General features: G+C 67.9%; 46 protein-coding genes, 1 tRNA gene and 1 pseudogene (2 of these 48 running past the window's edge). 12 read left to right on the forward strand and 36 right to left on the reverse strand.

What is annotated here, in order from left to right; all coding sequences use genetic code 11:
- The 10 genes from KB879_RS30635 to KB879_RS30680 form a co-directional block, all read right to left on the reverse strand.
- Nucleotides 1-871, reverse strand: the 5' portion of a protein-coding gene (locus tag KB879_RS30635) for an ABC transporter substrate-binding protein (protein WP_013958402.1). 281 nt of this gene lie to the left of the window's left edge; 871 of the gene's 1152 nt are visible here — the first part of the coding sequence; it begins with the start codon at nt 869-871; the stop codon falls past the left edge of the window.
- A gap of 286 nt (nt 872-1157) precedes the next feature.
- Nucleotides 1158-1919 carry a TSUP family transporter gene (locus tag KB879_RS30640; protein ID WP_153954223.1) on the reverse strand — a complete coding sequence of 254 codons (762 nt, stop codon included), beginning with the start codon at nt 1917-1919 and terminating at the stop codon, nt 1158-1160.
- 70 nt (nt 1920-1989) lie between these two features.
- Nucleotides 1990-2526 (reverse strand): hypothetical protein, encoded by a 537-nt coding sequence (locus tag KB879_RS30645; RefSeq protein WP_249221213.1) that lies wholly within the window; start codon nt 2524-2526, stop codon nt 1990-1992.
- Nucleotides 2527-2855: 329 nt separating this feature from the next.
- On the reverse strand, nt 2856-3911 hold the full coding sequence (locus KB879_RS30650) for a branched-chain amino acid ABC transporter permease (protein ID WP_013958405.1): 1056 nt from the start codon (nt 3909-3911) through the stop codon (nt 2856-2858).
- Nucleotides 3911-4795 carry a branched-chain amino acid ABC transporter permease gene (locus KB879_RS30655; RefSeq protein ID WP_013958406.1) on the reverse strand — a complete coding sequence of 295 codons (885 nt, stop codon included), beginning with the start codon at nt 4793-4795 and terminating at the stop codon, nt 3911-3913. Before KB879_RS30655 ends, KB879_RS30650 begins: the two co-directional genes overlap by 1 nt.
- A gap of 164 nt (nt 4796-4959) precedes the next feature.
- The gene (locus tag KB879_RS30660; RefSeq protein WP_211980433.1) at nt 4960-6168 is read right to left on the reverse strand and encodes an ABC transporter substrate-binding protein; all 1209 of its coding nucleotides are present in this window, start codon (nt 6166-6168) and stop codon (nt 4960-4962) included.
- Between the two features lie 74 nt (nt 6169-6242).
- Nucleotides 6243-6968, reverse strand: coding sequence for an ABC transporter ATP-binding protein (locus KB879_RS30665; protein ID WP_211980434.1), 726 nt, complete (start codon nt 6966-6968; stop codon nt 6243-6245).
- Between the two features lie 20 nt (nt 6969-6988).
- The gene (locus KB879_RS30670; RefSeq protein ID WP_013958408.1) at nt 6989-7765 is read right to left on the reverse strand and encodes an ABC transporter ATP-binding protein; all 777 of its coding nucleotides are present in this window, start codon (nt 7763-7765) and stop codon (nt 6989-6991) included.
- A gap of 353 nt (nt 7766-8118) precedes the next feature.
- Nucleotides 8119-9786 carry a GMC family oxidoreductase gene (locus KB879_RS30675; RefSeq protein ID WP_211980435.1) on the reverse strand — a complete coding sequence of 556 codons (1668 nt, stop codon included), beginning with the start codon at nt 9784-9786 and terminating at the stop codon, nt 8119-8121.
- A 27-nt stretch (nt 9787-9813) separates the two neighbouring features.
- Nucleotides 9814-11373 carry a CoA-acylating methylmalonate-semialdehyde dehydrogenase gene (locus tag KB879_RS30680; RefSeq protein WP_249221214.1) on the reverse strand — a complete coding sequence of 520 codons (1560 nt, stop codon included), beginning with the start codon at nt 11371-11373 and terminating at the stop codon, nt 9814-9816.
- A 230-nt stretch (nt 11374-11603) separates the two neighbouring features.
- Here KB879_RS30680 and KB879_RS30685 point away from each other — a divergent pair, with 230 nt between their 5' ends.
- Nucleotides 11604-12491, forward strand: coding sequence for a LysR family transcriptional regulator (locus KB879_RS30685; protein ID WP_211980437.1), 888 nt, complete (start codon nt 11604-11606; stop codon nt 12489-12491).
- Here KB879_RS30685 and KB879_RS30690 read toward each other — a convergent pair.
- From KB879_RS30690 to KB879_RS30700, 3 genes are all read right to left on the reverse strand, one after another.
- Nucleotides 12488-13420, reverse strand: a complete 933-nt coding sequence (locus tag KB879_RS30690) for an alpha/beta hydrolase (protein ID WP_153956029.1) — start codon at nt 13418-13420, stop codon at nt 12488-12490. The genes KB879_RS30685 and KB879_RS30690 overlap by 4 nt on opposite strands.
- 110 nt (nt 13421-13530) lie before the next feature.
- The gene (cueR, locus tag KB879_RS30695; RefSeq protein ID WP_013958412.1) at nt 13531-13950 is read right to left on the reverse strand and encodes a Cu(I)-responsive transcriptional regulator; all 420 of its coding nucleotides are present in this window, start codon (nt 13948-13950) and stop codon (nt 13531-13533) included.
- Nucleotides 13950-16424, reverse strand: coding sequence for a heavy metal translocating P-type ATPase (locus tag KB879_RS30700; RefSeq protein WP_305852185.1), 2475 nt, complete (start codon nt 16422-16424; stop codon nt 13950-13952). The genes cueR and KB879_RS30700 overlap by 1 nt, the downstream gene beginning before the upstream one ends.
- A gap of 198 nt (nt 16425-16622) precedes the next feature.
- On the opposite strand from KB879_RS30700, the gene KB879_RS30705 reads away from it, so the two are divergent.
- A complete protein-coding gene (locus tag KB879_RS30705; RefSeq protein ID WP_211980438.1) occupies nt 16623-16823 on the forward strand; it encodes a heavy-metal-associated domain-containing protein in 201 nt (66 codons plus the stop codon).
- Nucleotides 16824-16894: 71 nt separating this feature from the next.
- Here KB879_RS30705 and KB879_RS30710 read toward each other — a convergent pair whose 3' ends face one another.
- From KB879_RS30710 to KB879_RS30720, 3 genes are all read right to left on the reverse strand, one after another.
- On the reverse strand, nt 16895-17617 hold the full coding sequence (locus KB879_RS30710) for an OmpW family protein (protein ID WP_013958415.1): 723 nt from the start codon (nt 17615-17617) through the stop codon (nt 16895-16897).
- A gap of 270 nt (nt 17618-17887) precedes the next feature.
- Complete coding sequence (locus tag KB879_RS30715; protein WP_211980439.1) at nt 17888-19879, reverse strand: alkyl/aryl-sulfatase; 1992 nt, start codon at nt 19877-19879, stop codon at nt 17888-17890.
- Between the two features lie 238 nt (nt 19880-20117).
- A complete protein-coding gene (locus KB879_RS30720; protein WP_211980440.1) occupies nt 20118-21278 on the reverse strand; it encodes an RNA-guided endonuclease TnpB family protein in 1161 nt (386 codons plus the stop codon).
- A 54-nt stretch (nt 21279-21332) separates the two neighbouring features.
- Between KB879_RS30720 and tnpA the strand changes: the two are divergent.
- Both tnpA and KB879_RS30730 read left to right on the forward strand, forming a co-directional pair.
- Nucleotides 21333-21632, forward strand: a pseudogene (gene tnpA / locus KB879_RS30725) (IS200/IS605 family transposase); the annotation flags it as partial.
- A 140-nt stretch (nt 21633-21772) separates the two neighbouring features.
- Entirely contained in the window at nt 21773-22405 is a 633-nt protein-coding gene (locus tag KB879_RS30730) for a TetR/AcrR family transcriptional regulator (RefSeq protein ID WP_153956031.1), read from the forward strand.
- Here the strand turns inward: KB879_RS30730 and KB879_RS30735 are convergent, their stop codons facing one another.
- Nucleotides 22406-23359, reverse strand: a complete 954-nt coding sequence (locus tag KB879_RS30735) for a delta(1)-pyrroline-2-carboxylate reductase family protein (protein WP_013958418.1) — start codon at nt 23357-23359, stop codon at nt 22406-22408.
- A 59-nt stretch (nt 23360-23418) separates the two neighbouring features.
- Nucleotides 23419-24432, reverse strand: a complete 1014-nt coding sequence (locus KB879_RS30740; protein WP_211980441.1) for an aldo/keto reductase — start codon at nt 24430-24432, stop codon at nt 23419-23421.
- A 100-nt stretch (nt 24433-24532) separates the two neighbouring features.
- On the opposite strand from KB879_RS30740, the gene KB879_RS30745 reads away from it, so the two are divergent.
- On the forward strand, nt 24533-25456 hold the full coding sequence (locus tag KB879_RS30745) for a LysR family transcriptional regulator (RefSeq protein ID WP_041228246.1): 924 nt from the start codon (nt 24533-24535) through the stop codon (nt 25454-25456).
- Here KB879_RS30745 and pbpC read toward each other — a convergent pair.
- The 4 genes from pbpC to KB879_RS30765 all read right to left on the reverse strand — a co-directional run bounded on the left by pbpC (nt 25446) and on the right by KB879_RS30765 (nt 35035).
- The gene (gene pbpC, locus KB879_RS30750) at nt 25446-27671 is read right to left on the reverse strand and encodes a penicillin-binding protein 1C (RefSeq protein WP_249221215.1); all 2226 of its coding nucleotides are present in this window, start codon (nt 27669-27671) and stop codon (nt 25446-25448) included. The genes KB879_RS30745 and pbpC overlap by 11 nt on opposite strands.
- Nucleotides 27668-28372, reverse strand: a complete 705-nt coding sequence (locus tag KB879_RS30755) for a lysoplasmalogenase (RefSeq protein ID WP_211980442.1) — start codon at nt 28370-28372, stop codon at nt 27668-27670. Before KB879_RS30755 ends, pbpC begins: the two co-directional genes overlap by 4 nt.
- On the reverse strand, nt 28369-34440 hold the full coding sequence (locus tag KB879_RS30760) for an MG2 domain-containing protein (protein ID WP_211980443.1): 6072 nt from the start codon (nt 34438-34440) through the stop codon (nt 28369-28371). The genes KB879_RS30755 and KB879_RS30760 overlap by 4 nt, the downstream gene beginning before the upstream one ends.
- A 109-nt stretch (nt 34441-34549) precedes the next feature.
- On the reverse strand, nt 34550-35035 hold the full coding sequence (locus KB879_RS30765; protein WP_013958424.1) for an Lrp/AsnC family transcriptional regulator: 486 nt from the start codon (nt 35033-35035) through the stop codon (nt 34550-34552).
- Nucleotides 35036-35204: 169 nt separating this feature from the next.
- Between KB879_RS30765 and phhA the strand changes: the two genes are divergently transcribed.
- From phhA to KB879_RS30785, 4 genes are all read left to right on the forward strand, one after another.
- Nucleotides 35205-36134, forward strand: a complete 930-nt coding sequence (gene phhA / locus KB879_RS30770; RefSeq protein WP_013958425.1) for a phenylalanine 4-monooxygenase — start codon at nt 35205-35207, stop codon at nt 36132-36134.
- Between the two features lie 149 nt (nt 36135-36283).
- Entirely contained in the window at nt 36284-36583 is a 300-nt protein-coding gene (locus KB879_RS30775; RefSeq protein ID WP_041228247.1) for a 4a-hydroxytetrahydrobiopterin dehydratase, read from the forward strand.
- A gap of 156 nt (nt 36584-36739) precedes the next feature.
- The gene (locus KB879_RS30780; RefSeq protein ID WP_211980444.1) at nt 36740-37444 is read left to right on the forward strand and encodes a response regulator transcription factor; all 705 of its coding nucleotides are present in this window, start codon (nt 36740-36742) and stop codon (nt 37442-37444) included.
- A 128-nt stretch (nt 37445-37572) separates the two neighbouring features.
- Nucleotides 37573-39201, forward strand: coding sequence for a sensor histidine kinase N-terminal domain-containing protein (locus KB879_RS30785; protein ID WP_371827381.1), 1629 nt, complete (start codon nt 37573-37575; stop codon nt 39199-39201).
- 43 nt (nt 39202-39244) lie between these two features.
- On the opposite strand, the gene KB879_RS40485 is transcribed toward KB879_RS30785, so the two are convergent.
- Entirely contained in the window at nt 39245-39760 is a 516-nt protein-coding gene (locus tag KB879_RS40485; RefSeq protein WP_211980445.1) for an SET domain-containing protein, read from the reverse strand.
- A gap of 1178 nt (nt 39761-40938) precedes the next feature.
- On the opposite strand from KB879_RS40485, the gene KB879_RS30795 reads away from it, so the two are divergent.
- Together KB879_RS30795 and KB879_RS30800 are read left to right on the forward strand one after the other, a co-directional pair.
- Nucleotides 40939-41217: an HU family DNA-binding protein gene (locus tag KB879_RS30795; RefSeq protein WP_012354324.1), complete on the forward strand. Its 279-nt coding sequence runs from the start codon at nt 40939-40941 to the stop codon at nt 41215-41217.
- A 239-nt stretch (nt 41218-41456) separates the two neighbouring features.
- Entirely contained in the window at nt 41457-42476 is a 1020-nt protein-coding gene (locus KB879_RS30800) for a DUF2272 domain-containing protein (RefSeq protein ID WP_211980446.1), read from the forward strand.
- 74 nt (nt 42477-42550) lie between these two features.
- Here KB879_RS30800 and dinB read toward each other — a convergent pair whose 3' ends face one another.
- The 3 genes from dinB to KB879_RS30815 form a co-directional block, all read right to left on the reverse strand.
- Nucleotides 42551-43630 (reverse strand): DNA polymerase IV, encoded by a 1080-nt coding sequence (dinB, locus tag KB879_RS30805; protein WP_211980447.1) that lies wholly within the window; start codon nt 43628-43630, stop codon nt 42551-42553.
- Between the two features lie 53 nt (nt 43631-43683).
- Nucleotides 43684-44589, reverse strand: a complete 906-nt coding sequence (gene rarD / locus KB879_RS30810) for an EamA family transporter RarD (protein WP_211980448.1) — start codon at nt 44587-44589, stop codon at nt 43684-43686.
- Nucleotides 44590-44740: 151 nt separating this feature from the next.
- Nucleotides 44741-45877 (reverse strand): TRAP transporter substrate-binding protein, encoded by a 1137-nt coding sequence (locus KB879_RS30815; protein WP_211980449.1) that lies wholly within the window; start codon nt 45875-45877, stop codon nt 44741-44743.
- Nucleotides 45878-46405: 528 nt separating this feature from the next.
- Between KB879_RS30815 and KB879_RS30820 the strand changes: the two genes are divergently transcribed.
- Nucleotides 46406-48031 (forward strand): carbohydrate porin, encoded by a 1626-nt coding sequence (locus KB879_RS30820; RefSeq protein ID WP_249221216.1) that lies wholly within the window; start codon nt 46406-46408, stop codon nt 48029-48031.
- Here KB879_RS30820 and KB879_RS30825 read toward each other — a convergent pair.
- From KB879_RS30825 to fmt, 10 genes are all read right to left on the reverse strand, one after another.
- Entirely contained in the window at nt 48015-48749 is a 735-nt protein-coding gene (locus tag KB879_RS30825; RefSeq protein ID WP_013958435.1) for an MIP/aquaporin family protein, read from the reverse strand. The genes KB879_RS30820 and KB879_RS30825 overlap by 17 nt on opposite strands.
- A 294-nt stretch (nt 48750-49043) precedes the next feature.
- Nucleotides 49044-49664 (reverse strand): LysE family translocator, encoded by a 621-nt coding sequence (locus tag KB879_RS30830; RefSeq protein ID WP_211980450.1) that lies wholly within the window; start codon nt 49662-49664, stop codon nt 49044-49046.
- A 107-nt stretch (nt 49665-49771) separates the two neighbouring features.
- Nucleotides 49772-50263 carry a hypothetical protein gene (locus tag KB879_RS30835; protein WP_211980451.1) on the reverse strand — a complete coding sequence of 164 codons (492 nt, stop codon included), beginning with the start codon at nt 50261-50263 and terminating at the stop codon, nt 49772-49774.
- Between the two features lie 296 nt (nt 50264-50559).
- Nucleotides 50560-50635: transfer RNA gene (locus KB879_RS30840), tRNA-Phe, on the reverse strand.
- Nucleotides 50636-50687: 52 nt separating this feature from the next.
- Nucleotides 50688-51398: a response regulator gene (locus KB879_RS30845; RefSeq protein ID WP_211980452.1), complete on the reverse strand. Its 711-nt coding sequence runs from the start codon at nt 51396-51398 to the stop codon at nt 50688-50690.
- A gap of 52 nt (nt 51399-51450) precedes the next feature.
- Nucleotides 51451-53883 carry a PAS domain-containing sensor histidine kinase gene (locus KB879_RS30850; protein WP_211980453.1) on the reverse strand — a complete coding sequence of 811 codons (2433 nt, stop codon included), beginning with the start codon at nt 53881-53883 and terminating at the stop codon, nt 51451-51453.
- Complete coding sequence (locus KB879_RS30855; protein ID WP_211980454.1) at nt 53880-54764, reverse strand: DUF4390 domain-containing protein; 885 nt, start codon at nt 54762-54764, stop codon at nt 53880-53882. The genes KB879_RS30850 and KB879_RS30855 overlap by 4 nt, the downstream gene beginning before the upstream one ends.
- Before the next feature lie 9 nt (nt 54765-54773).
- A complete protein-coding gene (gene rsmB, locus KB879_RS30860) occupies nt 54774-56195 on the reverse strand; it encodes a 16S rRNA (cytosine(967)-C(5))-methyltransferase RsmB (RefSeq protein ID WP_211980455.1) in 1422 nt (473 codons plus the stop codon).
- 133 nt (nt 56196-56328) lie between these two features.
- Nucleotides 56329-57189: a zinc metalloprotease HtpX gene (gene htpX, locus KB879_RS30865; protein ID WP_013958442.1), complete on the reverse strand. Its 861-nt coding sequence runs from the start codon at nt 57187-57189 to the stop codon at nt 56329-56331.
- Between the two features lie 188 nt (nt 57190-57377).
- Nucleotides 57378-57671: the 3' end of a methionyl-tRNA formyltransferase gene (fmt, locus tag KB879_RS30870; protein WP_211980456.1), read on the reverse strand. Its footprint extends 720 nt past the window's final position; only the last 294 of its 1014 coding nucleotides appear in the window; the start codon falls outside the window, past its right edge; it ends in the stop codon at nt 57378-57380.

Genomic DNA, 57671 nt, shown 5'->3' on the forward strand with positions numbered 1-57671 from the left:
CAGTCTTGTAGGACATGGCCGGTTTCTTCACCGGATTGCTGTCCGGCAATTGCTCAGCCACCAGCAGCGGTCCAGCCGGCAGGAAGGTGCCTTCGCAATCCTTGCCGCACACACGCAGGAAGTCGGCATTGGCCACGCCATGGGTCTGGTAGATCTTGCCCTTGTAGCCACGCTCCTTGAGCGTCTTGGCCGGCAGCGCCGCGGGCGTACCCGAGCCTGCGATCAGCACGGCGTCGGCGTTGGCGCTCATCATCTTCAGCACTTGGCCGGTGACCGAGGTATCGGTACGGGCAAAGCGCTCGTTGGCGACCACCTTGATCTTGCGCAGCTCCGCCACCTTGGCAAATTCCTGCGCCCAGCTGTCGCCATAGGCGTCCGCGAAGCCGATGAAGGCCACCGTCTTCACGTTGTTGTTGGTCATGTGCTCGGCAATGGCGGTCGCCATGTGCGAGTCATTCTGCGGCGTCTTGAAAACCCAGGCGCGCTTGGCGTCCATCGGCTCGATGATGCGGGCCGAGGCGGCCATGGTGATCATCGGCGTCTCGTTCTCGGCCACCACGTCAACCATCGCCAGCGAGTTTGGCGTCACGGTGGAACCCACCACCACGTCGACCTTGTCTTCGCTGATCAGCTTGCGGGTGTTCTTGACCGCGGTGGTGGTGTCGGAGGCATCGTCCAGCACGATGTACTCGATCTTCTTGCCCGCGATTTCCTTTGGCATCAGCGTGAAGGTGTTCTTCTCCGGAATACCCAGCGATGCCGCCGGACCCGTCGCCGACACCGTCACCCCGACCTTGACCTGTGCCTGGGCTGCACCGGCAACCAGGCTCGCCGCAGCGATTGCCAGCAGGCTGGCGCGCTTGAAATCCATCTTGTCTCCTTCGGTTCCTGAAACGGAAAGGCATCCGTCCGGCGTCCACCGGCGGATGCCCGTTCTTGGATCGACCCCTCGGGTCAACGCAGGCACATCGCCGGCACCTGCGCTACAACCAGGAACGACGCGAGGCCGCTCCCCAATTTCCCCGTCCGCACCACTCCCCCGGATAGGCGCGCTCCGGCTATTCACCGACCGCTCGGTCGGGAATGCGGATCGAGTCTAGCACAGCGACCTAGTGCGAAAAGGGAGGATTAACCCGCATCGCGCGCGCCGCCTGCCGTCAGCGCAGGAACGCGTCCCAGGCGGTCTTCAGGATCAGCGCACTCACCACCACGATAAACACCTTGCGCACGAAGGCGCTGCCGTGGCGCAGGGCCAGCTTGCTGCCCACCTGGCTGCCGGCGATGTTGGCCACTGCCATCACCAGGCCCAGTTGCCACCAGATATGGCCCTTGCTGGCCAGCAACAGCAGCGCCGCCAGGTTGGTGGCAAGGTTGACCACCTTGGTCGAGGCCGCCGCGTGCAGGAAGTCATAGCCGAACACCCGCACGAACGCGATCATCAGGAAGCTGCCGGTGCCCGGGCCAAACACGCCGTCATAGAAGCCGATGGCAGCCCCAGCCAGCAGCGCCGCGACGCGCTCGCGCGACCCCGACAACGTCGGCGCATGTTCCGTGCCCAGGTCCCTCTTGGCCACGGTGTAGACCAGCAACACCACCAGCACGAACGGCAGCGCCTTGCGCAGCGGCTCCGCCGGGATCCTGGTCAGCGCCCAGGCACCGGCCATCGAGAAGATAAGGGCCGCCACCACCGCGGGCGCGGTCGCGCCCCAGTAGATGCGCACGCTGCGGCCGTAGCGCAGCGCCGCGTTGGCGGTGCCCGCGATCGAGCCCATCTTGTTGGTGCCCAGCAGCGTGGCCGGCGCGATATTGGGATAGGCCGAGAACATTGCCGGGATCTGTACCAGGCCGCCGCCGCCGGCGACCGCGTCGATCAGGCCGGCGAGAAAGGCGGCAACCGCCAGGAATGCGAATTCCGTCATTGCAGGAAGCAGGGGAAGCGAAAAGGGAAAGATCGGAGGAGATCGGTGCGGGCAGCCGGGCGGCGCCGGTTCAGCCCAGCACCTTGGCCGCCGGCACCAAACTGCGGTGCCACATGCCGTTGCCATGCGGCCTGAAGCCCGGCGGCGCGCCGCCATGCCCTGCCACCAGCCCCGGCGCCAGCAGCGCGTGGCGGATACCGTGGGCGCGGCCCCAGTCGGCCAGCGTGGCGCAGCAGGCCTCAAGGCAGGCACGGCGGGACCCGCCGTCCAGCCCGGGCCGTACCCACCATTCGATGCCGCAGGCGGCCAGCCCGGCAAGCTCCAGGCTCGGGAGCAGCGCCACCGGCAGGCACGCCAGCAGATTATGTGGAGCTTGCGCCTCGCCCACCAGCAGGCAGATGCCGCGACCGGACTGGGCCAGCAGGTCGTCCAGCATCAGCCGGCGCGCGCGGGCGGCGGGCACCGGCAGTGGCTGCACCGTATCCAGCCAGGCCTCCAGCATGGCTGCGTCGGCACCCAGCCCGAGGCGTACCAAGCCCTGCGGCGCGGGTGCGTCAGGACGATCCGGAACGGCTGGGGAGTCAGGGGAATCAGGGATGGCAGGCATGGCGGGCAGCGAGAGCGCCCGCATTGTCGCATGTGGAGGATAGCCAGGTGACGCCGATGTGGCCTGGATGCCCCATGATGGGGCGAAAGCGCCATAGCAGGCGTTGGGAAGCGCAAATGAAAAAAGCGTTGCCGAGGATCACCCGGCAACGCCCTTTATTTATAACGCTGCTACCCGACACCGGGTGCGCGCCTGTCGTCTCCTCGCTTCCGCCTCCATTTAACCTGCGAAAACCGTATATGGAATGTAACGAAGCGGTGCATCGAGGACAAGCTAGAAAAAACCCTAGCCCCAGAATCGGGCATGTCGACCCGCGGTCACTCCTGCATTTATTCCCGCTTGCCCGAGTGGCCCCCGAAGCGCGCCAGCAGTTCGCCCATGATGCCACGGCGGAAAGTCAGCACGCAGATCACGAAGATCACACCGGTCACCATTGTCACCGACTCGCCCAGCGTGCCGAACCAGGAGATGCCGGTGACCGACGCCAGGAAGTTGCCGATATCGCCCAGCTTGTTCTCCAGCGCGACCACCACGAAGGCACCGACAATCGGGCCCGACAATGTGCCCAGGCCGCCGACCAGCGTCATCAGGATGACCGAGCCCGACATCGACCAGTGCACGTCGGTCAGCGTCTCGAAGCCCAGCACCAGCGCCTTGATCGAGCCGGCCAGCCCCGACAGCGCCGCCGACAGCACGAAGGCGGTCAGCTTGAAGCGGTCGACGTCATAGCCCAGCGAGATCGCGCGCGGCTCGTTCTCCTTGATCGCCTTCAGGATCTGCCCGAACGGCGAATGCACCGTGCGCACGATCAGCGCAAAGGCGGCCACAATGATCGCCAGCGCGACGTAGTACAGCGTCAGGTCGTCCGACAGCGGCAGCAGCCCGAACAGCTTGCCGCGCGGGATGCCCTGCAGGCCGTCCTCGCCGCCGGTGAACGGCGCCTGCAGGCAGATAAAGAACAGCATCTGCGCCAGCGCCAGCGTGATCATCGAGAAGTAGATGCCCTGCCGGCGGATGGCCAGCGAGCCCACCACGTAGCCGATCAGCGCGCCCGCACCGGTGCCCAGGATCAGGCCGATTTCCGGGGTCACGCCCCAGACCTTCATGGCATGGCCGGCGGCATAGCCAGCGCCGCCGAAAAAGGCCGCATGGCCGAACGACAGTAGTCCGGTATAGCCGATCAGCAGGTTGAAGGCGCACGCAAACAGCGCAAAGCACAGCACCTTGAGCACGAACACCGGATACGCACCGGCCAGCGGCGCGGCCACCAGTGCCAGCAGCAGCAATCCATACAACAGTTTCTTCTGCACGCCTTGTCCCTTTCCTGCGTTGCCAGCGTTGGCCGCCACCGTGGATGGCGTCGATGATGTGGAGGGTGTGCTCATCACTTCTCCTTCCCGAACAGCCCGGCCGGGCGCAGCAGCAGCACGATCACCATGATGAAGAACACCACGGTCGACGACGCTTCCGGATAGAACACCTTGGTCAGCCCCTCGACCACGCCCAGCCCCAGGCCGGTCAGGATCGAACCCATGATCGAACCCATGCCGCCGATCACCACCACCGCGAACACAATGATGATCAGGTTCTGCCCCATCAGCGGCGAGATCTGGATCACCGGCGCCGCCAGCACGCCCGCGAACGCGGCCAGCGCGACGCCGAAGCCGTAGGTCAGCGTCACCATCAGCGGCACGTTGACGCCGAAGGCCTCGACCATCTTGGGGTTCTCGGTGCCGGCGCGCAGGTAGGCGCCCAGCTTGGTCTTCTCGATCACGTACCAGGTGGCGAAGCACACCACCAGCGACGCCACCACGACCCACGCGCGGTAGTTGGGCAGAATCATGAAGCCCAGGTCGGTCGCGCCCTGCAGCGCGTCCGGCGTCGAGTACGGCAGCCCGGAGACGCCGTAGATCGAGCGGAAGATGCCCTCGACCACCAGCGTGATGCCCAGCGTCAGCAGCAGGCCGTAGATATGGTCGAGCTTGTAGATCCAGCGCAGCATGGTCTTCTCGATCACCACGCCCAGCGCGGCGACGACCAGCGGCGACAGCAGCAGCATGATCCAGTAGTTCAGCCCGGCGTACTCCATGCCCATCCAGGCCAGCACCGCGCCCAGCATGAAGAGCGCGCCGTGCGCGAAATTGATGACGTTGAGCAGGCCGAAGATAACCGCCAGGCCCAGGCTCAGCATCGCATAGAAGGCGCCGTTGACCAGCCCCAGCAAAAGCTGGGAAAGCATGGCCGGCAAGGGGATTCCGAAGATGTCCATCGCGGAGTGCCGTTGATACCGCCGTTGTATGGCGGGGATTGCTGCGGTTGGTGCCAGGTAATGCGAACGCTGCGGCGAACACCGTTGGCGAACACCGCAGCAAGGAACCGCGTCCGATGCCGGCGGCACGCAGGTGGCGCGTCGCCGGCAGATCTCACATCAGCTTATTTCTTCAGCATTGCGCACTTCGACTCGGCCACCGTGGTGAAGGCCTGGTCGCCCGGGATGGTCGCGACCACCTTCAGGTAGTCCCACGGCTTCTTCGACTCTGCTGCGGACTTCACCTGCATCAGGTACATGTCGTGGATGCCACGGCCGTCCTGGCGGATATAGCCCTTGGTGTAGAAGTCGTTGATCTTCATCTTCTTGAGTTCAGCCATGACCTTGTCCGGGTCGTCGGTCTTGGCTGCTTCCACCGCCTTCAGGTAAGTGCTGGCCGCCGAGTAGTCCGCCGCCTGCAGGCTGCTCGGCATCTTCTTCATCTTGCCAAAGAAGCGGTTGGCGAACTTGCGGGTGTCGTCGTTCATGTCCCAGTACCAGCTGTCTGTCATCAGCAGGCCTTCGGTGTTCTTTAGCCCGAGGCTGTGCACATCGTTGATGAACATCAGCAGGCCGGCGATCTTCATCGACTTGGTAATGCCGAATTCCTTGGCCGCCTTGATCGCGTTGATGGTGTCGCCGCCGGCGTTGGCCAGGCCCAGGATCTGCGCCTTGGACGACTGCGCCTGCAGCAGGAACGACGAGAAGTCCGAAGCCGACAGCGGATGGCGCACCTGGCCCGCCACCGTGCCGCCATTGGCCTTGACCACGGCCGCGGTGTCGCTTTCCAGCGAATGGCCGAAGGCGTAGTCGGCGGTCAGGAAGAACCACGACTTGCCGCCCTGCTTGACCACCGCGCTGCCGGTGCCCTTGGCCAGCGCCACCGTGTCATAAGCGTAGTGCACCGTGTACGGCGAGCACTCTTCGTTGGTCAGGCGCGCCGTGCCGGCGCCGATGTTGATGTAGACGCGCTTCTTCTCCGAGGCCACCTTGTTCATGGCCAGCGCGGTGCCGGAGTTGGTGCCGCCCAGCAGCATGTCCAGGCCCTGCTGGTCCATCCATTCGCGCGCCTTCGAAGCGGCGATGTCGGCCTTGTTCTGGTGGTCGGCCGAGACGATTTCGATGGGCTTGCCCAGCACCTTGCCGCCACGATCCTCGACCGCCATCTTGATGGCTTCCAGGCCGCCGGGGCCGTCGATGTCGGCGTACAGGCCCGACATGTCGGTGATATAGCCGATCTTCACGGTGTCACCGGACACCTGGGCAATGGCGCTGAAGGAAACCGCACCCATGGCAATGGCCGCCATCGCGGCCGCGAGCCGAGTCTTTTTCATCTCTATGTCTCCTGATTTGCGGCGGCGTGCGCGCCACCCGTTCCTGCCAAACATCAACCCATGATCCGTGCGGATCAGACCCCGAGCAGTTCGTGCAGCACCGGCATCTTGGCCTGCAGCTCATTGGCCGCGAAGCGCTCGACGATGCTGCCGTGCTCCATCACGTAGAAGCGGTCCGCCAGCGGCGCGGCGAAGCGGAAGTTCTGCTCCACCATCACCACCGTGTACCCCTTCTGCTTGAGCATCAGGATCATGCGCGCAAGCGCCTGCACGATCACCGGTGCCAATCCTTCCGAGATTTCATCGAGCAGCAGCAGGTTGGCGCCGGTGCGCAGGATGCGCCCGACCGCCAGCATCTGCTGCTCGCCGCCGGAAAGACGCGTGCCCTGGCTCTGGCGGCGCTCCTTCAGGTTCGGGAACATCTCGTAGATATCGGTCTCGCTCATGCCCTTGCTGGTGTCGGCGCCCTTCAGCACCGGCGGCAGCATCAGGTTCTCTTCGCATGAGAGGCTGGAGAAGATCGCCCGTTCTTCGGGGCAATAGCCAATGCCGTAGTGCGCAATCTTGTGCGTGGGCAGGCTGATGGTCTCGTGGCCATTGACCTTGATCGAGCCCTTGCGCGCGCCGGTCAGTCCCATGATCGCGCGCAGCGTGGTGGTGCGGCCAGCGCCGTTGCGGCCCAGCAGCGTAACCACTTCGCCGCGGTTCACGGTCAGGTCCACGCCGTGCAGGATGTGCGATTCGCCGTACCAGGCGTGCAGGTCCTTGATCTCGAGCGCGGGTGTGTTGGATGTCGTCATGTGTCGTTCCCCCGGCCGTCTCAGTGCGCGCCCTGCAGTTCCGCGTCGACGGTGCCCATGTAGGCCTCCATCACGCGCGGATCCTTCGAAACTTCCGCATACGGGCCTTCGGCCAGGATCGCGCCACGCTGCAGCACGGTGATCTTATCGGCGATCGACGAGACCACGCTCATGTTGTGCTCCACCATCAGGATGGTGCGGCCCGCCGAAACCTTCTTGATCAGCTGCGTGACGCGGTCCACGTCTTCGTGGCCCATGCCCTGTGTGGGTTCGTCGAGCAGCATCAGCTCGGGCTCCATCGCCAGCGTGGTGGCAATCTCCAGCGCGCGCTTGCGGCCGTACGGCAGATTCACCGTCAGCGTCTGCGCGAACTCGGTCAGGCCGACCTGTTCTAGCAGCTCCATGGCGCGGTCATTGAGCACGTCCAGCGAGCGCTCGCTGCGCCAGAACTGGTACGCCGTGCCGAGCTGCCGCTGCAGCCCGATGCGCACGTTCTCCATCACCGTCAGGTGCGGAAATACCGCCGAGATCTGGAACGAACGGATCACGCCGCGCCGCGCGATCTGCGCGGGCTTTTCACGGGTGATGTCGATGCCGTTGAAAAGGATGGTGCCGGTGGTCGGCTCCAGGAACTTGGTGAGCAGGTTGAAGCAAGTCGTCTTGCCGGCGCCGTTGGGGCCGATCAAGGCATGGATCGACCCGCGGCGTACCCGCAGGTTGACGTCGCTCACCGCCGTGAACCCCTTGAACTCCTTGGTGAGGTTCCGCGTTTCCAGGATGGTTTCCTGCTGGTTCATGTCTCCTGCCCGCCCTCTTGCTGAACTGCCGGGGTGATGCCCGGCACTGACAATGGTCCGAACCGGCCTTGTAGGCCCTTGCTGCCGCTTGTTCCGTCAGGCTGGCCATGGTTGCGGCCCGGCCTGCGGCTTTCTGTTTTGGTGCGGGGCGGCTCCCGCGCAGGTTGCGGCGATGGCTTCGATGTGCTGCCGACGCACCCTGTGAGGCGTCTATTGTGTGCGCCTGTTGCATCGCAAAACATCGGGGTTTGCACTATGAAACATGAACCAAGTGTCAGTTTTTTTGCGATCGCACATGAGCAGGATGGGCCACTTGATTACGGCCCCGCCCGCGACCAAGTGGCGCGCTCATGTCAGGCGCCTGCAGCGGCTGCCGCCGGCGCTGGTTGCACCAATACTTCCGCCGCGGCCAGGCCCTGCCGGCGGTCTTCGCGGATCAGGTCGCTGGCGCGCTCGGCGATCATGATGGTCGGCGAATTGGTGTTGCCCGACGTGATCAGCGGCATCACCGAGGCATCGACCACGCGCAGGCCGTCGATGCCCAGCACGCGCAGGCGATGGTCGACCACGGCCATCGGGTCGTCGGCGCGGCCCATCTTGCAGGTGCCCACCGGATGGAAGATGGTGGTGCCGATATTGCCGGCCGCTTCGGCCAGCTGTTCGTCGGTCTGGAATGCCGGACCCGGCAGCCATTCCTCGGGCTGGTACGGCGCCAGCGCCGGCGACGCCACGATACGGCGCGTGAGCCGGATGGAGTCGGCCGCGACTTTCCGATCCTCGTCGGTCGCCAGGTAATTGGGCGCGATCACCGGCGCCTGGCGGAAATCCGCGCTGCCGATATGCACGCTGCCGCGCGAGGTCGGCCGCAGGTTGCAGGCACTCGCGGTAAAGGCATTGAACGCATGCAGCGGGTCGCCGAACTTGTCCAGCGACAAGGGCTGCACGTGGTACTCCACGTTCGGCCGCGCCTGCGCCGGGTCAGAGCGCGCAAAGGCGCCCAGCTGCGACGGCGCCATGCTCATCGGACCGCTCTGGTTGAAAGCGTACTGCACGCCGATGCAGAACTTGCCCCACAGGCTCGCGGCGCGCGTGTTGAGCGTGCGCACGCCGCTGACCTTCACCACGGAGCGCAGCTGCAGGTGGTCCTGCAGGTTCTCGCCCACGCCGGGCAGCGCATGGCGCACCGGGATACCCAGCGCCTGCAGGCGCTCGGCCTGGCCGATGCCCGACAGTTCCAGCAGCTGCGGCGTATTGACCGCGCCCGCGGCCAGGATCACTTCCTGCCTGCCCACCGCAGTCTGCGGCCGGCCGCCGCCGATATAGTTCACGCCAGTGCAGCGGCGCCCGTCGAAGGTCAGCCCGCTCACCTGCGCCCCGGTGACGATGGTCAGGTTGGGACGCTCCGACGCACGCCGCAGGAAGGCCTTGGCCGTGTTCCAGCGGATGCCACGGCGCTGGTTCACTTCGAAATAGCCCACGCCGAAGTTGTCGCCGCGGTTGAAATCCTCTGTGCGCGGAATCCCCGCCTCTTCGGCGGCATCGGCAAAGCGCTCCAGGATGTCCCAGCGCAGGCGCTGGCCTTCCACGCGCCATTCGCCGCCGGCGCCATGGAATTCGCTCGGGCCGCGGTGGTGGTCCTCGCTGCGCTTGAACAGCGGCAGCACATTGTCCCAGCGCCAGCCATCGTCGCCGGTCAGCCGCGCCCACGCGTCATAATCCTCGCGCTGGCCGCGCATATAGATCATGCCGTTGATCGACGAGCAACCGCCCAGCACGCGCCCGCGCGGATAGCCCAGCGAGCGGCCGTTCAGCCCGGCCTCGGCCTCGGTGCGATAGAGCCAGTCGGTGCGCGGGTTGCCGATGCAGTACAGGTAGCCCACCGGGATATGGATCCAGTGGTAGTCGTCCTTGCCGCCGGCCTCCAGCAGCAACACGTTGACGTCCGCATCCTGCGTCAGGCGGTTCGCCAGGACACAGCCGGCTGAACCGGCCCCCACGATGATGTAGTCGAATGTCTCCATCGCTGTTCTTGTCATCATCGTCGCGGCCTATTTCGCCACCGGCATGGTGAACTCAGCGCCCTTGGCAATCGAATCCGGCCAGCGCTGCATCACGCTCTTGTAGCGCGTGTAGAAACGCACGCCCTCTTCGCCATAGGCGTGATGGTCGCCAAACAGCGATCGCTTCCAGCCACCGAATGAATGCCATGCCATCGGCACCGGAATCGGCACGTTGATGCCGACCATGCCGATCTGGATCTGCCGCGCAAACGCGCGCGCGATGCCGCCGTCGCTGGTGTAGCACGATACGCCGTTGCCGAATTCATGCGCATTGATCAGCGCCACGGCTTCGGCAAAGTCATGCACGCGCACCACCGACAACACCGGACCGAAGATCTCTTCCTTGTAGATCGTCATATCCGGCTTGACGTTGTCGAACAGCGTGCCGCCGACATAGAAGCCGTTCTCATGGCCGGGTACGGTATGACCGCGGCCATCGGTCACCAGCGTCGCACCCTCTTCCACGCCCTTGGCGATATAGCCCTCCACCTTGGCCTTGTGCGCAGCGGTTACCAGCGGACCCATTTCGGCGTCGGACTCCATGCCGTTGCGGATCTTCAGCGAGCTGGCGCGTTCGGCGAGACGCGGCACGAGCTTGTCGGCGACGTCGCCCACCGCTACAGCTACCGAGATCGCCATGCAGCGCTCGCCGGCAGAACCATACGCGGCACCGATCAGCGCATCGACCGCCTGGTCGAGATCGGCATCCGGCATCACCACCAGGTGGTTCTTGGCGCCGCCCAAGGCCTGCACGCGCTTGCCGTGCTTGGTCCCTTCCGTATAGATGTACTCGGCGATCGGCGTCGAGCCGACGAACGACAGCGCCTGGACGTCCGGATGCGCGAGCAGCGCGTCCACGGCTTCCTTGTCGCCCTGCACGACATTGAACACGCCATCGGGCAATCCCGCCTGGCGCAGCAGATCGGCAATCAGCAGGCTCGGCGACGGATCGCGCTCCGACGGCTTCAGCACGAAGGTATTGCCGCAGGCGATTGCCACCGGGAACATCCACATCGGCACCATCACCGGGAAGTTGAACGGCGTGATGCCGGCCACCACGCCCAGCGGCTGGCGCAGGTTCCAGTTGTCGATGCCGCCGCCGATGTTGTCGGTGAAATCGGTCTTGAGCAGGTTGGGGATGCCGCAGGCGAATTCCACCACCTCGATGCCGCGCGTGACTTCGCCCCTGGCGTCCGAGAACACCTTGCCGTGCTCGCGCGTGATCAGCGCCGCCAGGTCGTCGTGGTGCTGGTCGAGCAGTTCCTTGAACTTGAACAGGATGCGCGCGCGGCGCAGCGGCGGCGTGTCGGCCCAGGCCGGGAATGCGGCCTGGGCGGCAGCGACGGCATCGGCCACGTCCTGCGCGGTGCCAAGCGCCACGCGTGCTGCGACTTCGCCGGTGGCGGGGTTATAGATATCGGCCAGACGCTGCGATGCGCCGCGTGTCTGCCGGCCTGCGATGCTATGGCCGATGATGGTCTGCACCGCGCTGGCTTCTGCAAGGATGTCTTCCACTTCCGCTCCTGAATGCTGGGTCGCTGACGGCATGCGGCTTGCCCGATCTTTGCGTCTGGTGAAGACACTGGCGCGAACATCCGCCAGCATCGCACTGGCATCGCTGCCGCGCGGCACAAGGCGTGCCGGGCCGTATTGAGCGCAAGCTTGGTGCAGTTGCGCGGCCCCGTCCAATGATTTATCGTCAATCGCAATATAAGCTCCGCAAAATATTGCGCCGCACCACGCCACGCTCCGGCGCCACCTTTCGCCCCGACACCGCCTTGGACCTCCACCACCTGCGCGCCTTCGTTGCCGTCGCGCGCGAGGGCAACCTGACCCGCGCCGCGCAGCGGCTGCACCTGACGCAGCCCGCAGTGAGCCTGCAGTTGAAGGCGCTGCAATCGGCGTGGCGCATCCGGCTGTTCGAGCGCACTGCCGCGGGCCTGACGCTGACCGCCGACGGCGCCGCATTGCTGCCGCTGGCCGAGCGCATCCTCGATGGCGTAGGCGACCTGCAGCACACCGTCAGCGCGATGCATCACACCGTGCGCGGCCGGCTGGCGATCGGCACCATCCTCGATCCGGAATTCACGCGGCTGGGCCCGATGCTGCGCACGCTGGTGGAACGCCATCCGCAGATCGGCACCGAACTGCGCCACGGCATGTCGGGCTGGGTGCTGCAACAGGTACGCAGCGGCGCGCTCGACGTGGGCTTCTACCTGGGCCAGCCGCCCGACGCCGGCTTCCATGCGCTGACGCTGACGCCCTTCTCTTACTATGTGGTGGCGCCCAAGGGCTGGAAAGAGCGCACCGCGCTGCGCTCATGGGCGCAGCTGGCAACGCTGCCATGGATCTGGACGCCACCGGAATCGGCGCACAACCGGCTCTTGTCGGCGCGCTTTGCGCAGGCCGGCGTCGATCCGGCCAGCGTGCCCAAGGTGGCGCATGTCGACCAGGAGGCGTCGATGCTTGACCTGGTGCGCTCCGGCGTGGGGCTGTCACTGGTGCGCGACGCGATCGCGCTGCGCGAATCGCATGCGCACGGGCTGGTGATCGTGGAAGGGGTCTCGGTGCAGACCGAGCTGACGCTGGTATGCCTGGCCACGCGCCGCGACGACCCGGTGGTCGCGGCAGTGTTCGGCGTGGCCGAGTCGGTGTTCCGGACCTAGCTTCCGTGCTGCTGCAGGTGGCGCTGCAGCCAGCCGGTCAGCGCCGCGAACACTTCGCCGCGCAGCGGCTGCGCTTCATTGAAGATCTCGTGGTAGCCATGCTCGAACCAGACCTGTTCGCGCAACGCCGGCGGCGCGTTGTCGAAGAAGCGGCGGCTGCCGGCCGGGTCCACCACGCGGTCGGCGCCGCCGACCAGCATCAGCGTGGGGGCCTCCAGCAGCGCGGCATCGGCCTGGGCCTGCGCCATGCCGCGGATAAAGCTCTCCAGTACGCTGGCGGTGATGGTCGTCTGCACCAGCGGATCCGAGCGGTAGGCGGCCACCACGGCGGGGTCGTGCGACAAGAGCCGCGCATCGATCGGATTGGGCACGCGCAGCCGCGGTGCCAGCGCCAGCAGCACGCGGTGCAGCGCCAGCATCGGTCCCGACAGCCGCAGCGCCAGCGCGGGCGAGGACAGCACCAGCGCGCGTACCGGGCGCACGCGCGCGGTGGCAAAGCGTGCCGCAATCAGCCCGCCCATGCTGTGGCCAAGCAGGATCGGCAACTCGTGCCAGCCAGGCACCGCGGCATCGTAGATCTCGGCGAGGTCGTCCAGGTAGGCATCCTGATGGTCCGCCACCATGCGCGCGCCGCCGCTGGCACCATGGCCGCGCAGGTCGTGCGCACGCACGCGCAGGCCCAGCCCGCACAGCACATCGGCCACATGCTGGTAGCGTCCGGCATGCTCGGCAAGCCCATGCACCAGCAGCACCGAGCCGAGCGGCTCGGCAAAGCGCGCCGGATCGGGCTGCCAGGTGCGCAGCAGCAGCTCGGTGCCGTCGCGCATGCGCTGGCGGCTCTGCACCGGCGCATGCGTGCCGGCGGGGGTATCGGCAGGCATGCCGGCAACACCGGCAATAGCAGGATCGTCCGTCATCGGTTGTTCCATTCGCGCAAGTCTCCTCCCGGCACGGAGCGCCAGCAAAGCGCTTGCGCCGGCTGTCATTATTCTTTGTATTGCTGCCTGCTGCCTGCTTTGCCTTGCACTGTCTGTCCCGCTCAACTGTGGCAGGCAAGCCTGCCCTGCGCTTCCGGCTGCGCCATATCGGCCAGGATCGGGCAATCCGGCCGGTCATCGCCGCTGCAGTGCTGCGCCAGCTCGCGCAGCGTGTCGCGCATGGCGGCCAGTTCGGCGATGCGCAGCTCCAGGTCGGCCACATGCCGCAGCGTCAGTGCCTTGACGTCGGCGCTGGCGCGGCCGCGGTCATGCCATAGCGACAGCAGGTTGCGGATCTCGTCGAGCGAGAATCCCAGATTACGGGCGCGCCGCACGAAGCGCAAGGTATGCACCGCGCGTTCGTCATAGCGGCGGTAGCCGCCCTCGGTGCGCGGCGGTGCCGCCACCAGCCCGATCGATTCATAGTGCCGGATCATCTTGGCCGACACGCCCGACGCCTGCGCCGCTTCGCCGATATTCATCACTCGCCTCCCTGTGCCGTGGCGGCCCCGGCCTGCGGACGCCAGCGGCGCAGCAGCAGCGCATTGCTGACCACGCTGACACTGGAGAACGCCATCGCCGCACCCGCCACCACCGGGTTCAGCAACCCGGCCGCGGCCAGCGGAATGCCCACCACGTTGTAGAAAAAAGCCCAGAACAGGTTCTGCCGGATCTTGCGCACGGTGCGGTGCGAGACCGCCAGCGCATCGGCCACCAGCGCCGGGTCGCCGCGCATCAGCGTGATGCCGGCGGCGTGCATGGCCACGTCGGTGCCGGTCGACATGGCAATGCCCACGTCCGCCGCCGCCAGCGCCGGCGCATCGTTGATGCCGTCGCCCACCATCGCCACCACCGCGCCATCGCGCCCCAGGGCCTGCACGCGGGCAGCCTTGTCTTCGGGCAGCACCTCAGCCTGCACATCGTCCAGCCCCAGCGCCTGCGCCACGCGCGCCGCCGCGCCGGCGTTGTCGCCGGTCAGCATCACGGTGCGCACGCCGGCCGCGCGCAGCCGTGCGATCGCCGCCGGCGCGCCCGGCTTGATGGCATCGCCGAACGCGACCAGCCCGGCCACGCGCGGCGGCGTGGTCTCGACCAGCCACGACACGGTGCGGCCGTCCGCGCGCAACTGGTCCGCCAGCGTTGCCAGCGTGCCTGCCGCTGCGCCCAGCATTTCACGCAGGCGCTCGCTGCCCAGCTGCAGCGCATGGCCGTCCACCACGCCGGCAATGCCGCGGCCCGGCAGGGCCTGCACCTCGGTGGCCTGCGGCACGGCAATGCCGCGCGCCTGCGCGGCGGCCAGCACGGCGCGGGCCAGCGGATGCTCGCTGCCTGCCTGCAGCGCGGCCAGCCGTGCCAGCAGTGCGCTAGCATCGGCATCGGCGGGATCGGCCGCATGCAGCGCCACCACTTCCGGCTTGCCGACCGTGAGCGTGCCGGTCTTGTCGAATGCCACCACGCTGACGCGGTGCGCCACCTCCAGCGCCTCGGCGTCCTTGATCAGGATGCCGGCGCGTGCGCCGGCGCCGGTACCGGCCATGATCGCCGTGGGCGTGGCCAGGCCCAGCGCGCACGGGCAGGCGATCACCAGCACCGCCACGGCGTTGAGCAATGCGGTTTCCCAGTCGCCGGCAAAGAGGCCCCAGCCCAGCACCGTCACCAGTGCAATGCCCAGCACCACCGGCACGAACACCGCGCTGACCTGGTCGACCATGCGCTGGATCGGCGCCTTGGCCGCCTGTGCGTGCTCGACCATGCGGATGATGCGTGCCAGCACGGTCTCGGCGCCTACCGCCTCGGTGCGCGCAACCAGCAGCCCTTCGAAATTGATGGCACCGCCGGTGATGCGGTCGCCGGGCTTCTTCGGCACCGGCACGCTTTCACCGGTCAGCATCGATTCGTCCGCGTGGCTGCTGCCTTCGATCACGTCGGCGTCCACCGGGATGCGCTCGCCGGGGCGCACTACCACCTCATCGCCCACGCGCACTGCCGCCAGCGGCACGCTCTGCTCCACGCCGCCGCGGCGCACGCGGGCGGTATCGGGACGCAGCGCCGCGAGCGCGCGGATGGCATCGGCGGTCTGGCGCTTGGCGCGTGTCTCCAGCCACTTGCCCAGGCGCACCAGGGTGATCACCACTGCCGCGCTTTCGAAGTACAGGTGCGGCATGGCGTCGGCCGGCGTGCGCCACATCAGCCACAGCGACAGCCCATAGGCCGCCGTCGTGCCCAGCGCCACGAGCAGGTCCATATTGCCGGCGCCGGCGCGCACCGCCTTCCAGCCAGCCTTGTAAAAGCGCCAGCCGAACACGAACTGCACCGGGGTGGCCAGCAGCCACTGCACCCATGCCGGCAGCATCCAGTGCACGCCAAACCATTCCAGCACCATGGGCGCCACCAGCGGCAGCGACAGCGCCGCCGAGAACGCCACCGGCCAGGGGCCGTCCCAGAAGGCAGTGCCCTGCCCGGCCTGCGGCGCCTGCGATGCGGCATCGGCCACCGGCGTCGCGCCATAGCCGGCGCGCGCTACCGCGGCCACCAGCGCCGCGGCATCCACCGCGCCGCGCAGCAGGGTGACGCTGGCGCGCTCGGTTGCCAGGTTGACTTGTGCGTCCATCACGCCCGGCACGGCGCGCAGCGCCTTTTCGACCCGGGTCACGCACGAGGCGCAGGTCATGTCGGCAATATTCAGTTCGATGGTGTCCTGCGGCACCGTGTAGCCGGCATCGGCCACGGCACGGGCGGCGGCCGGCAGCACCACGCCCGAGTCGGCGCGCAGCGTCGCGGCTTCCGTGGCCAGGTTGACGGCCACGTCGCGCACGCCCGGCACACGCGCCAATGCGTTCTCCACGCGGCGCACGCACGAGGCGCAGGTCATGCCGTCGACCGGCAGCCGCCATTCGGGCATTTCGTCGGCCGGCCGGACAGGTTGTGAAGCGAGCACAGCGCTGGAATTTGGCATGGTTCTGAGTCATCCACAGTGTCGATGTCAGCATCATGGACCTTACCATCATTGGAAGGTCAAGGACGAATGCGCAGGGTGTTACCGTCACATTGGCGCCAACAAATTCCTCTTGCGCTTCCCACCATGGGAAGGTTCAAACTATGTCTTGTCGCGGCACCCTGCCGCCTTTTCCATCCTGTCCAGGAGAGTCCCATCATGATCCAGTTCCAGGTCGAAGGCATGTCATGCAACCACTGCGTCGGCGCCATCACGCGTGCCGTGCAGGCGATCGACCCGGCCGCGCGTGTCAGCGCGGATGTGCCCGCCCAGGCCGTGCGCGTCGAGAGCGGTGCCGACGCCGAGGCCCTGCGCGATGCCATCGAAGAGGCTGGCTATCCGGTCAAGTCGGTGGCATAAGCTGGCCACTGCAGCCGCGCCAATAAGAAAGGGCACCCCCGGGTGCCCTTTCTGCTGTCAGTGTGCCGCGCTCAGAAGCGGTAGCCCACGTTCAGGAACGTCACCACCGGATCGATCTTGATCTTGGTGTGCGACTGGATCGTCACCGGCCCCGCCTGGGTGGTGAAGGACGCGCGGGTCGACAGCGGCACGTACGATACCGACAGGCCGACAAACCAGTTGTCGTTGATGGCGTAGTTGGCGCCAATGTTGAACACCGGGTTCCACGACGCCTTGGCGCTGGCGGTCATGCGCGCACCCGGCGCGAACTCGCGGTTCACGAAGTTCTGGTTGCTGATGGTCTCGTCGGTGAACCACGTGTAGTTCACGCCGATGCCGACATAGGGACGGAACTTGGTCTTGGCATCGAAGAAGTGGTACTTGACCAGCACCGCCGGGCTCCACTGCTTGACCGAACCGAGCTTGCCATACTGCGCATAGTTGCCGGTGCCCTTGACGTCGTGCTTGGGCGGAATGCCCGCGATGATTTCGCCGGAGATGTTGTCGGTGAAGTAGTGCGAGAAGGCCAGTCCCAGCGTGTCGGCGGACTCGATCTCCGCGCCGGTGTTCGGCCGGGTCATGCCGACCGGGCGGCCGTTGATGCTGTCGACGGTCAGCGGGTCGGCGGAGCTGTTCGGCATCACGCGGAACCAGCCCAGGCTGACGATATTGCTGCCGGCCGATTGCGCGTGTGCGGCTCCGGCCAGCGCCATGACAGCGCCTGCCGCCAGCATCTTCTTATAGGTGAATTTCATAGTCCTCTTACTCCTCATTCGGTTACTGCCGTGTGCATTATCCGGCCAGCCGGCGCACGACTGTTTCACCGATGACACTGATTCGTAGAGGACGCCCCCTAAAGGGAGGGTTAACCACTAAAAAATCCCGACGGAAATGGCTCACAAGCCGTTTGCCGCAGCATCGGCGCAACGGTTTATGTTCACGCGCCGGAAGAAACCCTCGAATAAGCGAGGTTTTATGGGGCTGGCGCGCAACAGAAGCTGCCTGCCAGCCCCATCCCGATGCCGTCAGGGCGTCACAATGCTGAAGTTCGGCTCGGACTTGTCCATCAGCACCGTCCACGCCGCCAGCGCCTGCGGGTCGCCGTCCACGCGGGCGCGGCCCGCCTGAGTCTCGGTCTGCAGCGTGGTCTGGCCGGCCAGCACCCCCATCAGCACGGCGCGCGGCATGGTCAGCGTGGCCTGCGGGGACGCGTGCTGCGCGTCGGGCTTGTAGCGGAACACGCCGTTCTCCACCGTCAGCGCAAAGCGCTTGCCGGTGTCCGGCTGTACCCAGTTCAGCGCCAGCGTCTTGCCCGCAGCGCGGTCGCCGTTCAGGCTGATCGCCAGGAAATCCAGGAACATGGTGTCGGTCATGGCGCGCAGCACGTCCGGGCTGCCGGCGCGGCGGCCGGCCGGGGGCGGGCCACTGCGCAGTTCGGCGGCACCGGTCAGGTAGGCATTGCGCCAGGTCGAGGATTCGGCCTGGTAGCCGAGTTGCTCCAGCGCGTCGGCTTCCAGCTGGCGGGCAGCCTGGTTGGACGGATCGGCAAAGACCACGTGCTTGACCACCTCGGCCACCCAGCGGTATTCGCCACGCGCGTACGCCGCGCGCGCCTGCTCCAGCACGCGGGGCGCGCCGCCCATGAATTCGACGTAGCGCTTGCCAGCCTCTTCCGGCGGCAGCGGGTTCAGGTTGGCAGGGTTGGCGTCATACCAGCCGAGGTAGCGCTGGTACACCGCCTTGGCGTTGTGGCTGACGGTGCCGTAGTAGTCACGCAGATGCCATTCGGCCGCCAGCGACGGTGGCAGCTTCACGCGTTCGGCGATCTCGGCCGGCACGTAGCCCATGTTGGCCAGCCGCAGCGACTGGTCGTGGATGTACTTGTAGCCGTCGCGCTGCTTGCCCAGGTAGGTGACGATGTCCTGGCGGCCCCAGGTAGGCCAGTGGTGCTGGGCGAACAGGACCTCGGCGCGGCCGCCGAAGCGGTCGATGGTCTCGTCCAGCGCGCGCCACCACTGGTTGGCGTCGCGCACCTGGGCGCCGCGGATGGTGTACAGGTTGTGCAGGTTGTGGGTGGCGTCCTCGGCGGCGCACAGTGCCTTCCACTGCGGGAAGTACATCAGCATCTCGGCCGGGGCCTCGGTGCCCGGCGCCATCAGGAATTCGATCTGCACGCCGTCGATGGTGCGCGTGTCACCGGTCTTGTGGATCAGGTCCGTCGGCGGGATCAGCGTCACCGTGCCGTGCGCCACCCCCTTGCCCAGCCCCGCATCCACCTGCCCGGTGGCCGAGCGCGGCAGGTTGAAGCCATACATGTACTGCGCGCGGCGGCTCATGGCGTTGCCGGCGAAGACGTTCTCGCTGACAGCCTCTTCCATGAAGCCTTCCGGGGCCACCACCTTGACCCGCCCGGCCTTGACGTCGTCTTCGCTGACGACACCCTTGACCCCGCCGAAGTGGTCGCCGTGGCTGTGCGTATAGATCACCGCGACCACGGGCTTCCTGGGCCGGTGCTTGAAGTACAGGTCGAGCCCGGCGCGAGAGGTCTCCATCGCGGTCAGCGGATCGATCACGATCAGGCCGGTATCGCCCTCGATGATCGTCATGTTGGCAATATCGAAGCCACGGATCTGGTAGATCCGATCCGTCACCTGGAACAGCCCGTTGTGCATGTTCAGCTGCGCCTGGCGCCACAGGCTGGGGTTCACGGTGGCCGGCGCCCGGTCTTGCTTGAGGAAGCCGTACGGATCCAGCGCCCACACCACATTGCCTTTGGCGTCGCGGATCTCGGTGTTGTCCAGCGTGCCGATAAAACCACGGCGCGCGGCCTCGAAGTCACGCCGGTCCTGGAACGGCAGTTGCTGCAGCACGGCCGCATTGGCACGCGCGGTAGCATCGGTGGCGGGATTGCCCGCGGTGGCCGGGGCAGGTGCGGCGCCGGCGGTGCCGGCAAAGCTCATGGCGGCTGCAGCCAGCGCGGCGGCGGCGGCTGCGGCAATGGCAGTCGGGTACGACATCCTGGTCTCCTGGAAATCCTGGGCCGGATGTCCGTATCCGGCCTGCAATGCTTCTGTAATTGTGCTGAACGTTCAGTACAATACTGGAGTTTGCTGGCAGACCCCGGCCGCTTTGACATCCTCCCCGTCCTCAGCCTTCGGCTGCCGCCTTACGGCGGAAAGGACGAGGATTCCTACGGCGCTACGTGATGCTCTACGTAGTCACTTCGGTGGGTTCCTGCTTCGTAGAGCGGCTTGACTACGCCGACTCTCCACAGGCTGCAACGCGGTGCCCCCGCGCCAAAATGTTGATCGCGCCGACCACGTCGGCGTGATTCGCATAGCCGCATGCCACACAGGCGAAGCTCGCCTGGCTCTGCCGGTTCTCGGCAGATACATGCCCGCAGCAAGGGCACGTGCGACTGGTGTGTTGTGGCGGCACAGCTATTAGCCAGCCGCCATTCCACGCTAGCTTGTATTCCAGTTGACGCCCGAACTCGTACCAACCCTGATCGAGGATGGCCTTGTTCAGGCCGGACTTGGCCCTGACGTTCTTGCCCGGTTGCCCGCTTGAACCGGCCGCTGACTTGGACATGTTCCGTACCTTCAGGTCCTCGATACACACCATCGCTTGATTTTCGCTGATCGTGGTCGTGGCTTTGTGCAGGTAGTCGAGGCGGGCGTTACCGATGCGTGCGTGGATACGCTGGATTCGGGCCTTGGACTTCTTCCAGTTGTTGCTGAATTTCGTCTTGCGGCTCATCGCCCGCTGCGCACGGCGCAGTCTGGCTTCGTGCTTCCTAAAGCTGTTGAGCGGCGCGAGGAAAGTGCCATCGCTCATGGTGGCAAAGCGAGCGATGCCCATGTCGATGCCGATGGCGCTGGTGGCTTTCGGCACAGGTCGCTCGACCTTCCGCTCAGTCTGGATCGAAACAAACCACTTGCCGCCCGAAAGGCTGACGCAGGCATTGCGTACCTCACCGAGTACGTCGCGGCTGTTCCTGTATCGCAGCCAGCCCAGCTTGGGCAAAAAGATACGCGAGTTGGTCTGATCAAGCTTGATTTGCTTCTGGTCGGGATAGCGGAAACTGTCGCCCAGACCCTTCTTCTTGAAACGCGGGAAGTCGGCCCGTTTTGCGAAGAAATTTGTGTAGGCCCGCTCCAAGTCCTTGAGCGTCTGTTGAAGAGGATGGACTGGTGCATCGGCCAGCCATGCTGTTTCCGTGCTGTTGCGCCACTCCGTGAGTTGCTGACACAGACCGGCATAGCTGAGCTTCTTTTCGCCTTGATCGTAACGCTGTTTCTGCAACGCCAGCGCCTTGTTACAGACGAACCGGCACGATCCGGCATAACGGCGCATGTTGCGCTGCTGCTCGCCGTTCGGCATCAATTCGTATTTGAAGGCTTGAAGACGCTGCATGGCCCAATCATACTCTTGGCCTATGAGCGACGACCATGACATTCGGCAGAGGACCTGCGCGACATATTTACCGGCGTTTGCGCAGATTTCGAAGCTGAACTGGTGGAGTTCGATGGGGAGGACGATCACGTTCACCTTCTTGTGAACTACCCGCCAAAGGTCGCGGTGTCCGCACTGGTAAACAGCTTGAAAGGGGTATCCAGCCGTATGATCCGAAAGAAGAACTACCCGAGCATCAGCAAGAAGCTATGGGGCGGTGCGCTGTGGTCGCCGTCTTACTTCGCAGGGAACTGCGGCGGTGCGCCCATCGAGATCATCCGCCAATACATTGAGCAACAACAGACGCCGCATTAGCCGCCGAAAGGACGCCGACGGCGTCCGCGCTATCCTTCCCCGGCCTAAAGGCCGAGGCTTGCCGCGCACCTGGTCAAATAGGCATCCGGCCCGAATATTCCTGATTTGCCGCCGGCACCACCTGTCTTTCGCCCCCGCCCATGCCACCGACCCGCCCGGCCGCACAAAAGCCTCCAGCCTCCGTCACCAAGAACCGCCGCGGTCTGGAAACCCGCGAACGCGTCATTGCTGTGACGCGCGGGTTGATCAGCGCGCACGGCTACGCCGAGGTGACCCTCGACCAGATCTCCGCCGAGGCCGGCGTGGCCAAGAGCAGCCTGCTGTGGCATTTCGGCAGCAAGGAAATGCTGCTGGCGGAAGCCGCAACCAGCTTGTTCCGGGATATCGGCGAGGGGCTGGGCGCAGAGCCGCACCGGGGCAAGACCGCGGCGCGGCGGCTGGAAAACGCCTTCGACCGGGTGGCCGACTATTTCACGGCCAATCCGGAAGCCAAGGGTGTCGTGCTGGCCCTGCTGTTCTCAGGCAGCGTACCGCCCAGCGTGCGCGAGGAGATCCGCCGCAGTTGGGACGCGCATATGCAGGACCTGGTCGATGCGCTGTCCTCACCCGGGCGCCCGCTGCCCGCGCCGATGGCGCGCCTGATGGTGGCGACCATCCACGGCTGCTACTGCCACTGGTATGCCAGCGACCGCAGCGAACCGATCGCCGGCTTCCTGGCACCGGCGCGCGAGCTGTTCAGCGACTGGCTGCGCGCCAGGGACGGCGGCGAGTAATCATCCGCGGCTGGCCAGCACGCAAGCGGCCAGGTCCCACAGCGCGTAGCCCACGCTCTTGAACACCAGCGGGCTGCCAGCCCGCGCACGGATGGCATCGGCCCGCAGGATCGCGGTCTCGAACGGCTGCACGTCGGCCCAGTCGATGCCGGCCTGCAGCAGGTCGCCGGCCTCGTCCTCGATACCGAACAGGGTATCGGCCAGCAGCCGGCCGCTATCCGCGGCCACGTGGCATAGCGCCGGCGGCAGTTCGCACATGTCCGGCCGGAACGCACCGACTGCGGCAATGAAGTGATCGTCGCGCCAGAGGCCGCTGTCCAGGTCCGGCACCACCGGGCTGCGGCTGGACGTGACCGTGACCACCATCGATACACGCGGCAATACCGCCGCGGCCGACTCGGCCACCTGTGCTTCCACGCCCAGCGTGCGCGCGTGCGCAGCCAGCGCCTCGGCCTTGTCGCGCGTGCGCGAATGCAGCCACACCTTGCGCACGCCCAGCCCGGCCACGAAGGCCTCCAGGTGCGTCAATGCCTGCACCCCGGCACCGACGACCAGCAGCTCGCCGTCCGTGCGCGCGGCAAAACATTGCGCCGCCAGCAGCGACACGGCCGCGGTGCGCCGTCCCGTCACCGTGGGGCCGTCGAGCATGGCGATGCGCTGGCCGGTGTGCGCGTCGGCCACCACCACCTCGCCGAGGATATTGGGCAGCCCGCGCTGCGGGTTGCCGGGATGGACGGTGATGTTCTTGGTCATCACCAGGCTGCGGTTGCGCGCGGGCATCACCAGCAGCGTGCCTTCGCCACCTTGCGCATCGCCCACCGGCAGCGCAATGCGCGGCGGCGCCATGGCGGTGCCGTCGCGCAGCTCGGCCAGCATGTCGGCGATGGCCTGCGCCAGTTCGGGATACGGCAGGCGCGCCGCCGTGCTGGCGGCATCGAGGGGGACGAGGGACATGCTCTGGCTCCGGCAAGATGTTGCGAAGCGCCATTATTGCGCATGCCCGGCCATGCGCTTCAGCGCGCCAGCAACGCCATCACCTGTGCGGCATAGCGCGTACCCGCCGCTGCGCCGGCCGGGAATACGGCGTCGGTGCCGGCCAGGTCCTGCGCATCCAGCCGCACCGCCAGCGCACCGAGGTTGTCGTCCAGGTTGGCGATGCGGCGCGTGCCGGGAATCGGCACCACCTGCGGCCCGCGCGCCAGCACCCAGGCCAGCGCCAGCTGCGCCGGCGTGCAGCCCTTGTCCGCGGCCAGCGCGCGCACTTTGTCGACTAGCGCCAGGTTGCGCGCGAAATTCTCGCCCATGAAGCGCGGGTTGGTACGGCGGAAGTCGTCCTCGTCGAAATCCTCCGGGCTGCGGATCGCACCGGTCAGGAAGCCGCGGCCCAGCGGGCTGTATGGCACGAAGCCGATGCCCAGGCGCTCGCAGGCCGCAAGGATGCCGTCCTCGTCCGCGTCGCGGGTCCACAGCGAATACTCGCTCTGCAGCGCCGTAATCGGGTGCACCTGGTGGGCGCGTTCAAGCGTGGCGGCACTGGCTTCGGACAATCCCAGCCAGCGTACCTTGCCGGCCTTCACCAGGTCCGCCATGGCCCCCACGGTCTCTTCGACCGGCACCGCCGGATCCACGCGATGCTGGTAGTACAGGTCGATATGGTCCGTGCCCAGCCGCTTCAGGCTAGCCTCGCAGCTGGCACGCACATAGTCGGGGCGGCCATTGACACCGCGCGTGGCCGGGTTGGCCGGGTCGCGCACCAGGCCGAACTTGGTCGCCAGCACGACCTGGCCACGCCGCCCGGCGATGGCGCGGCCCACCAGTGCCTCGTTGGTGTGCGGGCCGTAGATATCGGCGGTGTCGAGCAGGTTGATGCCGCGTTCCAGCGCGTGATGGATGGTGCGGATCGACTCGGCGTCGTCATGCGCCCCATAGAAGTCGCTCATGCCCATGCAGCCGAGGCCGAGCGGATAGACGCTGGGACCGGTCTTGCCCAGCTGGCGGAATGGAGTGGAAATGGCGTTCGCGGTCATCGAGGGCTCCTGTTGGCCGGTCGGGCACCGGCGGTGCATCGGATGGAGCAAGTATGGGCACTCGACCCGCGCGGAAACAGCGTGCTACGCTGCATGTATCATGAAGCCAGACTTCACAATCGATATCGATTCCCTGCCCGCGCTGGCCGCGTTCACGCGCGTGGCGCGGCTCGGCAGCTTTACCGCCGCCGCGGCTGCGCTGGCGGTCAGCCCCTCGGCGGTCTCGCAGACCATTCGCCAGCTGGAAGCGCGCGTGGGCGTGCGGCTGCTGCAGCGGACCACCCGCAGCGTCGGCCTGACCGAAGCCGGGGCCGCGTTGCTGGCGCGCGTGGAGCCGGCGCTGGCAGAAATCGGCGCCGCCACCGACGATATCCGCCAGCAGCGCGACATGCCAGCCGGCACGCTGCGGCTGACCACCCCGACCACCGCCGGCGCGCTGGTGCTGCGGCCGCTGCTGGCCGACTTCATGCGCGCCTGCCCCGCCATCACCGTCGACGTGATCACCGACGACCGTTTCGCCGACCTGGTGGCCGAAGGCTTTGACGCGGGGCTGCGCCTGGGCGAAGCCTTGCAGCGTGACATGGTCGCGATCCCCGTCACCGGCCCGCTGCGCATGGTGGTGGCCGCCTCGCCCGATTACTTTGCCCGCCATGGCACGCCGCGCCATCCGCGCGACCTGCACGCGCATGCCGGCCTGCAGTACCGCTTTGGCCCGCACGGCAGCGTCTATCGCTGGGAGTTCGTCGAGGACGGCCGCACCGTTACCGTGGCCACGCGCCCAGCGCTAATCGCCAACGACAAGACCCTGCTGCATCAGGCGGCGCTCGACGGCATGGGGCTGATCTACGAATTCCCGGTCCATATCCAGCCGGCGCTGGACAGCGGCCGGCTGGTCACTGTGCTCGACGCCTGGCTGCCGCCGTTCGACGGCTTCTACCTGTACTACCCGGGCCGCGTGTTGATGCCGCCCAAGCTGCGCATATTCGTCGATTTCCTGAAAGCGCGCGCCGGCCTCAGCGCCTAGCCGCAGGCACAGGCGCGCGCACTGATGCGCCGCGCACTTCGATGCCGATGCGGTCCACCACCTTGCCTGACGCATCGAGCAGCTCCACCTGGTGCCGCCCCGGCCACGGCAGCCATGCCACCTCGCCGCCGCGCCCCAGCGGCTTGCCGTCCATGCGCCAGCTGACCGTGCGCGCGGTCTGGCCGGCCACGCCCTCGGCATGGAACCAGACACGCTGCGCCGCGGGCGGCATGTCGGGGTCCAGCGCAAACACGGTGCCGTCGGCAGGATTGGCGATCACGGGTGCGGTCGGGCGCGCGGCGGGTGCGCTCACGCTGACGCGCCGGATCGCGGTGCCGGCCAGAAAGACTTCATCGCGCGCTGGCTCCAGCCCGTCGTCGAAGCTCAGCGCTACGCGCTGCACGCCGGCGGGCATAGCGGGCGCCTGGCTGGCGCGCGCGCGGTGCAGCGCTTCCATGACGTCGTGCCAGACCGGCGCTGCGCCCGATACGCCCGAGACCTCGTGCATGCTGGCGCCGCTGGCATTGCCGACCCACACGCCCACGGTGTAATGCTGCGACCAGCCGATGCACCAGTTGTCGCGCATGTCCTTGCTGGTGCCGGTCTTCACCGCGGTCCAGAAGCGCGTGGTGAGCGGGCTGTCCAGGCCGAAGGTGCGCGCGCGCGCATGGCGGTCCGACAGGATGTCGGCGATCACGTAGCTCGCGCCTGGCTGCATCACCGCTGTCATCGATGCGGCCGCGGCCCCTTCCCGCAGCCGTGGCGGCGCGTAGCGCCCGCCATTGGCCAGGGCCCGGTACGCATTGGTCAGTGCCAGCAGCGACACATCGGCGCTGCCCAGCGCCAGGCTGAACCCGTAGTAGTCGCCGGCCTCGGTCAGCGGCAGCCCAAGCGCCACCAGCCGCTTGTGGAAGCGGTGCGGGGTCACCATCACCAGCGTACGCACCGCGGGCACGTTCAGCGACGCGGCCAGCGCCGCGCGCAGGCTGACCCAGCCGGCATAGCGGTGATCGTAGTTCTGCGGCACGTAGAGCCCGCCGCCGACCGGCAGGTTCACCGGCCGGTCGTCCAGCAGCGAGGCCGCCGTCAGCCGCTTCTCTTCCAGCGCCTGCTCATACAGCAAGGGCTTGAGCGTCGAGCCCGCCTGCCGCAGCGCCGCCGCGTGGTCCACCTGCGCGGCGCCTGACAGCGTGCCCGACGAGCCCACATAGGCCAGCACGTCGCCGCTGGCATTGTCGATCACCACCACCGCGCCGTCCTCGACATTGCGCCCGGCCAGTTCGCGCAGGTGCCGGTCCAGGCTGGTGGCAGCCGCGCGCTGCAGGCGGGCATCGAGCGTGGACGTAATACGCGCAGGCATGGGTACGCCCGCAGCCAGCTGCGAGCGCGCCTCGCTGACCAGGCGCCGTGCCAGGTGCGGTGCCAGTTGCGGCGACGCCGCCGACGGCGCGGCCGCCGCGGCGCGCTGCGCCACCGGCCCGGTACGCAGCAGCGCCAGTTGCGCAAAGCCTTCCAGGCCATCGCACTCGCGCGGCAGGCCCATCTCGCGCAGGATGCCGCAGGCGCGGCTTGCCACCTGAGCGGCTTTGGCATTGGGCGCACGCACCAGCGCCACCGCCAGTGCCGATTCGCGCGCGTTGAGCCCTTCCGGGTACTTGCCGAACAGCACCTGCGACATCGCCGACAGGCCCACCAGCTCGCCGCGGAACGGCACCAGGTTCAGGTAGGCCTCCAGGATCTGGTCCTTGCTCCAGCTACGCTCCAGCGCCGCCGCGCCCGCGGCCTGCCCCAGCTTCTGCGTGAAGCTGCGGCCCTGCCCCGGCACGCCCGGCCGGCGCAGGTCCTCATCGAGCAGGCCCGCCAGCTGCATGGTCAGCGTCGAGGCGCCGCGCGTGCGCGTGTTCCACAGGTTGGCCCAGGCCGCGGCCGCCACGCCGTGCCAGTCGACCCCGCTGTGGGCATAGAAGCGCCGGTCCTCCGACAGCACGATGGCGGTGCGCAGCGCGGGCGAGGTATCGGCCAGCGCGACCCAGTCGCCGCGGCGCGCGCGGAAGTCGTCGCGCACGCGCCCCACGGTGTCGCCGTGGCGGTCCAGCACCACCACGTCGGCACTGCGCCAGTCGGTACGAACCTGCTCGAAAGACGGCAGGGCCATGGCCGGTGCGGACCAGATCAACGCCGTCACCAGCACCATGCGAATACTGCGCTGCTTCATGTCTGCCTGCGTCCCGCCACGATGCCCGCCACCAGCAGCACCTGCGCCGCGGCGTAGGTCCACCAGATGCCAAGCTGGAAGGATTCGAACGGCACCAGGAAGCGCGCGATGCCGATCATCATGTCCGAGGCGGCAAAGCACAGCGCCCCCAGCGCCGCCAGCGGCGTGGGCAGGCGCGCCACCAGCGCGCTGCAGGCCATCGCCGCAAGCACGCCCACGTATATCGCCACCGGCACCGTCAGCGGGCCCATATTGGGCCAGAAGCGGCCCAGCATGGTGCCTGCCACGCCCAGCATGGCGCCGCACGCAATCAGCCGGTGCGGGCGCGTGTCGCCCGCCAGCGGCACCAGCACGCGCAGGTAGGCCAGGTGCGCCAGCAGGAAGGCGCCAAGCCCGCCCATGAACGAAAACGTCAGCGTCGGCAGCGCCAGCAGGAGGTCGCCCAGGGCTGAGAACAGCAGCGCCGTGACCAGCCAGCGGCGCTCCACAAGCGGCCGGTGGAACCACGCGGCGCGTGCCAGCAGCACCGCCATCGCGGTCTTCCATGCGGGCTGCATGGCGATATGCCCGGTCAGCGGCGCGCCGTCAGGCAGCTCGATCGCCACCTGCACCAGCAGCGCGCCGTAGATGATGCCGGCCAGCGTGCCCGCGATCCACCACTCGCGCACGCGTGCCGGCATCATCATCGACAGCCAGCTCATGGGCGCGCCCCCACTGCCAGCCGCGCATTGGGCGCCACGCCGAACACGTCGGGCGCGTACATCGCTTCCACGCGCGTGGGCGGCAGCGCGAAGTCGCCGGCGTTGTTCAGCCGCACCGTGTATTCGACCGATACCGTGCCTTTGGGCAGGTAGCCGAAGTACTCGCGGTAGGCTTGCGGCGTGCGCTCGGTGTAGGCCGGCCAGGCCGCGCCCTTGCGCTGCTCGCCGCGCGTGGCGATCTGGGAGTCACGGCCCAGGCCGCTGCCGAGGATGGTGGCGCCGGCAGGCACCGGATCGCTGACCACCACCCAGGTCATGTCGGCCTGCGCATCGATCTCCAGCTTGACTCGGTAGACATCGCCGCGCGACCACTTGCCCTTCACCGCCTGCTCCTGCGGCGTCACGGTGCGCTTGATGCGGTAGCCCGCGGCCAGCGGCGCGGTCACCGGCACCGCCGCCAGCGCCCGCACCGTGGCCCACGGATGGCCGGCGCCGGCGTGCTCCACCTGCAGCGTGCCGCCGTCGGCTCCGGTCGGCCACGGCAGGTCGATGCTGCCCTGGGCCACGCCGTCGGTGCGCTGCGCGCGCGCCCAGTCGAAACTGCGTGAGGCGTCGGCCGCATTGCTCAGGCTCGCCCGTGTGGTGCCCGCCACCGGCGTCTTCTCGAACGCCTGCGAGAAGCGCGTCACTGCCAGCATGCCCCAGGCATTGGCAGTGGTGGTGCCCCAGGCACCATGCACCTGCCGGCCCAGCAGCCCGGTGGCCAGTTGCGGCGCATCTTCCTTCCAGCCCGGCAGTTCCGACGCCAGCGCCAGCAGGCGCGCGGCATTGGTGTCGCCGCCGGCCATCATCCACCACCAGTTGTCGTTGCGCTCGGTGGAGAACGCCAGGCGCGTGCCCTGCACCGTCAGGCGCGAGCGCAGCAGCTGCTGCGCCTCGGCCAGGCGTTGCTCGCGCTGCGGGATGTCCTGCATGCGCGTGAGCAGCAAGGTCCAGTCCAGCAGCGCAGAGGTCGGCCACTGCGCCGGCAGGATCTGGATCGAGCCCAGCATGCGCGCCTGCGCATGGCCGGTGCGCGACAGGGCCTCGAGCGCGGCCAGCTTGCGCGCTTCCAGGTACTGCGTGCCGGCCACCGGCGCCCAGCTGTCGCGGCGGATGCGGCCTTCGACGAAGTCAGTCAGCCCGCGCTCCATCTGCGTGCGCTGCGCGTCGGGGATGCGCAGCGCCAGCCCGGCGCGCGCGGCCTCGTCGGTGACCGCCAGCAGGTAGGCGGTCAGCACTTCGCTGCCGAAGTCGCCGTCGGCGTTCAGCGGGAAGTACGAGGCCAGCCCGTTGGCATCGAGATAGGACGGCAGCTGCGTCATCAGCGCGTCCCACGCGGCGGTGTCGTTCAGGCCGATCGCTTTCGATGCGCGCTGCTCCAGGCAGGTGAACGGGTAGTTGCGGAACCACTCGCGCACGCCCGGCATGCCGCCCGCCAGCGACGACTCGAAGTTGACCTGCAGCCCGCCGCGCACCTTGCCCGCCGGATCCGCCAGGGCACCCGGCGGCGCCTTAATTGGCACCGACAGCGACGGCGACACCTGCGCCAGCGTGGCCTGCTGCACCGTCACCGGCACGGCCGGCACGATCTGCTGCGACACCTTGATGCGGTCGGCCGCGCCACCCGTGCCCTGCTCGCTCGCCTGCACTTCCCACGTCACCGTGCCGCTGCGCGAGTACGCCAGCAGCGCGGGCGCGGTCACGTCCCAGCCGATCTCGCGCGCTTCGCCGGCAGGGATCTGCACGGTCTGCACCGGCAGGCTGGTCTCGTTGCCGAGCAGCGTGCCGCGCGCGCTGGCCTGCACCGTCATCGCGCGCCTGGTGGTATTGCGCAGCGTGAACATGGCGCGGTAGCGGTCCTCCTCGCGCACCAGCAGCGGCAGGCCGGAAATCACCTGCAGGTCCTGCGTGGCGGCGATGGTGGCGCTGCCCGTGCCGAAGCGGCCGAGGCCGAGGTCCGCCACCGCGACGATGCGGAAGCTGGTCAGCGAATCGTTGAGCGGCACCTCGATGCTGGCGCGGCCCTCCGCGTCGAGCTGCACGCGCGGGTTCCATACCAGCAGCGTGTCGAACAGCTCGCGCGTGGGGCTCTTGCCGCCGCCGCCGCCCGCCGGCACCGCCTTGCGCCCGTAGTGGCGGCGCCCGATGATTTCCATCTGCGCGGTCGACGTCTCCACGCCGTAGCCGCGCCGCTGCAGCATCGCATCGAGCAGGTCCCAGCTGGTGTTGGGCATCAGTTCCAGCAGCGCCTGGTCCACCGCGGCCAGCGCCACTTCGCCGTTGGCGGCAGGCTTGCCGTCTGGCAGCTTCACCTGGATCGCCACGCGCGCCTTGCCGCGCACCGGATAGCTGGCCTTGTCCGGCGTCACGGTAACGTCGAGCCGGTGGCCCGCATTGCCGACGCGGATCTCCGCCAGCCCCAGCCGGAAGGCCGGCTTGGACAGGTCTACCAGCGCGGTCGGCGCGGCGTATTCGCGGCCCTCGCTGCGGAACGCGCGCCACCACTCGCCCGGCTGGCGCCAGCCCCAGGTGAAGAACGAATACCAGGGCACCTCATGCAGGCGCCCACGCAAGGCCAGCACCGACACGTAGACGTTGGGCCCCCACTCCGGCTTCACCTGCACGCGCACGGTGGGATCGCTGCCGTGCAACTCGACCACCTGCGTCTGGTAGATGCCCTCGCGCTCCACCGCCACCAGCGCGGTGGCGTGGCGGAACGGCATGCGCACCTGGAACACCGCGGTCTCGCCCGGCGCGTAGGACTTCTTCTCCGGCAGCAGGTCGATGCGGTCATGGTTCTCGCCGCCGAACCAGAGCTCGCCCTGGCGCGTGACCCAGACCGTCGAGGCCGCTTGCGCGGTGCGCCCGTCCTTGTCGCGCGCGCTCGCCACCAGTTCGATCTGGCCGGCCTGCTCCAGCGCCACGTCGCAGCGCGCACGGCCCTGCGCATCGGTGCGGGTCTCGCACACGGTGCCGAGGTCGCGCGTCTCGGAGCGGTTGTCATAGCGGTAGAAGCCGCCCACCACGCGCTTGCGCGCCGAGGTGGTGATGCGTGCCCGCGCGTTGATCTTGACCGGCGCATCCGCCACCGGCTTGCCGTTGACGTCCAGCACCACGCCGTGCACGGCCAGCTTCTGCTTGACCGAGACCCAGCCATCGGTGCGGATGCCGGCCACCACCGCCGCCGGCCACACCGGCACGGTCTGGCGCAGGGTCTGGATCTCGCCGTTGGGGTCGGCAAAGCCGGCTTCGAGCAGCAGGTCGCGCGGGGCTTCGGTCTTGGGCAGCTTGCGCAGCGTGACAGTGCCGTTGCCGTTCTTGTCGAGCGTCACCGGCAGCTTGTCGGCGACCAGCTTCTGGCCGTCGGCACTGGCATCGCTCTGCTCGCCCTCATCCATCTCCTCGTCGCCGCTGGCGCTTTCGCGCTGGGCGCGCGGCGGGTTGAACGAGAACTCGTCATAGCCGGGGAAGCTGACGTATTTGTCGCGCAACAGCGCGGACACGCGCACGGGCAGCCCGGCCGCGCCGCCGCCGGAGAGGTAGTGGATCTCCACGCCGACCGGCAGTTCGGCGGGCGCGACCACGGGCCCCGCCTTGCCTGCCACCTGCAGCGTGCCGGCCAGCACCGGCAAGCGGAATGCCTCGACCCGGAAACTGCCGCTGGTGTAGCTGCGCGCGCCGCCATTGTCCTGCGCGCCTTCGCCCTTCTGCGTTTGCAGCTCCACGCTGTAGACCCCGAGCTTGGCCGCCGGCGGCACCTGGAAGGTGCTCTCCGCGCTGCGCCCGCCGGTCGCGGTCTGGCGCCATTGCAGCGGCAGCTCGTAGGTCTGGCCGCTGCCTTCATGGCGGATCACCACGCGCGTGGGCAGCGGGCGGCTGGCCGGCGGCAGGGCAAAACCCTGCGCGGTCTCGGCACGGATCAGGTGCTTCATCGACACGGTCTCGCCGGCGCGCAGCAGCGTGCGGTCGAAGATGGTGTGGGCGCGCACCGTGGGTGCGGTGCTGGTGTCGGTCGGCACATTGAAGCGCCAGCTCTCGATGCCGCGGTTCCAGTCCGACATCACGAAGGCCATGTCGGACTTGCCGCGTGCCTGCGGGTGGCCGACGCCGATGCGGGCAGAGACGAAATAGCCCGACAGCCCGTTCTGGTCGCAGGCGCCTTCGGGCGCGGCCGCCAGACTGGCAAAGCGCACCACGCCGCTGGCGTCGGTACGGCCTTCGCCCAGCAGGCGGCCGCTGCAGTCGCGCACCGCCACGGCGGCATCGGCAACCGGCTTGCCGTCGTCCAGCGCGGTGACCCAGGCCAGCCCGCTGCGGCTGCCATCGTCTTCATTGCCGGCACTGCGGCCCAGCTTGAAATGCACGCCCAGGTTGGTAACCAGCGCCGCGGTGCGCACGTACATCGGCGCGCGCTTGCCCAGCAGCGACTCACCCAGCATCGGCGAGGCGATCTCCACCACATGGAAGCCCGGTTCCGGCAGCGGGATGCCCACCACCTCGAACGGCCGCGGCGCATCGCCCGAAGGCTTGGGCACGGCCAGCTTCTGCACGCCGGGGGCGCGCTCGAGCAGAGACACCGAACGCGTCTCGATCGACACCGCATTGCGCGGGTTGTTGACGCGATACGGCGAGCGGCCCGCCAGCACGGCGTCGAGCTCGGGCCGGGTATAGCTGGCCTCATGCATGCGGCGCACCAGGCCAAACCATTGCATCACGGCCGTGTCGTCGTCCACGCGCAGCTTCATCACGGTGCCGGCCCCGGCCTGCACGCCGCGCACGGCGAGGTCAGCCTCGACGTTGCGCAGCGTCACCGGCAGCAGCGGCGGGTAGTCGGCCGGCGCCTTGCCGCGCGGCAGCTCGCCGAAGCGTTCCACCACGCCAAACGGCGCCGCGGCAAACTTGGCCAGCGGCGGCATCGATGCGGTGGCCACCTTGAGCGGGAACAGGTCGGCATTGGCCAGCGAGCGGCCGCTGTCGTCCTTCAGGTTGCGCGGCACTTCGATGGTGAACTGGGCCTTCTCCGCAAACGGCGCGGCAAAGGTCAGCGCGCTGACGCTGGCGTCCGGCGCCAGGTTGGGATCAAACTGCGGCGCGCGCGGGCCGGACGGCGTCTTCAGCACCACGCTCTCGGCCAGCTTGCGCGGCACCGGCGAGGAGAAGCTGACCGACATCGGCCGCAGCGGCGTGCACGGCGACTGCGCGTGTTCACGCTCACAGCTGAAGCTGGCGGTGAAGGGGTCGCGCACGGTGTAGTCAAAGCGGCGCTCATCGCGCGTGGCCACGCCGGAGGGGGTGGCAATGCCCGCTCCCAGCACCAGCTGCACCCGCGCCGCGGCCGGCAGCCGCTGCTGGCAGGCAAGCAGGTGCACGGCATCTGGCGCCTGCTTGGCGATGCGTTCCCAGTGGATGGCGTCGAGCACGGCATCGCGCTCCTTGTCAGCGAGCAGGCGCACCGGGATGCGCTCGCCCAGCCCCTGCGCCTGGCACCAGGCGTGTTCGCGCACTGAGGCCGCGGTGGCGGCGCCGTTGAAGCGCAGCGCAAAGACCTGGTCTTCCTCGATCTCGCCGCCCGCAGGCCGGCTGGAGACGACCGTCGGGCCGCCGGTCTCGAACCGGTACTCCGGGCGGCCGGCATAGGCGGTGCCGGCCACGCTGCGCAGGCCGGTACGCATGCGCACGGTGCAGCGCACGCCCGGCGGCAGGTCGCTGGCAAAGTCGTAGACCCAGTTCTTCGCATCGATCCAGCGGGCCTGCCCGCCGGTGCCGGCACCAGTGCAGGAAACCGCCGCGGGCGCGGTGGCCTGGACGTCGCCCATCGGCACCATGGCCTCGTCGAAGCGGATCGCCACCTGCCTGACCTGCCCGACCGTGCCTTCGGGGGAGAAGCGGGTCACCTGCGCGGCCTGCGCGCCGCCGGCGGCCAGGATTCCAAGCGTGGCCACCAGGGCCAGGACTGCGCGCCACTCATGCGATTGCATTGGCAACCTGCCAAGACCCCGATCGGCTCGGGCGACGATTCCCTTCATCCTGCCATCCTCCGTTCCCGCCACGTTTGCGGCACCCGGCGAGGGTGACACGCACGCCACAGGAGCGCAAGACCGGCACGCAAACCTGCAACGCGCCGCAGGAAAAGTTTTAGCGCAGGTGCGACAGCGGCAAGGGCCCGTCGCATTTGATGGCGGTCAGCACGATATTCGAACGCACGCTTTCCACACCCGGCACGCGCATCAGCCGCTTCATGGTGAATTCGGCCAGCGTGGGCAGGTCTGGCACAACCACGCGGATCAGGTAGTCAGCCTCGCCGGCCACCGAATAGCACTCCTGCACCTCTTCCAGCAACAGGATCTCTTCGCGGAAGCGTTCGATGATGGTGTCGGCATGGTGGGCCAGCTTGACACTGATAAAGACCATCACCCCCAGGCCCAGCGCCTGCGAGGACAGGTTGACGCGGTAGCCGGTGATGACGCCGTCGGCTTCCAGCCGCGCCAGCCGGCGCCCGACCTGGCTGGGCGACAGGTGCACGCGTTCGGCCAGTTGCTGGTGAGTGGTGCGGCCGTCGGCCTGCAGGACGGCCAGCAGCGCGAGGTCGAAGGGGTCCAGGGAGACGCCGGAGGCAGCCATACACAAATTCCGCACTCTTTATTTGAACGATGCACATTATATGCGCCACCACACCAAAACAAGCGGATTTTGCGGCCTTTCTGCGCGCTCGGCTGTCTAAACTACGCAGTAAATCCGCATTCATGCTGCCGCCGATGCAGCAAGCACGCATTACAAGGAGACGCGCACCATGTCCATCGCCACGGCCACCGAAGCCCCCGGCGCCTTCCAGGGCACCCTGACCGACAAGCTCAAGGAACAGTTCGACGCCGGCCTGCTGTCCGGCCAGGAACTGCGCCCGGACTTCACCATCGCCCAGCCGGTGCACCGCTACACCAGCACCGACCACGCCATCTGGCGCAAGCTATACGAGCGCCAGGCCGCGATGCTGCAGGGCCGTGTCAGCGATGAATTCCTGCAGGGCCTGGCCACGCTGGGCATGGACAAGGACCGCGTCCCCGATTTCGACCAGCTCAACGAAACCCTGATGCGCGCCACCGGCTGGCAAGTCGTGGCCGTGCCCGGCCTGGTGCCGGACCAGGTGTTCTTCGAGCACCTGGCCAACCGCCGCTTCCCGGCCAGCTGGTGGATGCGCAAGCCCGAGCAGCTGGACTACCTGCAGGAGCCGGACTGCTTCCACGACGTGTTCGGCCATGTGCCGCTCTTGATCAACCCGGTCTTTGCCGACTATATGGAGGCCTACGGCAAGGGTGGCCTGAAGGCGGCCGGGCTGGGCGCGCTGGACATGCTGTCGCGGCTGTACTGGTACACGGTGGAATTCGGCCTGATCCGCACCCCGCAGGGCCTGCGCATCTACGGCGCGGGCATCCTGTCGAGCCAGGGCGAGTCGATCTACAGCCTGGATTCGGCCAGCCCCAACCGGATCGGCTTCGATGTGCGCCGCATCATGCGCACGCGCTACCGCATCGACACCTTCCAGAAGACCTACTTCGTGATCGACAGTTTCGAACAGCTGTTCGACGCCACCCGCCCGGACTTTGCGCCACTGTACGAAGAACTGCGCGCGCAGCCGACGCTTGGCGCGGGCGACGTAGCCCCGGGCGACCAGGTGCTCAATGTCGGCACCCGCGAAGGCTGGGCCGATACCGAAGACATCTGATCCGGCCCTCGCCGGCAAACCCGGCGCGCCCTGCCCCGCTTCCCGCTTTGTGAAACAATGCCGGCATGCCCGCCGCCACGGCGCGGGCGGGCCGGCTTTCCGCATTGATTTGCGGCCTTCGTTTTCGTTACGACCAGATCGAGCCCCCTATGACTCCGCTTTCCCCGCAAGCCCGTGCCACGCTGCTGGCAGACCTGCCCGGCTGGACCACCGTCCAGGACCGCGACGCGATCTTCAAGCGCTTCACCTTCCATGACTTCAATGCCGCCTTCGGCTTCATGACCCGCGTGGCGATCCAGGCCGAGAAGGCCGACCACCACCCGGAATGGTTCAACGTCTACAACCGGGTCGACATCACGCTGTCCACGCACGATGCCAACGGCCTGACCCAGCGCGACATCGACCTGGCCCACTTCATCGAGCGCGCCGCCGACGCGGTGACCGACTAAGCGCGGGCGCGGCGGCAGCCGGATCGGGCAGCTGTAGGCAATCCGTAAGGAACCGGGCGCCTGCGCCTAGTACAATCTGCGGCAGGCCCGCACCTTCCGTGTGCGCCAAGAGGCCTTCCCTCCAGCCATGCCCAACTTCCTGCCCGAGCTGCCGCCATGCGTATCCTGCTGATCGAGGACGACCGCCAGATTGCCAGCGGCGTCGAAGCCGGCCTGTCCCGTGCCGGCCACCAGGTGCGCGTCGTCCACGACGGCGTCTATGCCACCGAACATCTGCAGCGCGAGCAGCACGACCTGGTCATCCTGGACCTGGGCCTGCCCGGCATCGACGGCATGACCCTGCTGGCGCGCTACCGCGCCCGCAACCGCACCACCCCGGTCATCATCCTGACTGCGCGCGACGAGCTGGAAGACAAGCTCTCGGGGCTGAACGCCGGCGCCGACGACTACCTGATCAAACCCTTCGCCCTGCCCGAGCTGGAAGCCCGCGTGCGCGTGCTGCTGCGCCGCAGCCAGCAGGGCGAGGCCGCACCCGAGCGCGACGTGCGCCTGGGGCGCCTGCGGCTGTCGGGCAACGACCGCCGCATGTTTATCGACGCCCGCCCGCTGGAGCTGTCGCCGCGCGAGTTCGCGGTGCTGGAACTGCTGCTGCAGCGCCAGGGCCGCGTGGTCAGCAAGGCGCAGCTGCAGGACCACCTGGCTACCTTTGCCCACCCCGCCGGCGAAGGCGGCGATACTGTGGGCGACACCGCGATCGAGGTCTATGTGCACCGCGTGCGCAAGAAGCTCGAGGACAGCGATGTCGAGATCGTCACCGTGCGCGGCTTCGGCTACCTGCTGCAGATCCGCGCCGGACAATGAAACCGCTCCGGCCGCCGCGGTTATCCGACACGCGGCCCTGTCCTTCGGCCTAGCCGGCAATGTGGCCTCGCTCCCGCACCTCCTCCCGGATTTCCTGGCGCACGGCCTCCCGCATCGCAACGCGGAACGTGCCCCCATCTTCCGCCACGGCTGACGCCGCGGGCGCCACCCCTGCGCCCGCGGCGACGCGCCAGGCCTCCCGCCCCGGCTCCAACATCAGCCTGCGCGCGCACCTGCTGCGCGCACTGGCCACGCCGCTGTTTGCGCTGGTGCTGACCAGCGGCTCGCTGTCGTACTGGCTGGCGGCGCACTACACCACGCAGGTATTCGACCGCGCGCTGTATGGCGTGGCCAACAACATCGCCCAGCAGATCCGCATTGCCGGCCCGCGCCTGGAGCAGGACATCCCGATGATCGCGCAGACGCTGGTCGAGGCCGAGGGCACCGACCGCATCTACTGGCGCATCCACGGCCCCGACGGGCTGATCGGCGGCATGGACACCTGGCTGGGCTACGGCACCGGCCAGACCACGCTGCACGACGCGCGCCTGTTCTATGCCTGGTTCAGCGGCCGCCAGGTGCGCGCGGTGCGGCTGCCGGTGATGCTGCCCAGCGCCGCGGTGGACGAACTTGGCACCAGCGAGGCCGGCAAAGCCGCGCGCGGGCCCATCGTGGTGGAGGTGGCGGAGCTGCTGGACCGGCGCGAGACCGCCGCCAACGAGATCCTGCTGTCGGTGTCGGTGCCGCTGATCCTGCTGCTGCTGGTCGGCAGCCTGATCCTGTCGCACGTGCTCAAGGAAGAGCTGGTGCCGCTGCAGATCCTGGCCGACAAGCTCAACCGGCAGACTGCCCGCTCGCTCGCCGCGCTGGACGAGACCCAGGTGCCGGCCGAGGTGGCGCCGCTGATCCGCGGCCTCAATGCGCTGCTGGCGCGGCTGCGCGACGCGCTCGACGCGCAGCGCAAGTTCATTGCCGATGCGGCGCACCAGCTGCGCACGCCGCTGACCGCGGTCAAGCTGCATGCCGACCGGGCCCAGGAAGCCGATTCGCTGGAAGTCGCCCGGCATGCGCTGCGCGAGGTGCAGACCGCCGCCGACCGCGCGGTGCGGCTGTCCAACCAGTTGCTGTCGCTGGCGCGCGCCGAGCCCGGGCTGTCGCTGGAGCGTCTCGGTCCGGTGGAACACTTCGACCTGGCCGAACTGGCCTTCGAGATCGGCGCCGAATGGGTGCCGCAGGCGCTGGCGCAACGCATCGACCTGGGCTTCGAGATCCTGCCCGGCCCCACCTTCACCGGCAGCGCGCCCGCGGTGGTGCGCGGCAACCGGCTGCTGATGCGCGAGGCCCTGTCCAACCTGATCGACAACGCGGTGAAGTACGTGCCCGCGGGCGGGCGCATCACGGTGCGCGCCGGCGGCGAGGCCATGGGTCACCGCGGCATGGCGGTGGTGATGGTGGAAGACAATGGCCCCGGCATCCCGCCGCAGCGGCGCGAGGAAGTCTTCAAGCGCTTCTTCCGTGGCGACCGCGCCCCCGAGCCGGGCGGCGGGCGGGCGGCCCACAGCGGCGGCGCCGGGCTGGGGCTGGCCATCGTCCATGAGATCGTGACGCTGCACCAGGGCACCATCCGCATCGAGGACGTGCCGCCGGTGCCGGGTGCGGCTGGCGATGCACCGGCGGCGGGCGGCGCGCCGGAACGGCGGCCGACCATGCGCTTCGTGATCCGGATCCCCTGCGAACCGCCAGGATCGGTGGCCTGAACCCGCTGCTGCGCTGGCGGCGGCGCGGGTCGAGACGCGCGCTTTACTTGTCCTTCTTCTTCTTTTCCTTCGGCGCCAGCATGGTGCCGCGGCATTGCGGGCTGCCGCAGCGGCACTCGAACTCTTTCTTCAGCTTGGCCGTATAGCGCGCGTCAATGACCAGGCCGTAGTCATAGAACAGTTCCTCGCCCTGGGCGATATCGCGCAGCGCGTGGATAAACACGCGGCCCTTCTTCTCGCGCGCCTCGCAGTTGGGTTCGCAGGCATGGTTGATCCAGCGCGCGCGGTTGCCGCCGTACTTGGCGTCGATCACGCTGCCGTCGTCCAGGCTGAAGTAGAAAGTGTGGTTGGGATCGCTGGGATCGTGCGGATGACGCTCCAGCGCCTTCTTCCACGAAATGTGCTCGCCCTTGTACTCGATCACGCGTTCGCCTTCGGCAATCGGGCCGATCGCATAGACGCCCTTGCCGTGCACGCCTGACTGGCGCACCTCGATCCGGTCGCTCGCCGTCTTCTTCCTGCCCTCGCCTGCTGCCTTGCGCTTTGCCTTGTCCGCCATTTGCCTTTCCGTGCTCGTCGCCTGTTGTGCCTGAGTGGCCCGCTGTGCCGGCCGTTCCGGCGCGATCGAGGATGATACCGGTGCAACCGTGACACGTATACGTAACGTCCTTTTTCCGGCGCCCTCACCGTATACGCCTTTGGGTGCAGCCGACAGGTATACGGCACCCCGTTTACACCCCAGCCGCGACGCGCGTTTACCTGCGCGTATGTGGATAACCCCGCCCGGAACTGTGGACAAGCACGCGGATTGGATGTGGGCTGCCTGGGGCTGGCATGGGGATGCCTCAGGCATAAGTCGGAGGGGGTTCGGCACCGGCCTCGCCCATCGGGCTGAGTCATCCACCTCGGCCAACATTGGATACGACCACTTCTCGTTTACGTAAACCTTTGAAGCGAAAGACGTTTACACGGTTTTCCACAGCGGGGGCGGGTGTTTACCTACTACTACTATTTGTATACATGAAAGAAAAAGGTAAACCGAAAGAACGAGCCAGGCACGTCAGCGAAAGAAGGAAGGCCCCGAAAGGCTTCATCCGAATGGCCGGGGCCGTAAACGACGCGATAGCGAGAGACTTGGTGGTTTTGGGTTTGATCGGGGGCGTATACCTCGGGCGTATACGCCCAATCACACCAGCTTGCGCGTATACGCTGGCGACAGGATCTGGGGCCGGGCTGTAACCGATCCCCAAGGCGCCATGCATGCGCCGAATAGCCGCGCGGTTCGCCGCCAGGCCCATGATCCGACAACATGCAACATAGTGCAGTTCGTGCATCCGAGGCTCCCAGAGCGCCTGCAAGCGCTTCTGGCCGACGCTGGCTCTCCAGCCCTGTCCAATACGCCTGAGCGTGCGCAGAGGGCCTCTGAGGGGCTCTGGCGACGGATGGGCAAGGGCACATGCCCTCAATCGCGTTGCACGAACCCCGGTGCCCTGCCCTGTCACCTTAGGGCGCTTTCGTCACCTTCCGCCACTTGCCATGGCTGCGCCCGGCTGCGTCGATTTGCCGCGAAGCCCAGCCTGGCGCGGCCTCGCGGAAACTGCCAGGTAACAATCTGTTCCCGGTGCGCCTTGCCCGACACGGTATCATGTGGCCCGCGGCGTCTTTGCCGAAGCGGTGCCAGCCAGGCCGCCCGGCATGCGGACGCCTGTGTTTTATCAACTCGATACGGAGTGAAGCATGACGAAAACCGAACTGATCGACGCTATCGCAGCCGGGGTGGACGGTCTGACCAAGGCCAAGGCAGAACAGGCACTGAACGTGACCCTGTCGGCCATCATGGACGCAGTGGCCAAGGGCGACACGCTGAGCCTCATTGGCTTTGGCACGTTCAGCAAGGGCGAGCGTGGCGAGCGCATGGCGCGCAACCCGCGTACCGGCGAAGAAATCAAGGTCGAAGCAGCCAAGACCGTGAAGTTCAAGGCTGGCCAGAAGTTCAAGGACGCTGTCAACCAGTGAGCCTGACGGGCTGCACTGCAGGGCCCGAATTGTCAGACCCCGCCATGCCGCCGCCCGGTGCCCGAGGGCGCAGGCGAGCGCCAGGCGGGGGACGTTATCCACAGCGGTAAGCTGATCTTCTGCAGTATCCGCCGCATCGCTGAATCCGCCTTCGGGGCGATCGCGCGCGAAGTCTTCTAACAGGCGCCCAGCCGTGGCCTTGACAGGCCGGACCGGGTGCCGTGCCACATGGGGCCTCCATGCTCGCCCGTCCGCCGCGCCGCAGATCTCCACAGCGTTATGCACAGCGCTTTCCACAGCCGGTTCCACAGCTTTCTCCACAGGCTGCGGGCACCATGCGCGCGGCTTGCGTTGCCGTGGCGCTGGCATTGCTGACTGCCTGCACCACCGTCAGCGAGCCGGTGCGGCCGCAGGCGCGCGCCCTGCCCGACACCGAAAGGCCGGAGACGCGCCCGGGCGCCACGCCGCGCGAACGCATCGTCGAAATCGCCACGCAGGAATGGGCCCGCTGGGGCGGGCAGGTGGTGCGGCTGGGCCGGGACGACACGTCCTGCGTCACCTACAGCCCGGTGCCCGCACCGGAGCTGCCTGCGCCACTGCCAGGGATCCTGGAGGCCCAGCCAGCGTCCCCCGCAGAGGCAGCCGGGGCACCCGCTGCCGCCACCACCGACACCGAATCCAAAACCAACGGCAACCCGCCACCCGCTGCCAGTTGCCTGTCCTTTCCGGACGGCACCGGCATGGAAGCCACGCCCCTGGGCTGCACGCTGGCGCGCCGCTACTGGGGCATCGTCGGCGAAGCGCCCAGCTGCCGGCAGGTGACGCAGGGGTCCTGGGCCTGGTCGGCGGTGTTTATCTCATGGGTGCTGCGCAAGGCGGGGCTGGACGAGCGCCAGTTCCTGACCGGGCAGTCGCACTCGATGTACGTGGTCGACGCCCGCGACGGCATCCTGCCCAGGCCGGCCTTCCATATCGAGCCCGTCCCCGCCATGCCCCGGCCCGGCGACATCATCTGCGCCGGGCGCGGGCGCGACCGCTATCTCGAGGACATCGCCGAAATCGGCTTCGGCACCACGCCCATGCACTGCGACATCGTGGTCGGCGTGGATCCGGCCACGCGCGTGGTGCGTGCCATCGGCGGCAATGTCCAGCAGTCGGTGTCGATGGAGGAGATCGAGCTGGGCGATTCGGGCCGGCTCGACGGCGTCACCAATTCGCATATGCCGTGGCTGCTGGTGATGCGCAACGACCTGCAATAGCTGGTTTATTGATGCCATTTATCAAAGCATCACGATTTCATGTGGTCTGATTATTCGCCGGAATAATCCTGCGCTCAGTCGAACAGTTCCAGCTGCGACGTATCCCGGTCGCTGGTCCCTACCCCCACCCCCAGCAGCCGCACCGGCAAGCCCCGGCGCGCATGGCCCTCGGCCAGCAGGCGCGCGTAGACGGCGCGGTCCGGCGCGTGGCCGCGGCATTCCACCGTGGTCTGGCGGAAGTCAGAGAAGCGCAGCTTCACGGTCAGCTTGTCGATGGTGTCATGTGCCTGAGCCCGGTCAATGCGGGCTTCGAGCATGGCGACGAGCGGTTCCAGCTCGGCTATGCAGGCCTGCAGGTCGGGCAGGTCGTCGGCATAGGTCTCTTCCACGCTGATCGACTTGCGCTCGCGCTCGGGCGTGACCTCGCGCTCGTCGACGCCGCGGCACAGCTTGTAGAGCCGCGCCCCGAAGACACCGAACTCGCGGTGCAGCCGGTCCGGCGACCACGGCCGCAGGTCGCCGCAGGTCTCGGCACCCAGGCGCCGCAGCTTGGCCGCGGTGACCTTGCCCACGCCGTGGATGCGCTCCACCGGCAGCGCGGCGACAAAGCCATCGACCGCCGCCGGCTTGACCACGAACAGCCCGTCGGGCTTGTTCCAGTCGCTGGCGATCTTGGCCACGAACTTGCTCGGCCCCACCCCAGCCGATACCGTCACGCCCACTTCATCGCGCACACGCTGGCGGATTTCCTCGGCGATGCGGGTGGCGCTGCCGGCGTGGCGGGTGCACAGGCTCACGTCCAGGTAGGCCTCGTCCAGCGACAGCGGTTCGACCAGCGCGGTGTATTCGCGATAGATCGCGAAGATCTGGCGCGAGACCTCGCGGTACTTGTCCATTGCCGGGCGCACGATCAGCAGGTCCGGGCAACGCTTGAGCGCCTGTGCCGATGGCATCGCCGAACGCACGCCAAAGGCGCGCGCTTCATAGTTGCAGGTGGCAATCACCCCGCGCCGGTCGGGCGAGCCGCCCACGGCCATCGGGCGGCCGCGCAGCGACGGCTCGTCGCGCATCTCGACCGAGGCATAGAAACAGTCGCAGTCGCAATGAATGATCTTGCGCTGGACCGCGGGCGTGGCATCAGGCGGGGCAGACATGGTGGCCAGGCACCGTATCGGTTATCCGTGCGATGAATGAAATCGTTTGATTTTCAGTTGGCTTCATTGATGGATTGGATGACTGCGGGCTTCTGCCGCGTATTCATCCATAGCCCCTCGGCCGCATACAAGGCCAGCGACAGCCAGATCAGTGCGTAGCCGACCTGCTTCTGCACCGGGAACGGTTCGTTCCACAGCCATACGCCCAGCAGCAGCTGCAGCGTCGGCCCGGTGTACTGCAGCAGGCCCAGCAGCGACAGCGGAATGCGCCGCGCGCCGGCGGCAAAGAACAGCAGCGGCACCGCCGTCACCGGCCCGGCCAGCAGCAGCAGCCACTGCGTACCCGGCGCTGCGTGGGTAAAGCTGTCCTGGCCGGTGGCGAACAGCCAGGCCAGCGCCGCCGCGGCCAGCGGGAACAGCAGCAGCGTCTCCAGCGACAGCCCTTCCAGCGCACCCAGCGCACCGGTCTTGCGCAGCAGGCCATAGCCGCCGAAGCTGGCCGCCAGCCCCAGGGCGATCCACGGCAACTGGCCTGCCGCCACCGTCAGCCAGGCCACCCCGGCCGCGGCGACCGCGATCGACAGCCATTGCACCAGGCGCAGCCGCTCGTGCAGGAACACCACGCCCAGCAGCACGCTAAACAGCGGGTTGATGAAGTAACCCAGGCTGGCATCGACTACGCGGTTAGCCGACACCGCCCAGATATAGAGGAACCAGTTGGCGCACAGCAGCGCCGCGCTGGCGGTGAACGACAGGAGCAGGCGCCGGTCCTTGAGCACCCGGCCGAGCCACGCCCACTGGTGCCGCCACGTCAGGATCAGGCCCAGGAATACCAGCGACCACACCATCCGGTGCAGCAGGATCTCCAGCGGCGCAATACCGGGCAGCGATTTGATATAGAGCGGGAGCAGCCCCCAGATGACGTAGGCCAGGAGGGCGTAGAGAATGCCGAGTTGCATAGGGATTTCCGGTAGATGCCGGCGATTCTACCGGCGCCGCGCGATCCCCGCCCGGCGGGCGCCCGCGTGCCGTGGCCAACAAAAAACCCCATGCTCCCGAGGGAACATGGGGTTTGCGGCAGGCCGCGGACGGCCCGGTGCCGTGTGCCGCTTACAGCTTGCGCGCGAAGCTGAACTGGGCGAAGCCCTGCTCGGCCACGTTGAACCAGGCGGCCTGGTTGTTGCGGAACACGCGCCAGTCGTCGTAGATCTTCTTGAACGACGGGTTCTTGGCGGTTTCGTCGGCATAGGCTTCCTGGGTCGCCTTGAAGCACGCTTCCATGATCTCCTTGGAGAACGGGCGCAGCTTGACGCCGTTTTCCAGCAGGCGGGCCAGCGCCTGCGGGTTGACCGTGTCGTACTTGGCCATCATGTTGGTGTGCGCCTCGATGGTGGCGGTTTCCAGCGCGCGCTTGTACAGCGCCGGCAGCTTCTCGTACTCGGTGGCCGAGGCGTAGAACGACAGCTGCGCGCTGCCTTCCCACCAGCCCGGGTAGTAGTAGTACGGCGCCACCTTGTAGAAGCCCAGCTTCTCGTCATCGTACGGGCCCACCCACTCGGCCGCGTCGATGGTGCCTTTTTCCAGCGCGGGGTAGATGTCGCCGCCGGCGATCTGCTGCGGCACCACGCCCAGGCGCGACAGCACCACGCCGGCAAAGCCGGCGATGCGGTACTTCAGGCCCTGCAGGTCGGCCACGGTCTTGATTTCCTTGCGGAACCAGCCGCCCATCTGCGCATTGGTGTTGCCGCCCAGGAAGTTGACGACGTTGTATTCCTTGAAGAACTCGCGCATCAGCTTCATGCCGTTGCCCTGCAGCATCCAGGCGTTCTGCTGGCGTGCGGTCAGGCCGAACGGGACGGTGGTGTCAAAGCACAGCGTCGGGTTCTTGCCGAAGTAGTAGTAGCCGGCGGTGTGGCCGATCTGCACGGTGTTGTTCTGCACCGCGTCCAGCACCTGCAGGCCCGGCACGACTTCACCGGCGGCAAAGACCTTGATGTTGAACTTGCCTTCGGTCAGTTCCTTGACGCGGGCCGACAGCAGTTCGGCACCGCCGAAGATGGTGTCGAGCGACTTGGGGAAGCTCGAGGCCAGGCGCCATTCCACGGCCGGGTTGCTGCCGACCACGGCCGGCGCTGCCGGGCCGCTGGCGGCGGCGGGCGCTGCCTTCTCTTCACCCTTGCCGCACGCGGCCAGTGCCCCGGTGGCGGCCACGGCCGACGCTTTCAACAGAAAGGAACGACGTTCCATCTCCACTTCTCCTCTTATAGATATTGATTCGGATGCAGGCTCGCGGCTTGCATGATGCCGCGCGCCGGACCGTGACGCACCAGCCGCCGGGGTACGGCGGCCTGCGCAACGCTGTGCCTGTTGCGAACGGGCACGGCGGCGTGCCCCGCATGCCGGGCGCCGGAAGCGGGCCACGGTAAAGGGCTGTCTTACCCGAAAGACAAGCCAGCCGATTATAGCGGTGGCTCTTTCGCCACGGGGTACCGTGCAAGTGCGGGTTTTCGCTAGTCAATCGCGCCATATCCGGGGGTTTTTCGCATTGTGAGACAGCGCAGGGTGTGATGGATTTTGTAACCCGGCTTGCGGTCAAATGGGTCGGCTGATAAAAAACAGTCCCGCCTCCGGAGCCCTTGCCTGCTCCGGCCATCGTTGTTGCTTGCTGAATTGCTGTCCGAATTGCCGCCGGTCTCCCGTCTAATTCCCGCCACACCGCCTTGTCCCGGCCCTGCCGGGCGCGGTGGCCTGCCCCTGCGCCGCCTCGGTTTTGCCGTGCTGGCCGCGTGGGGCCTGGTCGCGTGCGCGCAGACCGGGGATGCGACCACCAGTGCCACCACGCCGCCACCCCGCATCGAACCGCACCCGGCGGTGACCGCGGGTCCGGCGCAAACCGCCCGGCCTGCCACGCCGGCCACGGCAGGCGCGGAGGACCCGCTGGCGGCGCTGATCGCCGGCGACGCGGCACCCACGGCCAGCGTGACCGTGCCAGCGGCACCGGCACCAGGCATCACGGGCGAGCCGGCGGCCCAGCCTGCCGTGCAGCCTGACGGCAGCGCGCCGGCAACCCTGGCCCGTACCAGCCCGGCTGCCGACCCCGACTTCGTCGGCCCGCCCGAACCGCCACCCCAGCCGCCGCCACCACTGGTGCTGTTCCCGCCCCGGCTCGGCCAGTTCCAGGCCGAAGCGCCCGCCCAGCCGGCGGACAGCGCCACCGGTGACACACCGCCGGATGCCCCGCCGGTACTGCACTCGCAGCTGCCCGCCGAGGACCCCGCCGGGGATTCCGTGTGGCGCCTCGGTTACAGCGGCCGCGCCGCGGCCGAGGAACGCCCGGCCACCATGCGCGCCTGCCCCGGCGGCGCGCTCTCCACCGGCATCGGCAGCGGCCTGGCCTGCCGCAGCGCCGGCGAGGTCAAGATCCGCGAATCGGTGCTGGACCTGGACGGCGGTGCGCAGGTGATGCTGATCGCGCAGGCGCGCGGCACCGACGCCACCACGGTCAATGGCCGCCCCCAGGCGATCGATCCCTATGCCCTGGTGCCGCAGTTCTATACCGCCGTCAGCGGCCTGGCAGTGCTGGACGGCGCCACCATGTGGGCCGGCCGGCGCGACAATGCGCCGTTCCTGCTGTCGTCCGGCCTGCTGCCGCCCAATTCCACGGCGATGCGCTTCGGCGTGGACAACGCCAAGGTGATCGGCGATGTCGGCCTGAGCTACCAGTACACCGCGCGCGCGGACCAGAACGGTCAGAACCTGCCCAGCTACCACTCACTGCGCACCGCGCCCATCAACACCAACGAACAGGGTTCGATCCAGCTCGGCTTCACGCGGGTGGAGGCGCAGCCGCTGGTGCAAGATCCCGGCGGCGCATGGTGGGCGTCTGCGTTGCACGAGCAGAAAGGCGTGCTGTTCGGCACCAACCGGCTCGGGGTGCAGTTCGGATCGGGAGCGCGCAACGCCATGACCGGCTACACCGGCATGGGACCGGCACTGTCGCGCACGCGCGTGGCCGAATCGATGGAATGGAAGGGCCGCTCAGGGCTGAGCGGCGCGGTGGAGCAAAGTCTGCAGTTTGACCGGTCGCCGGTCGGCACGCTGCAGTGGACCACCACGCGCTTGCGTCCTGCTTACGTAGCGAGCAACCAGTTCCGCCTGAATTTCGAGGTCTCGCACGACCAGATCTCGTCCGGCTTCGGCGTCGGCGGCCAGCGCACCGCGCTGACCGTGGCGCCCACGCTGACACTGGGCAAGTCGGCGGGCAATGCCAACCTGCGCGCCTTCTACACCTATAGCCGTGCCAGCGACGTCGACGGCATCGGCTACACCGCGCCGGCCGACGCGTGGGCCTCGCAGCCGAGCGGCTCGATCTTCGGCGTGCAGCTCAATCGGCGCTGGTAGGGGCGCTGGCGGGCGCAGCGCGCCAGTCGGCCTGTGCCGTGGCAGCAGTGGCGGCCGCACCGGGTTTGCGGCACAGCCAGTGGAACAGTAGCGTGGCAGTCAGCCCGCCGCCGATCTGGGCCAGCACGAAGCCCGGCACGTCCTGCGGCCGGATCCCGGTAAAGGTATCGGTCAGCGCGCAGGCGATGGTCAGCGCCGGGTTAGCAAACGAGGTCGACGACGTGAACCAGTAGCCCGCGGTGATATAGCCTGCCACCACGAACGGCACCAGCTGCGGCCGGCTGCGCAGCGTTCCGATGCCCACGCCGACCAGGCCGAAGGTGGCCACGCACTCGCTCCACCACATTGCCGCGCCGGTGCGGCTCTGCGCCGACCAGGCCAGCGCCGGCTCGCCGAACATCGCATGGGCGGCCAGCACGCCGCAGATTCCGCCCGTCACCTGCACCAGCACATAGCGCAGCGCATCGCGCGGCGGCAGCGCGCCCTGCAGCAGCGCCGACAGGCTGACCACCGGATTGAAATGCCCGCCCGAGACCGGGCCAAGCGACACCAGCAAGGCCACCAGCCCGGCACCGGTCGCCAGCGAATTGGCCAGCAGCGCCAGCGCGGTATCGCCGGCGGCGAGGCGCTCGGCACGGATGCCGGAGCCCACCACAATCGCCACCAGCAGCGCCGTGCCCAGGCCTTCGGCCACCAGGCGGCGTGCGAGCGTACTCATCGCTGCGCTCCGTTGACGGCGCGCAGCAGCGATAAAGCGGAGCAACGAACGGGATACGAGAGCGACCGCGAGATCGCGGCAAAGGCAGTAAGGAAAACGTGCAGCGGCAAGATGGACAACGTCGCCTGAGACGACGCCTCGAACGGTGGCGGTTCAGTAGCAAGCCCGCGCACACGCGGTGAGCGCGGACGCGACAGTGTTCCGCTCGCGCACGGAGCGCGTCAATGCGTGGCCGCTTTGTTGTGTGCAGACGCGCGGTATCGAATCGCCGCGCGGGCCGCGGGCCGCGGGCCGTTACCGGTTGCTGGCCGCCAGCCGCAGGCCGAAGCCGACCAGCGCGATCCCGGCCAGTCGCGTTGCCAGCGTGCGCGCGAATGGCAGCGCCCGCAGCCGGCTGGCCACTGCGTTGCCCGCCAGCACCAGCGCCGCCTGGTAGGCGAGGCTGAGCACCGTGACGTGTGCCATCATCGCCGCCAGCGTGGCCGGCGACGCATCCGGGCGCAGGAACAGCGGGAAGAACGCGACAAAGAACAGCACCACCTTGGGGTTGGTCAGGCTCACCGTGAAGCCCTGGCGCAGGTATACGCGCGCTGACTTGCGCGGCTCGGGCACGCCGGCGTCCGCGGCAAAGCGTGTACGCAGCAGCTGCACGCCCATCCAGCACAGGTACGCGGCACCGAACCATTGCAAGCTGTGGAAAAGCAGCGGATTGGCCCGCATCACCGCCGCCAGTCCCGCCACCGCGGCGAGCATGTACACGAAGTCGCCCAGCAGCGTGCCGCAGACCGCGCCCATGCCGGCCGCCACGCCATTGCGCGCGGTGGCGTTGAGAATGGCGATCGTGCCCGGGCCGGGGATCAGCTGGAACACCAGAATGGCGAGCACGAAGCTGGTGTAGTTCTGGATGTCGAGCATGGTGGCCTGGCAGTGTCGGATGCGAGCGCGGGATGCTTCGCTGCCGCCATGTTAGTGCAGCCTGGCCCATCGCGGCAAAGCGAATGGCTTCACGGCCGCAGCGCGCCTCAGCGCAGCAGGAACGCGATGTCCTCGACGCGGATCTGTGCCACCGGAATGCCCTTGCGGCGCTGGAACAGGATGTGCTGCTGCACGCGGCTGCGCTGCTCGGCAAATGCCGCGGGATCGATTGGCGTGCCCAGGCGCATGTAGTGCTGCACCAGCAGCTTGTAGGCGCGGTGGCGCACCTGCATGGCCTCGGTCTCTGCACGCAGCCGCCGGATCTCTGCCGGGCTGCGGTCGACCGCCTGGTGCAGCTCCTCGACCGTGCGCGCATGCAGCTCGCGGTAGACGTCGCGCTCGGCCTCCATCTGGTGCAGCTCGTCGCGCAGCGCGCGGATCTTGTGCTGCAGCTTCAGCGTCTGCGAGACCGCCTGCTGCACCCGCCCCGCCGCCCCCAGCGCGTGGCTGGCCGCGGCCATGGTGCTCTTCCACAACCCGCGCTCGTCGCCCGCAGTCTGCGGCGGCCAGCGGTTGTCCGTTCCGATCAACGTATCCATCAGACCCCCCAGTAAGAAAGTGATAGCCCTGGGCCGGATGTCCGCGTTATGGGTGCGGCTTGGCCGGCTCGGTCCACGCCGCCGGGCGGCAGCGCATCAGGGCATCGTAGAGATACATATATCGGCTGCCAAGTAGAAGATATTTACTTCTGGGTTGGCTGTTGCGCGTTGCTGGCGTTGAGTCGGGAAGTGTTTCGCCGTTGCGGCGACAGCACGGGGACGGGAATCCGGGCGCGTTTATGACTCTGCACCCCAATGCAAAAAGCCCGGCTGCGGGAGCCGGGCTTTTCTTGTTCTGGTGGCCTGGGACGGAATCGAACCGCCGACACAAGGATTTTCAATCCTCTGCTCTACCGACTGAGCTACCGGGCCAAAGAAGGGAAACTATAACTGGACTTTTTTGGTCAGTCAAGCGTCATGTGCGTCACTGCTCGGCCGGCTCGGGCTTGTTGCGGCCCAGTTCGACGCCGAGCTGCTTGAGCTTGCGGTACAGGTGGGTACGCTCCAGCCCGGTCTTCTCGGCCACGCGGGTCATGCTGCCGTGTTCGCGCAGCAGGTGGTATTCGAAGTAGGCGCGCTCGAACAGGTCGCGCGCTTCGCGCAGCGGCATGTCGAAGGAGAACTGCATCTCGGCCTCGGGCACGCGCGCGGGGTTGCCGTTGGGGGCGGCCTCGGCGGTGGCCTCGGGCACGGCGTCGGCCAAACCGGGTTCGGCCGACGGCGCCGCGGCGGGCGCGGCGGTGGCGGCCGTGCCGCTGCGCGGGCGTTCGATGCCGTGGGCCAGGCCCTGCTCGACCGCGGACAGCAGCTTCTGCAGTGCGATCGGCTTCTCAAGGAAATTGAGCGCGCCGATCTTGGTCGCCTCGACCGCCGTGTCGATGGTGGCGTGGCCCGACATCATGATGACGGGCATCGTCAGCTGTCCCTGCGCGGACCATTCCTTGAGCAGGGTCACGCCATCGGTATCGGGCATCCAGATATCGAGCAGCACGAGGTCGGGCGTACCCGCCGCGCGGTATTCGCGCGCTTGCAGCGCGTTCTCCGCGAGTTCAACCACGTGGCCTTCGTCGCTGAGGATCTCCGAGAGCAGCTCCCGGATTCCCATTTCGTCATCGACTACGAGGATCGTTGCCATACTTCCCCTCTTAACCCCACCGCAGCGTTCCGGGACCGGACGCCATTGTTGACTATGTCAGTTTAACGAACAGGATCGAGATCTGTGCACCGACGATCTCCGCACCTTCCATGCGATTGCGCAACTCGATTCGCGCGCCGTGTTCGTCAATGATCTTCTTTACCATCGCGAGCCCCAAGCCCGTGCCCTTGGCTTTCGTGGTCACATAGGGCTCGAACGCACGGCTCAGGATTCGTGGTGCAAAACCGGGACCATTGTCCGCAATGGTGAGCTTGACGGCCTGGCGGTTTTCGCCGGCAGAATCTTTGTATTCTACAGTCTCGGTGTGCAGAGTGATATGGGGCGCCGCCCTACCGGCCGCGACGTTCTCGGTGGCGGCATCCTGTGCGTTCTGCAGCAGGTTGTGGATGACCTGGCGCAACTGCGTCGGATCGCCCTTGATCTCGGGCAGCGCGGTGCCCAGCGTCGGATGGATCACCGGATGCTCGTGCACCGCGGGATCATCGATGCCATACAGGTGCAGCACCTCCGCCACCAGGCTGTTGAGCTGCAGCGACTGCAGCACCGCGGGCGGCGTGCGCGCGTAGTCGCGGAAATCATCGACCATGCGCTTCATCGCGGACACCTGGTTGACGATGGTGGCGGCGCCACGCTTGAGCACATCGGCGTCGGTGCCCTCGAGCTTGGGCGAGAGCTTCATCTGCAGGCGCTCGGCCGAGAGCTGGATCGGCGTCAGCGGGTTCTTGATCTCGTGCGCAAGGCGCCGTGCCACCTCGCCCCAGGCCACCGAGCGTTGAGCGGAAATCACATCGGAGATATCGTCGAACACGATCACGTAGCCGGGCTCATCGCGCTCGCCGCCGGGCAGGCGTGCGCCGCGCACCAGCAGCGTAAGCGGCTGTTCTTCGCCCTGCGGCAGCTCGATCTGCTTCTGCCAGTGCTCGGCGCCGCCCAGCACCTCGCTGGTGTTCTGGTCCGAGAAGGCCTGGCGCACGATCTCGCCGAACGGCCCCATGCCAGGAATCTGCTCCACCGGCAGGCCCAGCACCGCGCTGAGCGGCTGGCGGAAGATGCGCTCCGCGCCGGGATTGGCGGTAATCAGCACAAAACGGCGGTCGAACACCAGCACGCCTGCGGTCAGGTTCTGGAGCACGCTTTCCAGGTAGGCCTTCGATTGCTCCAGCGCGGTGCGGTTCTCTTCCACCGCCAGCCGCGCCTCGGCCAGCTGGCGCGTCATCTGGTTGAACTGCTGCGTGAGCATGCCGAGCTCGTCGCGGCTCTTCAGTTCGCGCTTGGGCGAGAGGTCGCCCTCGGCCACTTCCTTGGTCCCCTGCAGCAGCATCAGCAGCGGCCGCGCCAGCTGCCCGCCCAGCAGCAGCGCCAGCATCACCGCGATGAAGACGGCCAGGAACAGCGTCAGCGTCAGCGTGCCGATATACATCTTGCGCAGGCCGGTGCGGCCCAGCGCCTTCTCCTGGTATTCCTGGTACGCGCGCTGGACCTCGTCGGCATTGCGCGCGAGCACCGCCGGCACCGGGTGCAGCACCTGCAGGTAACGCTCTTCGCGCACGGTCTCGCCGACCAGCCCGAAGCCGCTCGACGGCGATTCCTCCGGGCGGCGCTCCACGGACAGGCCGGAGCCGGCCCAGCGCGGCGACTTGGCCAGCGCGCGCGGGGCGCTGCCGCCTGCCGCGTCAGTCTGTGCGGTGGTAGGGCTTGCGCCCAGTGGAATGATCACGCGCAGCCGGTACAGGTGGCTGCTGTCGGCGCGCTCGGTGCTCGGGCTGCCGTCACCTGACGGGTCGGTGCCGCCCTCCACTGCCGCGTAGCCACCGGCCAGCCGTGCCTGTTCGGCCAGCACGCCGGAAGGCAGGTCCGGCACCAGCGACGCATAGTTGCTGGACGCCGTGGCCAGCACGCGGCCGCTGCCGGTGAAGATGGCGGCTTCCTGGACCCCATACTGCTCGCGCAGGCGGTTCAGCTGCAGCGAGGTGGCCACGCCGGAGGCGCCGGCGAGCTGCTCGGCCATCAGGCGTGCCTTGACCTGCAGGTCGGCGAGCGAGCTGTCGATGGTGGCGCGGCCCAGGTTCAGGCCGGCCTCGAGCGCAGTTTCCACGCGCACGTCGAACCAGGACTCGATGCTGCGCGAGACGAACTGCAGCGAGACCAGGTAGATCAGCACGCCGGGCAGCACGCCCACCACGCCGAAGAACACGGCGAGCTTGGTCATCAGCCGCGTGCCGAACTTGCCGCGGCGATAGCGCAGCCACAGCGTCAGCGCCAGCGCACCCACGATCAGCACCAGCAGGGCGCCGATCACCAGGTTCACCTTGAACAGCAGCGTGAAATAGCGATCGAAGAATTCGGTGTTGGCCGATGCCCCGGCCAGCAGGCCCACCAGCACCAGCGCCAGGAAGACGATGATCCCGGCCACGACGCGGTACAGCACGCGCCGGAACCGGCTGTCCCACAGCGAGTTGTTCATGGCTGGCTCGATGCGGGCTGCACCAGCAGTGCGGGCGACAGTCCATACGACACCGTCTGCATGGTCAGGCCGCGCGAGTCAATGGCAGCGGCCGGCGCCGACGCAGGCGCAGGTACGGCGGGCGATGCCGGCAGCGCCGGCGATGCGGGGCCTGGGGCCGGCGCGGGCGGCGGCGGTGCTGCGGGCGGCGGCGGTAGGTTCAGGTCCGTCGGCACCGTATAGGCAAAGCGCCGCCAGTCGGAGGCCAGGTTCCATTCACGCGTGTTGACGGCATTGATCTGGAACGGCTTGGGCAGTTGCGACAGGTCCAGCCGCATGCGCACTTCGGCGTGGTAGGTCTCGCCCGGCTTGACCGCATTGCGCTCGAACACGCGCCAGCCGCGCACGCGCTGGATGAACTGCAGCGCGCTCTTCAAGCGCGTGAATGGCAGCTGCAGGCCGCCGGTGGAGACACGGTACTGGCGCGTCAGCGGCTGGTACGACAGGCGCACGCTGCGGGTGGTGTTGACCGGCTTGTCGTCGAACCAGTACCAGCGCGAGCGCGAGAGCTGGAAGTCGACCGCGAAATAGAGGGAGATGCCCTTGTGCAATGCGTCTTCCAGCACGGGCGGCAGGTCGAAGTCGAAGCTGGCGGCAAGCTCGAAGCCGCCATCCTGGAATTCGATGCGCGCGTCGGTGGCCTCGATGACCTGTGCGCGCGCAGCGGGCGGCAACCACAGTAGCGAGGCGAGCGCCAGCACCAGTGCAAGCCACCACCGCGCCAGCAGGCCACGCCTGCCCGCGCCGCCGGGGCGCAGACGCGGGCACGCCTGGTCCGCGGCAGTGTCCACGTTCGTGTTCAACATGACGCGGAAGTCTGACAGGCGCGGCGTGCTCAGCATCGGATCAGATCAGGCGCGTTTCTGGAAGCGGGCGTAGAAGAAGCCATCGTGATCCGACGGCAGGCTGGTGCCGGCCGTGGCGTCCTTTTCGCCATTGGCGCCGGCTGCTTGCGTGGTATGAGTGCCGGGCAGCAGCTGCCCCGGCGCCTGCAATCGTATCGCATCTGCCAGCTGTGCACCAAACCAGCGCGCCTGCTCCTCGCCTTCCGTTGGGAAAATAGAACAGGTGACATAGACCAGGATGCCGCCCGGTTTGAGCAGCGGCCACAGTTGCGAGACGATGCGGCGCTGCTCGGTGATGAGCTTGGCAATATCGGTCTCGCGGCGCAGCCAGCGGATATCGGGATTGCGCCGCACAATGCCCGAAGCGGAGCACGGCACGTCGGCCAGGATGCGGTCAAAGAGCTGGCCGTCCCACCAGTCGGCGGGCCGGCTGGCATCGCCGACCACGATCCTGGCCTGCTTGCCCAGGCGCGCCAGGTTCTCGCCGATGCGGGTGGTGCGCTGCGGATCGCTTTCCACTGCGGTGACGTCGATATCGGCCAGTTCCAGCAGGTGCCCGGTCTTGCCGCCGGGCGCCGCGCAGGCATCCAGCACGCGCATGCCGTCGGCCACCTCGAGCAGCGGCGCGGCCAGCTGCGCGCCGGCATCCTGCACCGAGACCACGCCTTCGGCAAAGCCCGGCAACTGCGTCACCGGCACCGCGCGCACCAGGCGCACGGCCTGCGGGCCGACCACATGGCCAGCCAGGCCGGCGTTGGCAAGATCGGTCTGGTACTGCTGCACGGACACGCGCGCGGTGTTGACGCGCACCGTCATCGGCGGGCGCACGTTGGCGCTGGCGGCCAGGGCCATCCACTGGTCCGGGTAGGCCTCGCGCAGCATGCGCAGCCACCACGGCGGCAGGTTCCAGCGCGCCTGCTCGTCGCGGTTGACGTCGGCCAGCAGCGCCTTGCGTTCGCGCAGGAAACGGCGCAGCACCGCGTTGACCAGGCCGCGCGCATGCGCAGTCTTGGGTTCGGAGGCGGCGGCGCTGACCGCCTGGTCGACCACCGTGAAGGTGCTGTAGCCCGGGCGGCCGGCGTCCGCGTCCTGGCGCGCCTTGTCCGCGCTGTCCTGCTTGTCGCGCGGGCCCGGCGCGTGCTCCAGCAGCAGCGCCAGTGCCACGGCCAGCAGCGAATCGACCTGCGCGCCCGGCGGGCGCGTGACCAGCTTCGTCACCAGTGCGCGTGCCGTGCCGAACTGGCGCATGGTGCGATAGGCGATGTCCTGCAGCGCGCCGCGCGTGGCGGCATCGCGCACGCGGTCCAGGCGCAGCTGTGCGGCGGCGTCCTCGATCGCCTGGGGCAAGGCTGTGCCTTCGCTGACGGCGCGCACCGCGGTGGCGGCGCCAAGCATCTGGAAGGCAAGCGAATCGGGAGGCAGGCGCATATCGGTCAGGCAGCGGGTCAGGTGTTGGAATCGGGAAGCAGGCCGGCACGGGCACAAAAAAAAGCCCGCCGGTCCATGCGGAACAGCGGGCAGTTTACCCTGTGCGGGGGCCCTGCCCCGGATTTCCGGCCGCTCAGGCGGGATAGGTGCCGGTCTGGGCCATCTGCATCAGGCGCGCGATGCGCTCCTCGGTGGCCGGGTGGGTCGAGAACAGATTGGCGATGGCGCCGCCCGAGAGCGGGTTCATGATCATCATCTGCGCCGTGGCCGGGTGTTCTTCTGCCGCCTGGAACGGGATGCCCTGGGCGTAGCGGTGGATCTTGTCCAGTGCGCTGGCCAGCGCCTGCGGGTCGCCGCTGATCTCGGCGCCGCCGCGGTCGGCCTCGAACTCACGTGCGCGTGAGATTGCCATCTGGATCAGCGATGCCGCCAGCGGGGCCAGGATCGCCACGGCAATGCTGGCGATCGGGTTGCTGCGGTTGCCGTTCTCGTCGCGCCCGCCGAAGAACATTGCCATATTCGCCAGCGCCGAGATCGCACCGGCCATGGTGGCGGCGATGGTCGAGGTCAGGATGTCGCGGTGGCGCACGTGCGCCAGCTCATGCGCCATCACGCCGCGCAGTTCTCGCTCGGACAGCACCCGCAGGATGCCGGTGGTGGCCGCCACCGCGGCGTGCTCCGGGTTGCGGCCGGTGGCAAAGGCGTTGGGCGCGTCTTCGTTGATCAGGTACACGCGCGGCATCGGCAGGCCGGCGCGCTGCGCCAGTTCCTGCACCATGCCGTAGAACTGCGGCGCGCTGCCGGCGTCGACTTCCTGCGCGTTGTACATGCGCAGGACCATCTTGTCCGAGAACCAGTAGGAGAAGAAGTTCATGCCCAGCGCAAGCAGCAGCGCCATCATCATGCCGCTGCGCCCGCCGATCATGCCGCCGATGACGATGAACAGCGCCGTGATGGCCGCCATCAGCATGAAGGTCTTGACCCAGTTGAACATTGCGGTGATCTCCGTGTAATCGTGAGCCGCGTCCCGGGGGAAAAGCGGACGCGATGACCGTTAGATAGGGGGTGATACCCGAAAATTCAACGGCTGTTCAACGGTTTCAGGGGGAGCCGTGGCCGGTCGCGCCCGCCGGGCGGTTCCACCGGCACTTATGTTGCCATGTGCGGCAAAGGCCTGCCCGATCATGCCTGTGCGGCGCCGTTGCCGGGTACCGCGCAGCGCGTGCCCGGCGGCAGCGGCAGCCCTTGCAGGAACTGCTGCGCCGGCTGGCGGCGCCCGCCCGGCTTCTGCAGCTCGGTGACCTGCAGTGCGCTGCCCTCGCCGCAGGCGATGAGGACGCCGGCGGCGTCGGCCGCCAGCACCGTGCCGGGCAGATGCGGCAGGCTGCTGGCGGCGGCCAGCGGCACGGCCTGCCAGCACTTGATCACGGTATCGCCGACCTGCACCGTCGCGCCCGGGAAGGGGTTGAACGCGCG

It is taken from the genome of Cupriavidus sp. KK10 (assembly GCF_018223725.1).
Taxonomy (GTDB): domain Bacteria; phylum Pseudomonadota; class Gammaproteobacteria; order Burkholderiales; family Burkholderiaceae; genus Cupriavidus; species Cupriavidus necator.

Coding starts and splice junctions, on each gene's coding strand:
- KB879_RS30640 (WP_153954223.1), bottom strand. CDS start 1,919: ATGACGGAATTCGCATTCCTGGCGGTTGCCGCCTTTCTCGCCGGCCTG.
- KB879_RS30645 (WP_249221213.1), bottom strand. CDS start 2,526: ATGCCTGCCATCCCTGATTCCCCTGACTCCCCAGCCGTTCCGGATCGT.
- KB879_RS30650 (WP_013958405.1), bottom strand. CDS start 3,911: ATGAGCACACCCTCCACATCATCGACGCCATCCACGGTGGCGGCCAAC.
- KB879_RS30655 (WP_013958406.1), bottom strand. CDS start 4,795: ATGGACATCTTCGGAATCCCCTTGCCGGCCATGCTTTCCCAGCTTTTG.
- KB879_RS30660 (WP_211980433.1), bottom strand. CDS start 6,168: ATGAAAAAGACTCGGCTCGCGGCCGCGATGGCGGCCATTGCCATGGGT.
- KB879_RS30665 (WP_211980434.1), bottom strand. CDS start 6,968: ATGACGACATCCAACACACCCGCGCTCGAGATCAAGGACCTGCACGCC.
- KB879_RS30670 (WP_013958408.1), bottom strand. CDS start 7,765: ATGAACCAGCAGGAAACCATCCTGGAAACGCGGAACCTCACCAAGGAG.
- KB879_RS30675 (WP_211980435.1), bottom strand. CDS start 9,786: ATGGAGACATTCGACTACATCATCGTGGGGGCCGGTTCAGCCGGCTGT.
- KB879_RS30680 (WP_249221214.1), bottom strand. CDS start 11,373: ATGCCGTCAGCGACCCAGCATTCAGGAGCGGAAGTGGAAGACATCCTT.
- KB879_RS30690 (WP_153956029.1), bottom strand. CDS start 13,420: ATGGAACAACCGATGACGGACGATCCTGCTATTGCCGGTGTTGCCGGC.
- cueR (WP_013958412.1), bottom strand. CDS start 13,950: ATGAATATCGGCGAAGCGGCGCAGGCGTCGGGCGTGTCGGCCAAGATG.
- KB879_RS30700 (WP_305852185.1), bottom strand. CDS start 16,424: ATGCCAAATTCCAGCGCTGTGCTCGCTTCACAACCTGTCCGGCCGGCC.
- KB879_RS30705 (WP_211980438.1), top strand. CDS start 16,623: ATGATCCAGTTCCAGGTCGAAGGCATGTCATGCAACCACTGCGTCGGC.
- KB879_RS30710 (WP_013958415.1), bottom strand. CDS start 17,617: ATGAAATTCACCTATAAGAAGATGCTGGCGGCAGGCGCTGTCATGGCG.
- KB879_RS30715 (WP_211980439.1), bottom strand. CDS start 19,879: ATGTCGTACCCGACTGCCATTGCCGCAGCCGCCGCCGCCGCGCTGGCT.
- KB879_RS30720 (WP_211980440.1), bottom strand. CDS start 21,278: ATGCAGCGTCTTCAAGCCTTCAAATACGAATTGATGCCGAACGGCGAG.
- KB879_RS30730 (WP_153956031.1), top strand. CDS start 21,773: ATGCCACCGACCCGCCCGGCCGCACAAAAGCCTCCAGCCTCCGTCACC.
- KB879_RS30735 (WP_013958418.1), bottom strand. CDS start 23,359: ATGTCCCTCGTCCCCCTCGATGCCGCCAGCACGGCGGCGCGCCTGCCG.
- KB879_RS30740 (WP_211980441.1), bottom strand. CDS start 24,432: ATGACCGCGAACGCCATTTCCACTCCATTCCGCCAGCTGGGCAAGACC.
- KB879_RS30745 (WP_041228246.1), top strand. CDS start 24,533: ATGAAGCCAGACTTCACAATCGATATCGATTCCCTGCCCGCGCTGGCC.
- pbpC (WP_249221215.1), bottom strand. CDS start 27,671: ATGAAGCAGCGCAGTATTCGCATGGTGCTGGTGACGGCGTTGATCTGG.
- KB879_RS30755 (WP_211980442.1), bottom strand. CDS start 28,372: ATGAGCTGGCTGTCGATGATGATGCCGGCACGCGTGCGCGAGTGGTGG.
- KB879_RS30760 (WP_211980443.1), bottom strand. CDS start 34,440: ATGAAGGGAATCGTCGCCCGAGCCGATCGGGGTCTTGGCAGGTTGCCA.
- KB879_RS30765 (WP_013958424.1), bottom strand. CDS start 35,035: ATGGCTGCCTCCGGCGTCTCCCTGGACCCCTTCGACCTCGCGCTGCTG.
- phhA (WP_013958425.1), top strand. CDS start 35,205: ATGTCCATCGCCACGGCCACCGAAGCCCCCGGCGCCTTCCAGGGCACC.
- KB879_RS30775 (WP_041228247.1), top strand. CDS start 36,284: ATGACTCCGCTTTCCCCGCAAGCCCGTGCCACGCTGCTGGCAGACCTG.
- KB879_RS30780 (WP_211980444.1), top strand. CDS start 36,740: ATGCGTATCCTGCTGATCGAGGACGACCGCCAGATTGCCAGCGGCGTC.
- KB879_RS40485 (WP_211980445.1), bottom strand. CDS start 39,760: ATGGCGGACAAGGCAAAGCGCAAGGCAGCAGGCGAGGGCAGGAAGAAG.
- KB879_RS30795 (WP_012354324.1), top strand. CDS start 40,939: ATGACGAAAACCGAACTGATCGACGCTATCGCAGCCGGGGTGGACGGT.
- KB879_RS30800 (WP_211980446.1), top strand. CDS start 41,457: ATGCTCGCCCGTCCGCCGCGCCGCAGATCTCCACAGCGTTATGCACAG.
- dinB (WP_211980447.1), bottom strand. CDS start 43,630: ATGTCTGCCCCGCCTGATGCCACGCCCGCGGTCCAGCGCAAGATCATT.
- rarD (WP_211980448.1), bottom strand. CDS start 44,589: ATGCAACTCGGCATTCTCTACGCCCTCCTGGCCTACGTCATCTGGGGG.
- KB879_RS30815 (WP_211980449.1), bottom strand. CDS start 45,877: ATGGAACGTCGTTCCTTTCTGTTGAAAGCGTCGGCCGTGGCCGCCACC.
- KB879_RS30825 (WP_013958435.1), bottom strand. CDS start 48,749: ATGAGTACGCTCGCACGCCGCCTGGTGGCCGAAGGCCTGGGCACGGCG.
- KB879_RS30830 (WP_211980450.1), bottom strand. CDS start 49,664: ATGCTCGACATCCAGAACTACACCAGCTTCGTGCTCGCCATTCTGGTG.
- KB879_RS30835 (WP_211980451.1), bottom strand. CDS start 50,263: ATGGATACGTTGATCGGAACGGACAACCGCTGGCCGCCGCAGACTGCG.
- KB879_RS30845 (WP_211980452.1), bottom strand. CDS start 51,398: ATGGCAACGATCCTCGTAGTCGATGACGAAATGGGAATCCGGGAGCTG.
- KB879_RS30850 (WP_211980453.1), bottom strand. CDS start 53,883: ATGAACAACTCGCTGTGGGACAGCCGGTTCCGGCGCGTGCTGTACCGC.
- KB879_RS30855 (WP_211980454.1), bottom strand. CDS start 54,764: ATGCTGAGCACGCCGCGCCTGTCAGACTTCCGCGTCATGTTGAACACG.
- rsmB (WP_211980455.1), bottom strand. CDS start 56,195: ATGCGCCTGCCTCCCGATTCGCTTGCCTTCCAGATGCTTGGCGCCGCC.
- htpX (WP_013958442.1), bottom strand. CDS start 57,189: ATGTTCAACTGGGTCAAGACCTTCATGCTGATGGCGGCCATCACGGCG.